We start from the raw sequence: 56,541 nt of genomic DNA, 5'->3' as shown, positions 1-56,541 counted from the left end.
TGCCCGCACCGCCGACCACCGCCACCGCCACCGGTCGGGCATCCCCCTCGACCGCCCGTTCGGCCACGTACCGGGACACCACCCGCGACGTCAACGCCGGCGCACCACACACGTCCAACACCGCCAGGGACAGCTGCGGATCCAGATCCTTCGGCAGCACCGCCGCGACCGACCGGGCGAACAGAATCGCCCACCCCGCACACGGCACCTGCTCACTCCGGCCGTCCCAACCGGCCAATCCGTCGGTCACCACCAGCGGAGTCAAGGTCAACGAGACCAGCGTGGCCACCCGCTCACCCGCCTTGAGCCCCAACGGCGAACGTCGACCCGCCTCCTCGACCGTGCCGATCAGCATCCCGCCCGACCCCGTCACCGGGTTCTGCATCTTGCCCCGGGACGCGATGATGTCGAGCACCTCGGCCCGGATGGCCTCGCCGTCCCCGCCGTGCTTGACGGACAACTGCCGGAAACTCGCCGCGTCCAGGTTCAGCCGCTCCACCCGGATCCGCACCTCGTTCGGCGCGATCTCCGGACGCGTGTCGAGCCGCCAGGCCGCCTGTGGCAACACGCCCCCGGGCTCCAGAACCCGATGCAGACCCACCGGTGACGTCACACCAACCTCCCCTGTCCGACCGCCCGAAACTTCGCCTTGGACTCGCTTAGCGGGAAAACTTACGGCAGACTAATTTCTCTACCGAAATTTTTCCAGTAGCCTTCGGTTCGCCGATCACTCAGGCAGAGCAGAGGAGGGGCCGTGACCCAGACCCGACCGCCGGTGCAGACCATCCCGGCAACCCCGCCGGCCCCCACCACCCGCACCGGCCAGCCCTACGAATACCGCCGCAGCCCACTCGTCGAACCCGACTGGACCCGCTTCCCCGGCTGGCGCGACGTCACCCGCGACCAGTGGCAGAGCGCCCAGTGGCAACGCGTCAACTGCGTCAAGAACCTCAAGCAACTGCGCACCGTGCTCGGCGACACCGTCGACGACACCTTCTACGCCGACCTCGAAGCCGACCAACGCGCCCTGGCCACCATGTCCATGCTGGTGACCCCACAAATGATCAACACCATGGCACCGTACGGCCCGCCCACCACCGACGCGCTGCTCGCCGACCCGATCCGGCGCTACATGATCCCCGTCGCCTCCGACCGGCGCACCGACTGGCCGTCACACCCCTACGCCACCCGCGACTCCCTCCATGAACACGACATGTGGGTCGCCGAGGGACTCACCCACCGCTACCCCACCAAGGTGCTCGCCGAACTGCTCTCCACCTGCCCGCAGTACTGTGGGCACTGCACCCGCATGGACCTGGTCGGCAACTCCACCCCCACGGTGGACAAGCTCAAGCTCAGCCTCAAGCCCGTCGACCGCTACGACGCCCACATCGACTACCTCAAGGCCCACCCCGGCGTACGCGACGTCGTGGTCTCCGGCGGCGACGTGGCCAACGTGCCCTGGCGCAACCTTGAGTCGTACCTGATGCGCCTACTGGAGATCGAAACCATCCGCGACATCCGGCTCGCCACCAAGGCCCTCATGGGCCTGCCCCAGCACTGGCTGCAACCCGACGTCGTGGAGGGCCTGGAACGGGTCGCCCGCACCGCCGCCCGCCGGGGCGTCAACCTCGCCATCCACACCCACGTCAACCACGCCCAGTCACTCACCCCACTGGTCGCCCGGGCCGCCCAGACCGCCCTCGACATCGGCGTTCGCGACGTACGCAACCAGGGCGTCCTGATGCGCGGGGTCAACGCGACAAGCACCGACCTGCTCGACCTCTGCTTCGCACTACAGGGTGAGGCCGGCATCCTCCCCTACTACTTCTACATGTGCGACATGATCCCCAACGCGGAGCACTGGCGCGTCCCGGTCTGGCACGCCCAGCAGCTCCAGCACGACATCATGGGCTATCTGCCCGGGTACGCCACCCCACGGATCGTCTGCGACGTGCCCTTCGTCGGCAAGCGCTGGGTGCACATGGTCACCGAGTATGACCGGGAACGCGGCATCTCCTACTGGACGAAGAACTACCGCACCTCCATCGAATCCGCCGACCTGGAGGCACTGAGCAAGCGCTACGCCTACTACGACCCGATCGACACCCTCCCGGACGCCGGTCAGCAATGGTGGCGCGTCCACCGCGACGACTGAACCAGACCAGCTCCCGGCCGGGCGGCACCTCCTCCACCGACCCGCGCCACACGGTGAAGCGGGCCGCCGGATCATTCCGGCGGCCCGCTTCCGTGCCGTGCGATCACTTTCGGAAGGCGTCCTTCGCGTTGCGCCCGGCCTCCTTGACGTTCTCGCCGACCTGACGGGCGCGGGCGTCGCTCTGCTGGCTGGCGCCCTCGGCCCGCATGCGCTCGTTGTCGGTCATGTCGCCCATCCGCTCCCGGGCGGCACCGCTCAGTTCCTCGACCTTGTTCTTCGCCTTGTCGGTGAAGCTCATGTCGTCTCCCCTGCCTGTTCTCGCCGGTAGAGCGGAGCGGATCGCTCCGCTCTCTGTGGTGTCCCCCGGTGTTGTGGCCTGAAACGGCTTCGTTCCGGTGGTGGGGGGCCGCACACCCGCTACGGCATCCTAGGAAGCTAGGTGTGATCGGATCCGCGGCGCGGCCGGTCAGAGACGATCCTGTCGCCGCCCGGCATCGGACCGGGTGTCCTGGTTGACTGGGGGCATGGGCCAACCAATCCACCCGGTCGACGCGGTACGCACCGTCCGGACCGGTCAACCGGGCGGTGCGACGGCATGAACGAGATCCTGCTCGTGCGGCACGGCGAGACCACCTGGAGCGCAAGCCGCCGCCACACCTCGTACACCGATCTCAATCTCACGCCCGACGGTGAGCGGCAGGCCCGCGCGCTCGGACCGGTCCTCGCCGGACGGCGGTTCGTCGCCGTACTGACCAGCCCACGGATCCGGGCGCTGCGCACCGCGCAGCTGGCCGGCCTCGCCGTCACCGACTCCGACGCCGACCTCGCCGAATGGCACTACGGCGAGTACGAGGGCCGCACCACCGCGGAGATCCAGGACGAACGGCCCGGGTGGAGCGTCTGGACCGACGGATGCCCCGGCGGTGAGTCGCCCAGCGAGGTCGGCGAACGCCTGGACCGGCTGCTCGCCCGGCTGCACCCCCTACTCGACCGAGGTCCCGTCGCGCTGGTCGGCCACGCCCACGCGCTGCGCGTGCTGGGCGCCCGGTGGGTCGGCCTGCCACCGTCGGCGGGCGGGCTGCTCCGCCTGGACACCGCCACCCTCAGCCTGCTCGGCCACGAACACGGCCGGCGGGTGATCCTGCGCTGGAACCAACCCGTCGCCCAGCCCGCCGAGCCGGCGAACGGGTCGACCGGTCGGCACTGACCGTCGCAGAGCCGCTCCGGCAAGCACGCCACCTCGGCGCCGGAACAGCACGGCTCCGGCCGGCGCGAGGCCGGGCCGGAGCCGGTACGACAACCGCAGTCGAACTCAGAGGTAGCGCGACGCCTCGTCCAGGAAATGCTGGGCGTAGCGCTCCGGCGGGATGTCGCCAAGGTAGTACTTCTTGATGTCCTGCCGGGTGGAGGCCAGCGGGTCAGCACCGAGGAAGTCGTCGAGGATCGCGTCGAGCCCCGTCACCCGGCCGCTGTGGGCGTCGATGACGTAACTGGCCCGCCCCAGCGGGAACTCGTCGGTGAACGTGTCCGCCGGCGTCGAGACAGCCACCATCGCGAAGGGCTTCTCCGAGTACAGGTAGTCGGCAACCACACTCGACACGTCCGACACCATCGCGTCCGACGCGTTGAAGCAGTCCATCACCGACATCTTCACCTCGGCCTGCTTGCCGAACACGTGCGGCCGCCCGTTGGCCTTGCGGTCCTCGTCCAGCAGCGCCCTGATCCGATCACACTCACGGCCCAGCGCCGGATTCCGGTTACTGTACGGGTGCGGCCGGAAGACGATGCTGCAACCGCGCTCGACCAGCGCCTTGATGATGTCGTAGCCGACATGCAGTGACGAGTAGTTGGAGTCGGCGTAGAAACCCGCCCACGTCGGCGCGTAGAGCACCCGGGGGTTGGCGATCGAGGCGATCGGCTTGGCCGCCACCGCCACGTTCTCCACCTGGGGGCGCCCGACGACGCTGAACATCTCGATCGGCATCTTCACGCCGTTGGCCGCGAAGCGGTCGATCGCGGCCTGGCCGGCGACGAAGTTCTTGTCGTACATCCGGAAGACCGGGTTGTGACTCGGCACCTTGTCGCTGTCGCCGTGGTTGAGCTGGATGTGCGTCAGGCTCGTGTACCGCAGGAGGTGGTTGTTCTTCGTCGCGGTGTTCACGTAGAAGGCGGCCCGCATGGACGGGGTGACCACCGAGTCCATGTCCTCCAGGGCGGTGCGCAGCACCACCGGGGCCTTGGTCAGCGCCGCCACCTCGTTGAAGTTGGCCTCACCGCGCACCAGCACGAAGAACTTCCGACCGAGACGCTCCAGGTAGGGCAGCCACATCGCGATCTGGTACGCGGTGCCGGCAGGCGCGGTCCAGTGCACCACGAACGCCGGTTCGTAGGCGGTCAGCGCCTTGAAGAGGTTCTGCTCGCTGGTCCGCCGCGCCCGAACCCGGCCCAGCCCCTGCCACAGCGTGAACAACGACAGGCCGAGCGCGGCCGCCGACGCCGCCGCGGCGACCACCCCGAGGCCGCCGACGAAGGCGCAGACGAGCGCCACCAGCACCGCGGCGCCGTTGACCAGGACCGCGCGGCTCGTGTTCGGGCGCCGGTAGGGCCGCGCGCCGATCCCCGGCAGATTGGCCGTCACCGGATAAGCGGCACGGGAGATGAACCCCAACGGCGTCTCGCTGAGCACCGCCAAGCCGGCCAGAGCCACGCCGACGGCGAGCGCGAGATCCACGCCGCCGTGCACGGTGCCGAGCAGGTACGCGGTGGCCAGCAGCAGCACGCGCGGCACGGCGGCCTTCGCGGTGGACACCGCTCCCCCGCGCAACGCATCACGCCACGTCCAGGCCAGCAACCCGGCTGCCAGCAGGGCCGGCGGCAACGCCCAGAGCCGGGACCCGCCCACCGCCGCCAGCAGCAGCGCGGCGAGCGCCGAAACGTCGATCAACGAGGAGGTGATGCGCCCCCCCGTCTTCGACGCCACCCATGCCCCCAGTCGGGACGTGTTCGGATCCGCAGTCGTCACCGTCGGCCCCCCGTGGACAACGGGTTGATCCGCAGCACCCGCCCCATCCGGCCCCGCCAGCTCGCCAGGGACTCCTGCTGCACCTTGAGTTCCTTCTCCAACTCGGTTACCCGCTCCTCAAGCGTCCTCTGTCCGCGCGGTTCGCGGAACGGTGGTTCGAAATCGTAGGCGCGGCGCTCCAGATCTCCCTCGTGTCCCTGCCGCAGCCAGCGCAACCGGGACATCACCTGGCGCCGCCCGACCACGTCCGAGGCCATCAGCGTGTGCACCGGGCCGGGGAACGGGGCGGCGGCGAGCGCCTCGTCGTAGGCCGGGTTCGCCTTGCCTGGCTGGAACACATGCTCGAGGTCGTTGTGCTCGAGGAAGCGCACATAGGTCTCGAAGGTCTCGGCCTGACGCGGACCGAAGGCGTCGAAATCCGCTTCCTCGTAGAGCCGCTGCGCGTCGACATCCGGCGGCAGCTCCGAGTAGAGGCGGTACGGAATGCCGTGGTACTCGGAAAGTTCGACGGTGCGGGAGTCGTGCGCCAGCACCACCGACGGCGTGCCCGCCAGCACGCCCGCGACGTTGCCGTGAATCCGCGTGCCGAAGGCGAAGTGCTGCTGGGCCATGAAATCGACCCAGGTCGAGGCATCGACGAAGAACCGCATCCGGTCGTTCTCGTACAGCGGATGGTCGGTGTGGATGGGCATCCGCTTGTTGGGGACCTTCGCCGGGTTCTCGCCCCACAGCATGAGCGCCAGCCGGTGATGCTGCTGCGGCACGATGACGCTGTTGGGGTACCGGTCGGTGTTCGCCTCGACCAGCCGGTCGACGCCCTTGACCTTGGGCGTGTACGAGATGGCGATCGGGCTGTCGTAGGCCAGCCGGTCCACCTTGCGCACCAACGGTCCCAGCGGCCCGTTGCCGAACATCGACGGGCAGCCGATCACCCGCACGTGCTCGTCGCCGAAGCCGAGATACTTCAGCATGCGTGCCGTGTACTCACCGCGCACGCCGATGGAGGCCGACCGGTCGAGCACGGCCCGGGTGAACCGCGTGACGATCTTCTTGTAGTTGTCGGGAAGCGAGTCGAACTCGGTGCCGTACGGCAGCTGCGCGCCGATGCCGACCACGGTGACCGGGATCTTCAACCGCTCGATGACCTTGGCGAGACGCTCCAGGTGCGGCAGGAAGGTGTCCCGGTACGAGTTCGCCATCGGCAGGACGAACCGGTCGAACTCCTCGTTGGTCCGGTTGATGTAGGTGCCCAGGTGCACCGGACGCTCGTGCACATACGAGTTGGCGACCACGTCGGCGCCGGGCACGCTCAGGACCCGGAACACCGCGCTGTAAAACAGCATGTTCCCAGAGTTTGACCCGAAGACACCCAACCGAGAGGTGGACAGGCTTTGCTCATGGGACAGCACCGTCAACGGGCTCTTGCCAGCGCGGATGAGAATGCGTGTCATGAGCGGACTCCGGCCGCCGGCTGGCTGGAACGCGATCGCATCGATCGGTACATCTCATCCTCCCCTTCGAGACACGCGAGGCGACCCGGACATCGGGCGGCACGAACCGTCCCGGCGTCCCGGTCATGATCCGGGTCTCACCTTCCGCCGAATCAGGGATGGATCCTAGCCCCGTCTCCTGGGCCGCAGCGGCACCGGGTGTTCCGGGGTCAGTCCGCCTGTGCGCCCGCTGCGGCGGGCGGTACGCCCCGGGTGCGCTGTTGCGCCGCCGGGTCGAGGGTGACCTTGGGCGCCCGGTGCTCGTACGGGGTGGACAACACCACTGTCGTCCGGGTGGTGACGTTGGCCGCCGTCCTGATCTCCTGGAGCACCCGCTCCAGGTCGACCGGACCGGCCACCCGGACCAGCAGCAGGTAGAAGTCCTCCCCCGCCACCGAGTAGCACGAGTCGATCTCCGGCAGGTGCGCCAGCCGTTCCGGCGCGTCGTCCGGCTGGGACGGGTCGAACGGCCGGATCGCCACGAACGCCGTCAGGGGCAGGTCCAGCGCCTCGAAGGAGACCCGGGCGGCGTAGCCCTTGATCACCCCACGCTGCTCCAGCCGACGCACCCGCTGATGCACCGCCGAGACCGACAGGCCGACCTTCTCTGCCAGGTCCGTGTACGACAGTCGGCCGTCCGCGGTCAGCGCCACCACGATGGCGCGGTCGATCTCCTCCACGGCGTGCAACCTACCGGGTACGACAGGCCGACGCGACTGACAAACCCGCCCGCCGTCGCGTTCGGTTAACCCTTCGCCAGCGCCCTGGAGATCACCAACCGCTGGATCTGGTTGGTCCCCTCCACGATCTGCAGCACCTTCGCCTCCCGCAGGTACCGCTCGGCCGGATGGTCGGCGACGTAACCCGCGCCGCCGAGCACCTGCACCGCGTCGGTGGTCACCCGCATCGCCACGTCCGTGGCGAACAGTTTCGCCTTGGCCGCCTCGATGGAGTACGGCCGCCCGGCGTCGCGTAGCCGGGCCGCGGCCAGGGTCAACGCCCGCGCGGCGGAGATCTGGGTGGCGAGGTCGGCCAGGGTGAACCCGAGCCCCTGGAAGTCGATGATCGAGCGGCCGAACTGCTCGCGTTGCCGGGCGTAGTCAACCGCGTAGTCCAGCGCCGACTGGGCCAGCCCGACCGCGCAGGCCGCGATGCCCAGCCGACCGGAGTCCAGGGCCGACATGGCGATGCTGAAACCGGCCCCGTCGCCGCCGATCAGCCGGTCGGCCGGCACCCGGGCCTCGTCGAAGACGAGCTGCGCCACCGGGGAGGAGCGCAGCCCCATGGTGCGCTCGGCGGCCTGTGGGTGAATGCCCGGCGTGGCCCGGTCGGCGAGCAGGCAGGAGATGCCCTTCGGGCCGGGGCCGCCGGTACGGCAGAAGATGTTGTAGAAGTCGGCCACCTGCGCGTGGGTGATCCACGCCTTGGTGCCGGTGACGACGTAGCCGTCCCCGTCGCGCACCGCCCGGGTGGTCAGCGCCGCGGCGTCCGAGCCGCCCTGCGGCTCCGACAGGCAGTACGCCCCGAGCAACTCGCCGCCGATCATGTCGGGCAGCAGCTTGCGCTGCTCCTCGCTGCCGAACCCGGCGACCGGGTAGCAGGAAAGGGTGTGCACGCTTACCGCCTCGGCGACGGCCAGCCAGCGGCCGGCCAGGATCTCCAGCACCTGAAGGTAGACCTCGTACGGCTGGGCGGCGCCGCCGTACTCCTCCGGGTACGGCAGGCCGAGCAGACCCGCCCGGCCCAGCGTACGCAGCACCTCCCGGGGGAACTCGGCCCGCTGCTCGTACTCGACGACCTTCGGCGCGAGTTCTCGATCGGCCAGCTCGGTGGTCAACTCCAGCAGGTCGCGGGCCTCGTCGGTGGGCAGGATCCGGTCGACAGTCATAGCGCGATGAGCTCCGTGGGGGTGGTGTTGAGCCGTCGTACGCCGTCCGTCGTGCAGACGACGATGTCCTCGATCCGGGCGCCGTGCCGCCCGGCCAGGTAGATGCCCGGCTCGACGGAGAAGGCCATCCCCGCCGCCAGCGGACGCTCGTTGCCGGCCACCACGTACGGCTCCTCGTGGCCGTCCAGCCCGATGCCGTGGCCGGTGCGGTGCAGGAAGGCCTCGCCGTAGCCGGCCGCCGTGATGGGATCGCGGGCGGCGGCGTCGACCGCGGCGGCGCTCACCCCGGGGCGGACCGCCGCGACGGCGGCGAGCTGCGCCTCGTGCAGCACCGCGTAGTGGTCGACGAACTCGGCCGGTGGCGGCCCACCCGGGCAGTAGGTGCGGGTGCAGTCGGAACGGTAGCCCGAGGGCATGGTGCCGCCGATGTCCACCACGACCGGCTCACCCGTGCCGATCGGCCGGTCGGAGGTGCCGTGGTGCGGGCTGGCGCTGTTCGGACCGGCGGCCACGATGACGAAGTCGACAGTGACGTGGCCGGTCGCCCTGATCGCGGCGGCGATGTCGGTGGCCACCTCCACCTCGGTCCGCCCCGGTCGCAGCCACTCCGCCATCCGGGCGTGCACCGCGTCGATCGCCGCGCCGGCCTCGGCGAGCGCCGCCACCTCCGCAGCCGACTTGTGGATGCGCAGCTCCCGCAGGACCGCCGAGGCGAGCCGCTGCCGGGCGTCGGGGAGCGCCGCCCGCAGCGCCAGCACCTGCTCGGCCCACATCCGGTCGGCCAGCCCGACCGTGCCGACCGGCCCGCCGAGGGCGGCGGTCACCAGTGGGTACGGGTCGGTGCCGTCGGGGTGGTCGACGATGCGTACCCCGGTGGCCGGCGCCGGGGACGCCTCGGCCGCCGGTCGTTCCAGGGTCGGCACGATCAGCGTCGGCTCGCCCTCGGCGGGCAGCACCAGCAGGGTCAGCCGCTCACCGGCGTGCGCGTCGTAGCCGGTCAGGTAGCGCAGGTCGGAGCCAGGGCTGAGCAGCAGGGCGTCCAGCCCGGCGGCGGCGACGGCGCGCTGCGCCGTGGTCAACCGCTGCGGCGGATACAGCTCCTCGAACCCCACACCGCTAGCTTAACGGTCGTTTGGGTCGGCTGGCGCAGACGGTGCCCGGCTGACGCGCCGGAACGGTCAGGAATCGAGAAGCACCGGCCGGCCGGACGTCACTAGCTTGACCGGGGTAGATCCCGGCCGGGCAGCCGCCCGGGCCGGTGCGGTGACTCGCCCGGGAGGTTCTCGATGACGTGGAACAACTGGATCCGGCAGATCCATCGGTGGCTGGCGATCGCCTTCACGGTGACCGTCATCGTCACCTTCGTCGCGCTCGCGCAGGAGGATCCGGTCGTCTGGATCTCCTACGTGCCGTTGCTGCCGCTCGCACTGCTGCTGATCACCGGCCTGTACCTGTTCGTGCTGCCGTACGTCCTCAGGCGGCGCGGCGGGCGAGGCACGGCTGGTGCGGGCTGACGCAACGGACGGGGTCAGTCCGTCAGCCAGAGACAGAACGGGTGGCCGTCCGGGTCCAGGCAGACCCGGACGTCCTCCTGCGGCTGGTGGTCGGCCAGCGTCGCGCCGCAGGCCAACGCGTGTTCCAGCGCGGCCGGCAGGTCCTGCACCCCGATCTCCAGATGCATCATCATCTGCTGCCGGCCGGCCTGCGCCGGCCAACTCGGGCGCACGTACGCGCGTTCCCGCTGAAAGGACAGCCCGACCCCACCGTCGGCGGCACGCAGGATCACGTCGTCGGCCTCCTCGACGGCGATGTACCAGCCGAGCAGGCGCGCGTAGAAGCGGGCCAGGGCCGCCGGATCGGGCGTGTCCAGATTGACAGTGGTCAGCGTCAGCCGGGTCGGTACGGTCATCGACTCCTCCTTCGTCGCGTCCTCGGTCCGCACCGCCGACCTGCCGTGCGCCGGGAAAGTCGGTACGGTGTGCCAGGCTGTCGGACGTGACAGCGCAGACCCCGATCATGCTCATCGACGCGCCCAGTCTCTACTTCCGGGCGTACTTCGGCATTCCCGAGTCCGCCGCGAGGACGGCCGACGGCCAGCCCGTCAATGCGGTGCGCGGGTTCCTCGACATGCTCGCCCAGCTGGTGCGCACCCGACGGCCGGGGCGGATGGTGTGCGCGATGGACCACGACTGGCGGCCCGACTGGCGGGTCGCGCTGCTGCCGTCGTACAAGGCGCACCGGGTGGCGCCCGAGGGTGGCGAGGTGGTACCGGACACCCTGTCCCCGCAGGTGCCGATGATCCTGGAGGTGCTCGACGCGTTGGGGGTGACCGTCGTCGGCGCGACCGGTTACGAGGCCGACGACGTGCTGGGTACTCTCTCGGTCACCCAGCCCGGGCCGGTGGAGGTGGTCTCCGGTGACCGCGACCTGTTCCAGCTGATCGACGACACCCGGGGCGTGCGGCTGCTCTACGTCGGGCGGGGCGTGGCCAAGCTGGAGGACTGCGACGACGCCGCCGTGCGGGCCCGCTACGGCGTGCCGGCCGACCGGTACGCCGAGTTCGCCGCGCTGCGCGGCGACCCGTCCGACGGCCTGCCCGGGGTGGCCGGCGTCGGCGAGAAGACCGCCGCCCGGCTGGTCGACCGGTACGGCGACATCGCGGGCATCCTCGCCGCGCTGGACGATCCGGCCGCCGGCTTCGCACCCGGGCTGCGCACCAAGCTCGACGCGGCCCGGGACTACCTGGCCGTGGCGCCGAAGGTCGTCAAGGTCGCCCTGGACGTGCCACTGCCACCGCTGGCCACCGAGCTGCCGGTGTCGCCGGCCGACCCGGAACGGCTGCTCGACCTGGCCGAGCGGTGGAACCTGGCCGGCTCCACCCGACGCCTGGTCGACGCGCTCGCCACTCGCTAGATCCGGGTGAACCGGGCCGCTCGTCAGCCGGCTGGGTCCCGCTCGGGCACCGAGTCCTCCGCCACGTCGCCGTCTTTGATCACATCGGAGTGTGGGAGGTGGCCTGGCACCATCAGGCAGAAGCGCTGACGTGATCGAGGCGATCCGGGCCGTCAGACCACCTCGCGCAGGTAGCCGTCGATCGAGGCGGCCAGGACGTCCGCGCCGGGACGCGCCCACACCTCCGCGTTGAAGACCTCCACCTCGATCGGGCCGGTGTAGCCTGCCTCGTCCACCGCCTCGCGCATCCGGCGCAGCTCGATGCAGCCGTCGCCGGGCAGTGCCCGCCCCAGCAGCACGCCCTCCGGCAGCGGGGTGATCCAGTCGCAGACCTGGAACGAGGCGATCCACTCCCCCGCGCGGGCGATCTGGTCGTAGACGGTGTCGTCCCACCACACGTGGTAAGCGTCGACCACCACGCCGACCACGCCCGGGTCGAACCGTTCGGCGATGTCGAGGCCCTGGCCGAGGGTGGCGATGACGCAGCGGTCGGCGCTGAACATCGGGTGCAGCGGCTCGATGGCGAGCGTCACCCCGGCGGAGTCGGCGTACGGGGCCAGCTCGGCGATGGCGTCGGCCACTCGGGCCCGCGCCCCGTCGATATCCTTGCTGCCCGAGGGCAGGCCGCCGGAGACCAGCACCACCACCGGCGCACCGAGGGTGGCGGCCTCGTCGACGGCGCGCCGGTTCTCGTCCCACCAGTCATCGGCGGTGAAGAACCCGCCCCGACACAGCGTGGTGACCGCCAACCCGGCGTCGCGGACCAGCTTGGCGGCGCGGTCCAGGCCGTACTCGGCGACCGGCTCCCGCCACAGGCCGATGCCGGGCACCTCGGCGTCGACGCACCCGGCCACCACGTCGGGCAGCGCCCAGTGCTTGGCGGTGGCCTGGTTGAACGAGAAACGGGCCAGCTCCGGGCGACCAGCGGTCACTGGGTCACCCCGGCCACAGTGAAGAAGGCCCGGGCGCGGGCGGCAGCCAGCTCGGCGTCGGGCAGCAGGCCGGCGGCGTCGGCGAGGGTGAGCAGGATGCCCAGGTGCTCGGGTGAACGGCCGGACTGCAACCCGCCGACCATGGTGAAGTGCTCCTGATGCCCGGCCAGCCACGCGAGGAAGACGATGCCGGTCTTGTAGTACCAGGTGGGTGCGGCGAACAGGTGCCGGGCCAGCGGCACGGTGGGAGCGAAGATCTCGTCGTACCGGGACAGGTCACCGCGGTCGAGGGCGGCCAACGCGGCCGACGCGGCCGGCGCGATGGCGGCGAAGACGCCCAACAGCGCGTCGGAGTGGCCGGCGTCGTCGCCCCGGATCAGTTCCGGGTAGTGGAAGTCGTCGCCGGTGTAGAGGCGTACGCCGGCCGGCAGTCGGCGGCGCAACGCCACCTCACGCTCGGCGTCGAGCAGCGACACCTTGATGCCGTCCACCCGGGACGCGTGGGCCTTGAGCAGCTCGATGACGGTGTCGGCGGCCAGGTCCAGGTCGGCCGTGCCCCAGTAACCGGACAGCGCCGGGTCGAACATCGAACCGAGCCAGTGCAGCACCACCGGCCCGTCGGCGGAGTGCAGCAGTTCGTCGTACACCCGCAGGTAGTCCTCGGGGCCGCGGGCGGCGGCGGCCAGGTGCCGGCTGCACATCAGCACCGGCACCGCCCCGGCGGCCCGCACGTCGTCGAGCTGCGCCCGGTAGGCGGCGGTGACCTCGGTGAGCGTCGCCGGGCCGGGCGGCAGTTGGTCGGTGGTGGCTCCGGCGACGATCCGCCCACCGACGGACCGGGCCTCCGCCGCGCTGCGGCGGATCAACTCCCGGGTGGCCGGGTAGTCCAGGCCCATGCCGCGCTGGGCGGTGTCCATCGCCTCGGCCACCCCCAGGCCGTGGGACCACAGGTGCCGGCGGAAGGCGAGGGTGCGCTCCCAGTCCAGGACCGCCGGGGTGCCGGGGGTGTTGTCGGCGGCCGGGTCGGCCACCACGTGCGCGGCGGCGTACGCGACGCGGGCGCGCGGCGGGCCGTCGGGGCGGGGATGCCCGCTGCCCCCGGACAGCCGGATCCGCCGGCCGCCGGGCAGGGTGACCTCGGCGCCGCTCACAGGGCCAGCTCCGGCACCTCGACACGGCGGCCCTCACGGGCCGACAGCAGGCCCAGCTCGGCCAGCTGCACGCCACGCGCGCCGGCCAGGAAGTCCCACGGGAACGGCTCGCCGGTGGCGACGTGCCGCAGGAACGCCTCCCACTGCACCTTGAATCCGTTGTCGAAGTCCTCGTTGTCCGGCACTTCCGTCCACTGTGAACGGAAATCCTCGGTGGCGGGCAGGTCAGGGTTCCAGACCGGCTTGGGGGTGACCGCCCGGTGCTGCACCCGGCAGCGCCGCAGCCCGGCCACCGCGCTGCCCTCGGTGCCGTCAACCTGGAACTCGACAAGTTCGTCACGGTGCACCCGGACGCACCAGGACGAGTTGAGCTGCGCGATGACGCCGCCCGCCAGCTCGAAGGTGCCGTAGGCGGCGTCGTCGGCGGTGGCCTCGTAGGGCCGTCCGGCCTCGTCGACCCGACGGGGAATGTGGGTGGCGATGGTGGCGGAGACGCTGCGCACCTCGCCGAACAGCTCCGCGAGCACGTAGTGCCAGTGCGGGAACATGTCCACCACGATGCCGCCACCGTCGGCGGCCCGGTAGTTCCACGACGGGCGCTGTGCGGGCTGCCAGTCGCCCTCGAACACCCAGTAGCCGAACTCGCCACGTACCGACAGCACCTGGCCGAAGAAGCCGCCGTCCAGCAGTCGCTTCAGCTTGCGCAGCCCAGGCAGGAAGAGCTTGTCCTGCACCACGCCGGTGCGTACGCCGGCCGCCCGGGCCGCGCGCGCCAGGTCCAGGGCGGCGGCGGTGTCCTCGGCGAGGGGTTTCTCGGTGTAGACGTGCTTGCCGGCCTCGATGGCCTGCCGGATGGCCTTCTCCCGCTGCTGGGTCACCTGCGCGTCGAAGTAGATCTGGACGTCGTCGCGGGCCAGGGCGGCGTCCAGATCGGTGGTCCAGTCGTCCAGTCCGTGTCGTTCGGCGATCTCGCGCAGCTTGGCCTCGCTGCGGCCGACAAGGACGAGATGCGGCCAGACGGTGGTGCCGTCGGCCAGCGGAACGCCACCGGCGGAACGGATGGCCAGCAGGGAGCGCACCAGATGCTGCCGGTATCCCATCCGGCCGGTGACGCCGTTCACGATGATGCCGATCGACCTGCGGGTCATGGGGGTCCTTCCGTCGGACGCGCTCGCATAGGTCAGGTAAGCGCTTTCCTCCACAGGTTAGGCCGTGCCTCCACGGCCAGGCAAGGGCTTGCCCGGCGGCTCGCCCGCGTCTTCCGGGGGGAGCCGGCCCTGGTCGCGGCAAGCGCCCACCTCCTCGCCCGGTGCGCCGTCCCCGACCGCGCGACGGGACACCGGACGGTACAGCCCGGACCTGCGGCATTGACCTGCGCTAACCACGCCACGGAAAAGGCTCCGCGCTGCGGTACGGTGTCGCTGGTCGCCGCGTCAGCGGCCGGCGCGACGCGTGAGGGGGGGCGGGTGTGGCGACGCTGTCCGATGTGGCCCGACAGGCCGGTGTCTCACCCGCCACCGCCTCCCGAGTGATCAACGGCAGCAGCAAACCGGTCACCGAGGAACTGCGCGAGCGGGTGCTGCGGGCCGTCGCCGAGTTGCAGTACGTACCCAACGCGCACGCCCAACTACTGGCCCGTTCGCACCGTGGCGCCGTCGGGGTGATCGTGCACGACGTCTCCGACCCGTACTTCTCGGAGATCACCCGGGGCCTGCAACGGGTCGCCACCGACCAGGGCCGGCTGTTGATAATCTGCAACAGCTACCGCGACCCGGAGCGGGAATTGGAGTACGTCGAGCTGCTGCGGGGCCAGCAGGTCGCCGCAATCGTCCTGGCCGGCTCCGGATACCATCACGCCGACTTCACCCGGCTGCTCAACGGCAAGCTCGCCGCGTACGAGGCCACCGGTGGCCGGGTCACCGTGATCGGCCGCCACGAGCACTCCGGCGACGCGGTGATGCCGGACAACCGGGGCGGTGGCGAACTCCTCGGTCAGGAGCTGTGCCGCCTCGGCCACGAACACATCGGTGTGGTGGCCGGGCCCCGGATGCTGACCACCATCACCGACCGGCTCACCGGGTTGCGCGCGGCACTCGCCGAACACGGTCGGGAACTGCCGGAACACCGCATCCGGTACGCCGATTTCGACCGCGACGGCGGCGCCGAGGCCACCGCCGCGCTGCTCGACGCGGAGCCCGGCCTGACCGCCATCGCGGCGCTCAACGACTCGATGGCCATCGGGGCGCTGGCGCTGCTGCGCGCCCGCGCGGTGCCGGTGCCGCAGCAGGTCAGCGTCTTCGGCTTCGACGACATGCCGATGGCCCGCGACGTCACCCCGGCGCTGACCACGGTCCGGCTGCCACTGGTGGAGATGGGCGCCCGGGCGATGGCCCTGGCACTCGACCCGGGCGCCGCCGGCCCTCGGGTCGAGTCGCTGGCCGCCGAGCTGATCCGTCGGGACAGCACCGGGCCTGCCCCGAGGTAGAGCGGGCTCTCGATCTCCGGGCCCACGGCACCACCACTCGTCTACCGCCGTCGAAAACGTTATCTTGGGTGATCATCGTTAGGAGCCCCATGCCTCGCGCGCACCTCACCATCAATCCGGCCTTCACCATCGGCCCGGTCCGTCGCCGGCTCTTCGGCGGTTTCGTCGAGCACCTCGGTCGCCACATCTACGACGGGATCCACGAACCCGGGCATCCGAGCGCCGGACCGGACGGATTCCGGCGCGACGTGATCGATCTGGTCAAGGAGCTCGGGGTCAGCACGGTCCGGTACCCGGGCGGCAACTTCGTCTCCGGCTACAACTGGGAGGACGGTGTCGGGCCGGCGGCCGAGCGGCCGAGCCGGCTCGATCTCGCCTGGCACTCCACCGAGACCAACCAGGTCGGCCTGCACGAGTTCCAGCACTGGCTCGACCTGGTGGGCAGCGAGCTGATGCTGGCCGTGAACCTCGGCACCCGAGGCCCGAAGGAGGCCGTCGAGCTGCTGGAGTACACCAACCTGCCGGCCGGCACCACCCGCGCCGGGCAACGGGCCGCCAACGGCCGTAAGGAGCCGTTCGGGATCGCCATGTGGTGCCTCGGCAACGAGATGGACGGCCCCTGGCAGCTCGGCCACCGCGACGCCACCGAGTACGGCAAGCTCGCGGCGATGACCGCCAAGGCGATGCGCCAGGTCGACCGGGACCTGGAGCTGGTCGCCTGCGGATCGTCAGGCCGTGGCATGCCCACCTTCGGTGAGTGGGAACGCGTCGTGCTGACCCACGCCTACGACGACGTCGACTACATCTCCTGCCACGCGTACTACCAGGAGCACGACGGTGACCTGGCGAGCTTCCTCGCCTCCGGGGTCGACATGGACACCTACATCGAGTCGGTGGTCGCCACCGTCGACCACGTACGCACGGTCAAGCGGTCGTCCAAGCGGGTGGATCTCGCCTTCGACGAGTGGAACATCTGGTACATGAGCCGGTGGCAGGAGCAGGCCCGCACGTTCACCATCGACGAGTGGCCGGTCGCCCCACGCCTGCTGGAGGACCGCTACACCGTCGCGGACGCCGTGGTCCTCGGCGGTCTGCTCATCTCGCTGCTCAACCATGCCGACCGGGTCACCTCGGCGAACCTCGCGCAGCTGGTAAACGTGATCGCGCCGATCATGACCGAGCCGGGCGGACCGGCCTGGCGGCAGTCGACGTTCTTCCCGTTCTCGGTCACCTCGCACGCCGCCCGGGGCGACGCGCTGCGGGTGCTCGCCGACGCCGACGAGACGACCACCGCCACCTTCGGCTCGGTGCCGGTGGTGGCCGCCGCCGCGACCAGCGACGGCAGCTCGCTGTCGGTGTTCCTGCAGAATCGGCACCTCACCGAGGCCACCACCGTGACGATCGACCTCGGCGCGTTCCAGCCCACCGGTGCCGTCTCGGCTCGGGGAGTCTGGGACACCGACGTGCGCGCCGCCAACGACCTGCGCGACCCGTACCGTGTGGGCTTGCGGACCAACGACACCGCACGGCTCACCGACGGTCTGCTCACCGTCGAACTGCCCCCGGTGTCGTGGACCGCGCTCACAGTCGAGCGCGCCGAGCCCGGCACAGCCTGACGGCACCGGCGGTCGCCCCGTATCGTCTCCGCCGTGACACCGGCACTCGGAAACCTCACCCGCCAGCAGCGCACGCTGCTGGCGCGGTGGCTTCCTGGGGCGACCGTCGTGGCGGACCACAGCTGGGGTCTGGTCGCCACCACGGTGCTGGAGGTGACCTGCGCAGGTGCGCGGTTCATCGTCAAGGCAAGCGCCGGGGACGACCACGGCATCCGGCGCGAACTGGACGCCCATGCCAACTGGTTGCGGCCCTGGACCGACCGGAATCGCGCGCCGACCCTCGTACACGGCGACGTCGACGCGAAGCTGCTCGTCACCCGCTACCGGTGACTGGCAGCCCCGCAACTGGCTGGTCCACGACGGCGTCGTGGGCGTCATCGACTTCGGCCGCGCCGCGATGCGCCCCGCGTTCACCGACTTCGGTCGGCTGGCCGCCCAGGACTTCCGTCGCGGCCCGCAGCTGGAGGCGGCATTTCTCGACGGGTACGGGCCCGATCCCCGCGAGCCGGACGCCTGGCACCGCACCCGGGTCCGCGAGGCGATCGGCACCGCGGCGTGGGCGTACCGGGTGGGTGACGAGGCGTTCGAGGCCCAGGGCCATCGCATGATCACCGAGGCGCTCGCCAGCATCCGGCGCTGACCGGACGAACAGGTCTTCGTCGGCCGGAGGTGGTGCTGACCGACGGCTGTCCCCTACCGCCCGCCGGTCGCACACCGGATGCGGCCGGCGGGCACGGGACGGACAGCCCGCGGAGTGCGGCCTACGCTGTCCGGGTGGCGCCGGTCAGTCCAACGCAGCGGGTCCTCTCCCCCGACGACGTGGTCGACTTCGTCCGGTCCTCGTTCGGGCCGGACCGGCGGGTGGCCGACTGCGGGCCGCTGTCCGGTGGCGGCTTCGCCGCGGTGTGGTGGGTTCGCCTCGACGGCGACCGGCCGGGAGCGGGCCGCACGTCACCAGGTCACCGGGACGTGGTGCTCAAGGTCGCCCCGCCGCCCACCGCCCGGCTGCTGCGCTACGAGACCGACCTGCTCGCCGCCGAGGCCCGCTACTTCCGGCTGGTCGCCGAGCGGGCACCGCGGGTGCCGGTGCCACCCGTGCTGCATCACGGCCGGGACCGGCGGCTCGGTGAGTGGCTGGTCACCGGCCGGCTGCCCGGTCGGGCGCTGCCCGACCTCGACGGTGACGACGGGCCGGTGCGCGCCGATCTGGGCGGGGCGACGGCCGCCCTGCACCGGATCACCGGCGACAGGTTCGGCTACGACGCCGGGCGCACCGGCGGCCCCACCTGGTCGGCCGCGTTCACGGCGATGATCGACGACCTGCTCGCCGACGCGGCCGACTGGCAGGTGGCGTTGCCGGTGCCGCCGCAGCGGCTGCGCGCCCTGGTGGCCCGGCACGGCGAGTTGCTCGACACGGTACGCCGGCCGGCGCTGCTGCACTTCGACTGCTGGGACGGCAACGTGCTCGCCGACCGGGACGGCCACGGCGCGTACCGGATGTGTGGCCTGGTCGACGGCGAACGCTTCCTCTACGGCGATCCGCTGCTCGATCTGGTTTCCCCGCTGCTGTTCCGCCGCGCCGAGGATGAACCGACGCACCCGTTCCTGCGTGGGTACGCCGAGGCCACCGGCGTGCCGCTGGGCTTCGACGAGGGGGTCCGCCGCCGGCTCGCGCTGTACCGGATGCACCTGCACCTGTTGATGACCGTGGAGATGCCGAGCCGGGGCATCACCCCTGACAACGACCCCGGCCGGCACGCCCTGCTGGCCGAGCTGCTCGACCGCGACCTGACCGAGCTGGCCGCGGCCTGACCAGCCTGCCGACCGCCGCACGGCCGGACCAGCCGGCGCAGGCCAGACGGCGCGACCGACTTTCGACCACCACACCGGAGGAGCCGCCGTTGCGAGACCGTTACGCCAACCTGGCGCGGATCCGTTCGCTCGACCCAGAGCGTGACCATCTGGCGATCTACCAGACGATGCTGCGTCGCGAGTTCTGCTGGGACCTGAGGCTCGGTCTCAACCTGGCCTTCAACCGTTCCTTCTCGATCCCGGAGATCGCCGCCGTGCACACCGCCACCGGCGAGCTGACCCGACGGACCCGCAAGCGCATCGACGACACCGGCCTGCTGATGTACGAGATGGTGCTCAACGGATTCGACCATCCGCGCGGGCGCTCCGCGTTGCGTCGGGTCAACCAGATCCACCGCCCGTACGGCATCGGCAACGACCACTACCGGTACGTGCTCGGCTGCCTGGTGGTGATCCCGACCCGGTGGATCGACAGGTACGGCTGGCGTCGCACCTGCTGTCACGAGCAGCGCGCCACCCACACCTTCTACCGGAAACTGGGCCGCCGGATGGGCATCACCGACATCCCGGAGACCTATCAGGAGTTCGCCGCCTGGTTCGACGCGTACGACGCGGCGCAGCTGCGGCCCAACGACGACGCGGCGGCGATCGAGCGGGCCACCCGGGGGCTGCTGCTCGGCCGGCTGCCCCGACCGCTGGCTCCGATCGGCGACGCCCTGGTCGCCGCGCTGTACGACGACCGGCTGCGCGCGGCCACCCGGGTCGCCACCCCGGCCTGGCCGGTGCGGGCCGGGCTGCACGCCGGGCTGCGCATCCGGGCGTGGCTGCTGCGCCGCGTCGGCCGGCCCCGCACCGAGCCGCTGTTCGCAAACGGGGTGATCAGCACGAGGACGTACCCCGACGGCTACACCATCGACCAACTCGGCCCGGCTGACACGCCCACCCGGCAGCGGCCCGTCGACGACGCCGCCACCCCAGGCGGCCCCGATCCCGACTGAACCGGTCGGGATCGGGGTACGCCGTGGGTCAGGAGGGTGCGAAGCGGGCGATCGGGTTGGTCAGAGCACCGACCAGTTGCAGGGCGGCGGACGGGTCGGCCAGGTCGACCATCTGCTGGTTGTCGCGCAGTTGCAGCCGGTTGAGGCAGGACAGCGCGAACTCCGGGGCGAACAGGTCGTAGCGGGCCAGCTGGTCGGCCAGGTGGGGCACCCGGCCGGCGTACTCGGTGGCGCAGTCGGCCACGGCACGCCAGAACTCCTCCTCGCCGATGACCCCCTGATCGGCCAGGGTCGCGCCGAGGAAGCGAAAGAAACAGTCGAAGACGTCGGTGAAGATCGACAGCAGCTTCATGTCCTCCGGAATGTCGGCGCGAACCCGCTCGACAGCGGGCGGCAGCTGCGCCGCGGCGCTCATCACCACGATCTCCTCGGCGATGTCCTTGAAGATCACCCGCTCGACGATCCCGTCGCGCAGCACCAGGATGACATTCTCACCGTGCGGCATGAACGCCAGTTCGTAGGCGTAGAACGCGTGCAGCAGCGGGGTCAGGTAGGCGTTCAGGTAGCGGCGCAGCCACACCGCCGGTGCCAGCCCGGAGGCGGCGATCAGCTCGGCGGCGAACGATCGCCCGTCGGCGTCGATGTGCAGCAGCGACGCCATGGTGGCCAGTCGCTGGCCGGGAGCCAGGTCAGGGACCGGGCTCTCCCGCCAGAGCGCGGCCAGCATCTTCCGGTACGGCGAGTAGCGGTCGGTGGCGGCCTCGTACTGGCGGTGCCGGTAGCCGACGGCGGCCCGCTCCCGGATGATGGTCAGCCCGGTGCCCCGGAACACCTCGTCGCCGTCGATCAGGTCGGCCAACCAGTCGTTGATGGCCGGGGTGGCCTCCATGTACGCGGCCGACAGCCCCCGCATGAAGCCCATGTTCAGCACGGACAACGCGGTCTTGACGTAGTGCCGCTCCGGGTGGCTGACGTTGAAGAAGGTGCGGATGGACTGCTGGGCGAGGTAGTCGTCGGGGCCTGCACCGAGGCAGACCAGTCGGCGACGCGCCACCTCGCCGGCGAAGGTCACCGACAGCTTGTTCCACCACTGCCAGGGATGCACCGGGATGAGGTGGTAGTCGGCGAGGTCCAGGCCCAGCTCGGACATGGTCGCGGCGAACCGGGCGAGCGTCGCCTCGCCCAGTTCGGTGCGCAGCAGCGTCTCCTGGTCCAGGTCGGCGGCGCTGGTGAAGGTGGCGTGGTCGCGGTGGGCGGCGAGCCAGATCAGCCGCACCGGGTGGGCTGCCTCGGGGGCGTACCTGTGGTACTCGTCGACACCGAAGCCGAGCCGCCCGTTGTTGGCCACGAAGCAGGGGTGGCCCTCGGTCATCGACGTCTCGATGGTCTGGAAGTCTGCCTCCACCAGCTTCGCCGCGCTGGGCAGCGCCCGGTCCAGCTTGTACGCCAGGCCGGCGAGGGTGGAGGTGATCTCCTCAAGGTAGACCGGCAGGATCCGGTCGGTGAGGCCGAGCGCGTCGCGCAGGTCGAGGCAGAGGTCGACCGCGTCCAGCGGCAGCGGCTCGCCGTCCCGGTGCCGGGTGATGCTCTCCGGGTCGATGTCCCAGTGCTCCAGGGTCAGCACCCGGGCCGCGAACCGGTACCGGACCGCGCCGGAGGCGGCGGCGACGGCGTACCAGCGGCGGCCGGTGCCGTCGACGGCCGCCGGGTCGTCCGGTTCGGGAGTGAGCAGGCGCTCGTGCGTGAATTCGGCGAGCGCCTTGCGCACCAGCAGGCGGTTTGCCCGCTCCCAGGTCTGTGGGCGTAGGTGGGCCACCGGGTCACGGGTGGTCATGCCGGTACTCCTTCGTCTCGGGTGGCGGCCAGGAACCGCTGCCGGGTGCAGATGCTCAGCAGGGCCGTCTTCTCCGGCTTGGTGACCGGTCCGACCACCTCGAAGCCGACCGCCGCGTTGAGCGCGTGCACGGCGGTGTTGCGTACGTCCGGCTCCACCACGACCCGGTGCGTGGCGGAGTCGGCGAAGAGCCAGGCCATCACCGTGGTGATGACCGCGCGGGTGAAGCCGGAGACGGGGGTGTCGGTGGGTGCGCAGAGAAAGTGCATGCCGACGTCGCCGGGCCGGGCGTCGTGCAGGCCGACCAGCTCGACGCGCGCCGGATCGTAGCGTTCGGCGAGGAACGCCGGCTCGCCCCGCCACAGACCGAGGTACGCCTCGTGGTGCGGATGATCGGCGATGCGCTGGTACTCGGCGGCCACGGCGTCGGCGTCGGCGTCCTGCATCAGCCAGAACGCCGCCTTGGGGTGGGTCACCCACCGGTGCAGCGTCGGCGCGTCGGCGGCCACGTCGAGCGTACGCAGGGCGAACTCGCCGAGTCGCCGATCCTGGCGGAGGTAGACGAGCCCGGTCACCCGGTCACCCCGAAGTCCTGGAAGGCGATCGACTTCTCGATGGGGTACACCTCGCGACCGAGCAGTTCCCGGATGATCCAGCTGTTGCGGTACGGGCCCATGCCGAGATCGGGCGAGGTGATGCTGTGCGTGTGGGTGCTCCCGTTCTGCAGGAACACGCGGCGTCCGGTGGTGTCCACGCTGTAGTTGCGGGCGACATCGAGCCGACCGTGGTCGTCGAAGCGCAGCCGGTCCCGGATCGGCTCCAGGAACGCCGGCACCTCGTACCGGTAGCCCGTGGCCAGCACCAGCCCTTCGGTGTCCAGGGTGAAGTCGCGTTCCTGCTCGACGTGGCGCAGCCGCAGGGTGTGCACGCCGCTGCTCTCGTCGTGGGTGACCTCGGTCAGCTCGGTGTTGGTCAGCAGCCGGGTGTTCACCGGGCCGTCGATGCTGGCGGCGTAGAGCAGGTCGTAGATGTCGTTGACCAGGTCGACGGAGATGCCCTTGAACAACCCCTTCTGCTCGGCCTCCAGCCGGTACCGGGTGGGCTCGGGCAACGCGTGGAAGTAGTCCACATAGTCCGGCGAGGTCATCTCCAGCGTGAGCTTGGTGTACTCCAGCGGGAAGAAGCGGGGCGAGCGGGTCACCCAGTTCAGCTGGTAACCGTGGCTGTGGATGTCGCCGAGCAGGTCGTGGTAGATCTCGGCGGCGCTCTGCCCGCTGCCGACGATGGTGATGCTCCGCTTGGCCCGCAACGCGTCCCGGTGCTCCAGGTACCGGGAGTTGTGCACCGCGTCCGAGGTCAGCTCGGCGCAGGCGACCGGCAGGTGCGGTGGGGTGCCGGTGCCGAGCACCAGGTGCCGGGCCCGGTGGGCGACGGTGGCGCCGTCGACCGTGGCGGTCACCACGTACCGGTCGTCGGTGGGGTCGTACTCGACGGCGGTGACCCGGTGGCCGAACCGCAGGTTGGACAGCCTCGCGGCGGCCCAGCGGCAGTACGCGTCGTACTCCACCCGCAGCGGGAAGAAGTTCTCCCGGATGTAGAAGGGATAGAGCCGGCCGATCTCCTTGAGGTAGCTGAGGAAGGAGAAGTGCGAGGTTGGGTCGGCGAGGGTGACCAGATCGGCCAGGAACGGCGTCTGTAACCGGGACGACTCCAGCAGCATGCCGGGATGCCAGGAGACGTCGTCGCGGGTCTCCAGGAACAGCCCGTCGAGGTCGGCGATGGGCGCGGTCAGGCAGGCCAGGCCGAGGTTGTACGGCCCGAGGCCGATCCCGATGAAGTCGTAGCTTTCCATCCGGCCCTCCAGGCTCGGGTTGGTGGGTGCCATGTTCAGCCGACCGGGCAGGTCAGGTCGGCGGTGGGCGCACCGGCGTGTTCGTGCACGTGACGGCCGGCGTGCTCGGCGATCAGGTCCAGCACGTAGGCGACGTCCTCGGTGGTGGTGGCCGGGTTCAGGACGGTGAACTTGAGGTACTGACGACCGTCGACCCTGGTGCCGGCGACCACGGCGAGACCGGAGGCGGCCAACGCCTCGCGGGCCCGCAGGTTGGCCGCGTCGGCCAGGTCCCGGCCGGGGCCGGTGGGTCGCCAGCGGAACACCACGGTGCTCAGCTGCGAACGGGTCAGCACCTCGAAGCGCGGGTCCGCGGCGACCAGCTCCCACGCCTGCGCGGCCCGGTCGCAGACCTCGTCGAACAGTTCACCGACGGCGTCGGGCCCCATCACCCGCAGGGTCAGCCAGAGTTTGAGCGCGTCGAACCGGCGGGTGGTCTGCAGGCTCTTGTCGACCTGGTTGGGGATACGCTGGGCGACCATCCGGGCCGGGTTGAGGTAGTCGGCGTGCCAGGTGGCGTGCCGCAGGGTCCGCCGGTCGCGGACCACCAGCGCGCTGGAGCTGACCGGTTGGAAGAAGGACTTGTGGTAGTCGACCGTCACCGAGTCCGCGCGTTCGATGCCGTCGAGCAGGTGCCGGCGGGTGGGCGAGACCAGCAACCCGCAGCCGTACGCGGCGTCGACGTGCAGCCAGACCCCGGACGTCGCGCACACCTCGGCGATGTCGTCGAGCGGGTCGATGGTGCCGAAGTCGGTGGTGCCGGCGGTGGCCACCACCGCCATGACGGTCAGTCCGGCGCGCCGGCAGCGGGCGATCTCGTGCCGGACCGCGCCGGGGCGCATCCGCCGGTCGGGGCCGGTTTCCACCACCACTACCGCGTCCGGTGCCAGGCCGAGCAGCTTTGCCGCCTTCTGCACGCTGAAATGACCGGCCGCCGAGGCGATGATCCGCAGCTGGGGCAGCAGGATCCGCCGGTCGGCGGGGGTCGCCGCGGCCAGCGCCTCCTCCCGGGCCAGCAGCAGGGCGTGCAGGTTGGACTGGGTGCCACCGCTGGTGAACACCCCGTCGGCGGTCGGGCCGAGACCGATCCGGTCGGCGGTCCACTCGATGAGCCGCCGTTCGATGAGGGTGCCGCCGGCGCTCTGGTCCCAGGTGTCCATCGAGGAGTTGACCGCGCTGAGGATCGCCTCGCCGACCAGCGCCGGGATCACCACCGGGCAGTTGAGGTGGGCCAGGTAACGCGGGTGGTGGAACCAGACCGCGTCGCGCAGGTAGACCTCCTCCAGCTCGTCGAGCGCGGCGGTCGTGTCGCCCAGCGGCCGGTCCAGGTCGATCGCCTCAACCTGGGGGGCGAGTTCGTCCGGACGTACGCCGGTGAAGGGTCCGTTCGCCTCGGCCACCCGGCGGGCGACCCGGTCGGTGCCGGCGGCTACCGCCCGGCGGTACTGCTCGACCGTGTCGTCGTTGAGCAGGTGTGCCCGGGCGGGTGTGGTCTCGCGCGTCGGGTGGGTCGGCGTTGCCTCGGCGGGGTGCACCGGCAGGGTCATGGACGTGTCCTCCACGCTCGGCGGTTCGGTTTTCGGGCAGCCGGAACCCGCCGCACGACAGGTGGGCGGCGGGCAGTTCGGTTCTGGGAGGGGTTGCGGGGCGGCCGGTGCGGTGGTCGACCGTGGCCGGCCGCCCGGCGGCGTCAGGTGAGCTTCTTCGCCCCCTGGATCGCCTTGGCGAGGTTCTCCAGCAGCGGAGCCGCGCCCGCGTACGAGAATCGGGGCACCGCGTCCCACGGCGTGACCTGCCCGGCCTGCACGGCGGGCAGTTGCTTCCAGGTGGGCTTGGCGGCCAGGTCGGTGGGTTGCAGGGCGGTGCCGCGGTTGTCGAGCAGGATCAGGTCGGCGGGGAACTTGCCGGCGTTCTCCCAACTGAGCGCCTCGAAGTAGTCGCCGGCCTCAAGCTTGGTCGGCACCACGATGTCGACGCCGAGTTCGGCGAAGTACATCAGGTCGGTGCTGACCTTGGGGTTGGAGACGTAGAACAGGTCGGGGCTGCCCGAGGCGGCCATCACCTTGATGCCCGGGTTGGCCGCGACGGCCTGACGGACCGCCTCCGCGGCGGCCTCGAACCGCGCCTTGGCGTCGGTCACCTTGGGTGCCGACAGGTCGGCGCCGAGGGACTCGGCGAGCTGGGCGTACCGTTCGATCGGCTTGGTCATCGGCACCCGGGCGGTGGTGATGGTCACCACCGGCGCCAGCGGCAGGATCTTGTCCTTGCTCTCGTCCGGCACGTACCAGTAGGCGCCCGGGTCGTACATGTGGGTGACCAGCAGCTCCGGGCGGAGGGCGGCGTACTTCTCGACGCTGAACTCGCCCCAGACGTTGCCGAGGATCTCCACGCTCTCCACGTCCAGGTCGCCGGCCTGCGGCTCGACGCTGCCGTCGGCCTTCTTCGTCTCGCCGAAGACGCCCACGATCTCGCGGCCGAGTCCGAAGTCGACAAGCGCCGCGGCGGAGCCGGTGAAGGCGACCACCCGTTCCGGTCGGGCGTCGGCGGTGACCTTTTCGGGGCGGTCGTCGGTGAACGACCAGGGGCCGGAGGTGTTGTCGCCGTTGGCTTCGGAGGCATCGTCGCGGCCGCAGCCGACGAGTGCGGCGGCCACGGCGCCTCCGCCGACGGCGAGCAGCCCCCGGCGGGAGAGGCGACGGGCGGAGAGGTGCTCAGACATTCGTGTCGTCTTTCGATCAGGGTCTCGGACCATGGACAGCCGGGGGTTAGGCTAACCTAACCTAACTTCGTGCCTAGACTCGGCTCCTGTCAAGTCCCGACGGCGTTTCGCACCACACTGGAGTTCACACTGTCCGTCATCGAGTCGCCACCCTATGAGACGCCGACCCGGTCGACCACACCGCCCCGGCACCGCCGCACCGCCCTGCGCGCCAGCGGTCTCCTCATGGCCGCGCTGACCCTGCTCACGGTCGCGGTGCTCAGCATGGCCGTCGGCGCCAAGCCGATCCCCCCGTCCGAGGTCTGGCACGCCCTGACCGACCGCGACGCCGCCGAGTACGCGGTCGTACGGGAGCTGCGGCTGCCCCGGACGCTGCTCGGACTGTTGGCCGGCGCCGCGCTCGGGGTGGCCGGCGCGGCCATGCAGGCGCTCACCCGCAACCCGCTGGCCGACCCCGGCCTGCTCGGCATCAACGCCGGAGCCGCCGCCGCCATCGCGACCGCCACCGCCCTGTTCGGCCTCGGCGGCGGCACCGGGCAGGTGTGGTTCGCGCTGCTCGGCGCCGCCGTCGTCACCGTCGGGGTGTACGCGGTCGGTGGCGGTCGCGCGGCCACCCCGGCCCGCCTGGCGTTGGCCGGCGCGGCCCTCAACGCGGCCCTGTACTCGTACGTCAGCGCGGTGATGCTGCTCAACGCGGCCGGCCTGGAACGGCTGCGCTTCTGGACCGTCGGGTCGCTGGCCAGCGCCGACGACGGCACCGTGCTGCGGGTGCTGCCGTTCATCGCCGTCGGGTTGCTGGTCGCGCTGGCCGCTGCCCGACCGCTCAACGCGCTCGCCCTCGGCGACGACGCCGCACAGGCCCTGGGCGCCCGCCCGGCCGTGGCCCGGGCCGGTGTGATCCTCGCCATCACCCTGCTCTGCGGGGCCGCCACCGCCGCCTGCGGGCCGATCGTCTTCGTCGGGCTGCTCGTGCCGCACCTGGTCCGGGCCCTCACCGGCCCCGACCTGCGCTGGCTGCTGCCCTACTGCGCGCTGCTCGCCCCGGTGCTGCTGCTCGGCTCCGACGTGCTCGGCCGGGTCGTCGGCCGTCCCGGCGAACTCCAGGTCGGCCTCATCACCGCCGTGGTCGGCGGCCCGCTGTTCCTGACGCTGGTGCTCAGGACGAGGACGACCCGCTCATGATCGTGATCCGTACACCCGGCCGGCTCTCCGTCCGGTTGCATCCCCGCGTCCTCGCCGTCGGCGCGCTCTGCCTGCTACTGACCGTCGGCGTCGGCGTGCTGGCCGTCGGGCACGGCGAGTACCCGATGTCACCGGCCGACGTGCTGCGCACGCTGACCGGTGGCGGCACCGCCGCCGAGGAGTTCATCGTCACCCAGCTGCGGTTGCCCAGACTGGTCACCGGCCTGGCCGTGGGTACCGCGCTCGGTCTGGCCGGAGCGGTCTTCCAGTCGCTGGTCCGCAATCCGCTGGGCAGCCCGGACGTGCTCGGTTTCACCCAGGGCGCCGCAACCGGCGCGCTCGTCGTGGTCGCCGTCGGCGGCAGCAGCGCCACGCTCGCCGGTTCCGCGGCCCTCGGCGGTGTGGTCACCGGCCTGCTCATCTACCTGATCGCCTGGCGGCGTGGCGTGCACGGCTACCGGCTGGTCCTGGTCGGCATCGGCATGTCGGCCATCCTCACCGGCGTCAACGGCTACCTGATGACCCGGATACCGCTGATGAGCGCCTCCCGGGCGATGCTCTGGCTCACCGGCAGCCTCGACGGTCGCGGCTGGTCCGACGCCGTGCCGCTGCTGGTCGCCCTCGCGGTGCTGGTGCCGGCGCTGCTGGCCTGCGCTCCGGCGCTGCGGATGACCGAGCTGGGCGACGACGCCGCCAGCGGGCTGGGGGTGAGTGTGCACCGGATGCGGATGCTGCTGCTCGCCGGGGCCGTGCTGCTGGTGGCGCTGTCCGCGGCCGCCGCCGGGCCGGTGCCGTTCGTCGCGCTCACCGCCCCCCACCTCGCCCGCCGGCTCACCCGGGCACCCGGGGTCACCCTGCTGCCGGCGGCGTTCATCGGCGCGCTGATCACCGTCGTCGCCGATCAGGTCGCCCTGCGCGCCCTCCCCGGTCAGCTGCCGGTCGGCGTGGTGACCGGCGTGATCGGTGGCGGCTACCTGGTGTGGCTGCTGGCCACCGAGCGCCGGGCGGGTCGACTGTGATGACCGGCCACTCTGGCGGACCGCACCCGACAACCAGGTCGACCCCGACCACCGTGCCGATCGCGACCACCGTGCCGACCCCGGCCGAGACATCCGAGAACGGAGCAACCAGCATGTCGACCTCCCGGCTCGGTGGCAACGGGCTGCGGCTCGCCTACGACCGACGTGTCGTCGCCGAGAACCTCACCGTTGCCGTGCCCGACCACTCCTTCACGGTCATCATCGGCCCGAACGCGTGTGGCAAGTCCACCCTGCTGCGGGCGCTGTCGCGACTGCTGAAGCCGGCCGCCGGGGCCGTGCTGCTCGACGGTGCGGACATCCACCGACTTCCCGCCCGCGCCGTGGCCCGTACGCTCGGGCTGCTGCCCCAGTCGCCGATCGCCCCCGACGGCATCGGGGTGGCCGAGCTGGTGGCCCGGGGTCGCTACCCGCACCAGGGGCTGCTGCGGCAGTGGTCCCCCGACGACGAGCGGATCGTCGCCGAGTCGATGGCCGCCACCGGCGTCGACGACCTCGGCGACCGGCTGGTCGACGAACTCTCCGGCGGTCAGCGGCAGCGCGTCTGGCTGGCCATGGCGCTGGCCCAGCAGACGCCCCTGCTGCTGCTGGACGAACCGACCACCTACCTCGACATCGCCCACCAGATCGAGGTCCTCGACCTGTGTGCCCGGCTGCACGAGGAGCAGGGCCGCACGCTTGTCGCGGTGCTGCACGACCTCAACCACGCCGCCCGCTACGCCACCCACCTGATCGCGATGCGCGGTGGCCGGGTGGTGGCCGCCGGTGAACCCCGCCGGATCGTCACCGCCGACCTGGTCGAGGAGGTCTTCGGCCTGCCCTGCCGAGTCATCGACGATCCGGAGACCGGGACGCCGCTGGTGGTTCCGGCGGCCCGCGCCCGAGTCGGTACGGTGGCGCGTTGAGCGCCCGCCGCTACCGCGACGGCTACGGCGTCCCGCACCTGCGCGCCGACGACCACCTGTCGCTGGCCTACGCCCAGGGTCGGGTCACCGCCCTGGACCGGGCCTGGCAGATCGAGGTGGAACGGCACCGGTCCCAGGGCACCTCCGCCTCGTTCCTCGGCGCCGACGCGGTGGCCTGGGACAGCTTCGCCCGCCGGGCGAGGCTCGACGACACCGCGCGGCGCTGTCACGCCGCCCTCGACCCGGCCACCGCCGAATGGGTGGGTCGCTACGTGGACGGGGTCAACGCCGCGCTGGCCGCCGGCGCGGCGCAGGCTGCCGAATTCGCCGCCACCGGGCTGCGACCGGGCCGCTGGCAGCCGTGGACGCCGCTGGCGATCTGGCTCGGTCACCACGTGCTCTTCGCGGGCTTCGGCACCAAACTCTGGCGCGACCACGTAGCCCGCCGACTCGGCCCGCAGGCCACCGGGCTGTTCGCCGTCGACAACCAGGTCACCTCGGGCAGCAACGGCTGGCTGCTCGCCGCCGACCGCACCGCCACCGGGGCCGCGCTGATCGCCGGTGATCCGCACCGGTTCATCGAGGCGCCCGGCATCTATCAGCAGATCCGTCTCGCCTGCCCGGAGTACGACGTGCTCGGGTTCGCCGTGCCCGGCGTTCCGGGCATCCCCCACTTCGGTCATGCCGGCCAGGTCGCCTGGGCGATCACCAACGCGATGGCCGACTACCAGGACGGGTACGCCGAACGGCTGCGCCGCCGGGGCGACCGCGTCGAGGCGTACGGGCCGCACGGGTGGCGGACCGCGCACCGGCACCTCGAGACGATCGAGGTGGCCGGGGCCGAACCGGTCGAGGTCGAGGTGATCGAGACCGACCGGGGGCCGCTGGTCTCCGGCGGTCCGGACGACGACCCGGCCGTCACGGTCAGCCTGCGCTACCCGCCCCGTGTCCTCGGTGAGCTGGGCTTCGGCGTCCTGCCGGCGCTGCTGCGGGCACGCACCGTCGACGACGTCGACGCGGCGTTGGACGGCTGGGTCGAGCCGGTGAACGTGGTCCTCGCGGCCGACACGGCCGGTGGGCTGCTGCATCGGGTGGCCGGCCGGGTGCCCCGACGCCACCGGGACAACGGTCTGCGGGTGGTCCCCGGCTGGGAGCCGAGCCACGCCTGGCAGGGCTGGCACGACATGCCGAAGGCACCGGTCGACCGGGTGGCGGTGATGGCCAACGACCGTGGCCTCGCCGCCGGGCTCGGCGTGGAGTTCGCGCCGCCGTACCGGGCCGACCGGATCCGCCAACTGCTGAACGCCACCGACCACTGGCGGGCCGAGCAGTTGGCGACCGTGCACACCGACACCTACCTGGCCGCCGCCGCGCCGCTGCTGGACCTGCTCGCCACGCTGGACGGACTCGGTCCGGCCACCGCCGGACTGCGGGAACGTCTGCTCGCCTGGGACCGCCGGATGGCCGCCGACAGCGTCGACGCCGCCGCCTTCGCCGACCTGCGGGCCGCCGTGGCCCGCCGGCTGGCCGGCCACCCCGCGCTGGCGGCGCTGGCCGAACCACCCGCCTATCCCGAGGTGTTCCGGCCGTGGCTGGCCCTGCTGCCCCGGGTCGGGTACGCGGTGAATCCGCTGCTGCACGCCGGCCTGCCCGGCCTGGATCGGGCCGACCTGCTGGGCGAGGCCCTGGCGGAGGTCGCCGCCGCCGGAGACCCCCCGGGCTGGGGCGAACGGCACCGGCTCCTGCCGTGGCAGGCGCTGCCCGAACCGGCCGCGCCGCCGGGTCCGCAGCTCTCCGGCGACCACGACTGTGTGCTGGCCACCTCCAGCGTTCCCGGAGTCACCGACCTGTGTCTGCGCGGACCGGCGGCCCGCTATGTGTGGGACCTCGCCCGGCGGGACAACAGCCGCTGGGTGGTGCCGCTCGGCGCAACCGGAAGCGGACCGCACCGCGACGACCAACTGCCGCTGTGGGTGAGCGGCGACCTGATCCAGACCGTCTGTGACTGGGACCGGCTGACCGAGGAGCACGATGACTGACCGTCACCACTACGAACGACACGTGCCCCGATTCGGTGTGGTCACCTTCCGGCCGGTCGAGCCCGACGCCGACGCCGACGTGATCCACTCGTGGGTCTGCCAGGAGCGGGCCCGGTTCTGGGGGATGCGCGACGCCGACCGGGAACAGGTCGCCGAGATCTACCGGTACGTGGACTCGCTGGCCACGCACCACGCGTACCTCACCCTGCGCGACGGGCATCCGGTGGCGCTGTTCCAGACCTACGAACCGGAGCACGACCCGGTTGGCGAGTGCTACCCGGTACGCCCCGGTGACCACGGTGGACACCTGCTGATCGGCACCCCGGTACGGCCCGAACCGGGCTTCACCGGCACGCTGCTGGGCGAGTTCGTCGCCTTCGTCTTCACCGACCGCAGCCGGCTACGTCTGGTGATGGAGCCGGACGCCCGCAACGACAAGGCGATCGCCCGGCTGCGGCGGGCCGGTTTCGTCGACGGCCCGCTGATCGACCTGCCGGACAAGCGCGCCCGGCTGATGTTCCTCGACCGTCAGTCGGCCTGCGTCGGCTCGCAGCGTTCGGACAGGGCGTAGCGGGTGAGCACCACGTCACCGATCTGACGCGCCTCCACCACCTGCGCCCGCCGCCCCGGGTGCCACGGGAAGCTGCCCTCGCCGACGAACCGCGGCGCCCGCCGGTCACCCACGAAGAACGGGGCCACCACCAGGTGCAGCTCGTCGGCGAGCCCCGCCGCGAGGAACTGGCCGTGCACGCCCGCGCCGCCCTCCACCAGCAGCCGGCCGATGCCCCGCTCGGCGAGGTCGGTCAGCATCCGCACCAGGTCGACCGGGTCACCGGCGTCGACCACGGTGGCCACCGCACCCAGCCGGTGCCGGGTCTTCTCGACCGCGCCGCTGGCGCTGTAGACGATCCGCTCGGTGTCGCCGACGGTGAACAGCCGGGACTGGGGGTCCAGGTCGCCACAACCGGTCACGGTCACCCGGGTGGGCGACGCCGGCAGGCCACGGGCGACGCGCGCGGCCCGGCGCCGTTCGCAGCGCACCAGCAGCCGAGGATCGTCACGGCGGACGGTGCCGGCGCCGACCAGGATCGCGTCGCAGCCGGCGCGGACCTCGTCCACCCGGTCGAGATCCGCGTCGTTGGACAGCAGCAGCCGCTCCTCGGTGGCGTCGTCGATGTAGCCGTCGATCGAGGTGGCGCAGCTGAGCAGCACGTAGGGCCGGGCCACCCCGGGCGGGCCGGTCACCGGACGAAGGGAAGGTCGGCGGTGCGGGCCGCGCGGCTGGCCTTCGCCGCGAGGTAGTCGGCGTTGGCCGGGGACAGGAACACGCCGGTGGGCACCTGTTCGGTCACGGTGATCCCGAGCCGACCCAACTGCTCGGTCTTCTCCGGGTTGTTGCTCAGCACCGCGATCGGTCCGACGCTGAGCGCGGCGAGCATCTGCGCCGCCACGGTGTAGTCGCGTTCGTCCTCGGCGTGACCGAGCGCGACGTTGGCCTCGAAGGTGTCCAGCCCGGCGTCCTGCAACGCGTACGCGTCGAGCTTGGCGTACAGCCCGATGCCCCGGCCCTCCTGGCGCAGGTAGAGCAGGTAGCCGCCGGCCTCGGCGATGCGCTGCACCGCCTCGCGCAACTGAGGCCCGCAGTCGCAGCGCTGGCTGCCGAACACGTCGCCGGTGAGACATTCGCTGTGCGGGCGGACCAGTGGCACGTTGCCGCCGCGTTCGGCCGCGGCGGTGTCGCCGAGGGCGAAGGCGAGGTGCTCCCGGCCGTCGACCAGCCCGTCGAAGGTGAACAGCCGGGCCGTGGTGGTGTAACCGTCGGGAAACCGCAGCGGCACGGTGACCTGCGTCCGGATGGTGGCGACAGGCAGTGATTCGGACATGGGTCTCCTCGTCAGACGGTGGCGGGTACACGGACGCGTCGGGCCAGCAGCACGGCGGCTCCGGGCAGGCTCGCGACGAGCACCAGGGCGCCGTACACCGTCGCGGTGGCCACCCCCTCGGCGGCGGTCAGGCCGGCGGCGGCGAACGCCCACGCGGCCACCCCCTCGCGGGGGCCGAACCCGGCGACGTTGGCCGGCACCCCCATCGCGAGCAGGGCCAGCAGGGTCAGCGGCAGCAGCAGGGTCAGCGGGGCGGTGGAACCCGCCGTGCGTGCCGCCACCAGGAAGGTGGCGAGGTGCCCGGCGACGGCCAGCGCCGAGGCGAACAGCACCCCGGCCCAGGTTCGCCGGCCGAGCAGCCCGCGTCGGACGTCCGATACGGCGGTACCTAACGCGCGCGCCCACCGGGAGGCACCGGACTGCGGCAGCAGCCGGGCGGCCAGCACCACGGCGACCAGCACCGCCACCGCCACGGCGGTCGCCACCGGCAGGAATGGGCGCACCGGCGACGGGAAGGCGAACAGCAGCACCACGGCCACCGCGACCAGCACGAGCTGCCCGGCCATCCGTTCCCACACCACCGCCCGGATCCCGCGTCCGACGTCGCCCACGTCGCGGCCGTGCCGCACCGCGCGGTGCACGTCACCGAGAATCCCGCCGGGCAGCGTCGCGTTAAGGAAGATCGCCCGGTAGCAGTGGGCGACCGCCTCCCGCAGTGGCAGCCGTACCCCGAGCCCGCCCGCGACGAGACTCCACCGCCAGGCGGCGCAGACGGTGGTGAGGACGCCGATGGCGAGCGCGGCGGCCAGGGCCGGCGCGTCGATCAGCCGCAGTCCGGCCAGGAACGGACCGGTGCCGAACCAGCAGAGCAGCCCGACGAGGACGGCCAGTCCCAACACCAGTCGGGCCCAGCCCCAGATCGACCGGCCCACCGGGGTCGCCGTGGGTGCGGCGCCGCCAGCTTCATCCCCCACTCGTGCCTCCCCGGCATGACGATCTTCCCTGACTGTACGCACGTAGCTGGTCGGCTGCCGGTTCAACGGGGCAGCGCCAGCAGGTCGACGTGACCGACCAGTACCCCGAGCCGACCGGTTTCAGCCTCCGCCAGCCGACGGCGTGCGTACCCGCCGGTGCGGGCGGTCAGCTCGGGACGTTCCTCCCGAGCCGCGTCGAGCCATCCGGTGAACCACTCCGCCGCCAGGGCGGCCCGCTCCGGACCGAGCAGCCAGGGGCTGGGGCGTAGTGCCACGTCCACTCCGTGCCGGGCGAAGGCGGCGGCGCAGGCGTCGACCGCGTCCGGGCCAAGCAGCCGCCGACCGTCGACGGTACGCCGCTGGTGTGCGTTGAAGGCGGCGGTCACCTCGTCGTCCAGCGGATCGGCCGGGGTCAACCGCGCCGTGCCGGTCACGGAGATCAGGAACAGCGCCGGGCAACGCGCCCCGGCGCAGGCGGCGACCAGGCGGTCGAGTTCCTCGGCGGTCAGCATGTCGAGCAGGGCCGAGGCGGTGACCAGAGCCGCGTCGGCCAGCTCGGCGGCGGTCAGCCGGGTCAGGTCGCCCTGACGCGTCTCGACGGTCACCGGTGCGCCGTCGGCGGCGGCGGCCGGCATGCCGGCGCGGGCCCGGGCCAGCAGGTCGGAATCCTGGTCGTACAGGATCCAGTGTTGTGCGCCCGGCAGCAGCGGGGCCAGCCAGCGGCCCAGCGAGCCGGTCCCGGCACCGAGATCATGCACCACCAGGGGGCGGTGGCCCGGCAACGCCGCCCGCAGCGTGTCGACCAGTTCGCTGGACCGGGCCGCCACGTCGGCGGGTTCCCGCAGCGCGAGCCACCGTGCGAAATCCGGCGGGAGATCGATGCTCATGCCGACGCCTCCTTCAGGGCCGTGGTGATCTGGGCGACCGTGCTGCTCCAGTCGGCGAGGGTGTCCCGTCGCTGGACGGCGGCGTGCCGCAGGTGCTCGCGCAGGGCCGCGTCGTCGAGCCAGCGACGTAACGCCGCGGCGAGGGCGGCCGGGTCGTCGGGCGGCACCAGCAGACCCGGCCGGTCGCCCGCCGCCGTTCGCCCGAGGGCGTCGGGCAGCCCACCGACGGCGGTGGCGAGCACGGGTACGCCGCGGGCCAGCGCCTCGGTGACCACCATCCCGTACGTCTCACCGCGCGACGGGTGCACCAGCAGGTCGGTGGCGGCGTACGCGGCGGCCAGCCGGTCGCCGGCCAACGGCCCGGTCAGCCGGATCCGGTCGGCGAGCCGCGCGGCGGTGATCCGCGCACGTAGCCCGTCGACGAACTCCGGCTCCCGATGCAGCGGGCCGACGCAGGTCAGCGTCCAGTGCCGGTCGGCCACCATGGTCAGGGCCTCGACCAGCACGTCGTGGCCCTTGTGTCGGGCGACCGCCGCGACGCAGAGCAGGGCCGAACCGGTCGCCGAGCCGGGCACCGGCGACGCCGGGTCCACCCCGGGCGGTGCCACGTGCACCCGTTCGACGGGCAGCGGGTACCGCCGCAGCAGGGCGTCGCGGGTCCAGGCGCTGGTGGCCACCACGGCGGTGACCGTGGCCAACGCCCGGGCCTCGGTCTCGTCGTCCCGGGGCAGGTGCACCAACGCGACCAGGCGCAACCGCCCGCAGTGGGCGGCCAGGACGTCCGGCACCACCGAGCCGACCAGTCCGTCGACCAGCACCAGCGCCCCGTCTGGCGTGCCGGCCAGCACCTGCGCCAACGCAGCCTGCGCCGCCGGGGACGATCGCGGCCAGTCACCGGCCACGGCGTGCTCGCGGACCGACCAGCCGGCTGCGGTGAGCCCGGCGCAGATCCGCCGGTCATAGCCGTTGCCGCCGCTGGGTGACGCCGGGTCGTCGATGTCGCCCGGCAGGATCACGTGCAGGGTCGGCACGTCAGGCGGCGCCCTCACCGACGGCGGTCGGGCCGGGCAGCGCCCGCTCGTAGCTGGCCCACGCCACGTGCGACTCGTGCAAGGTCACCGTGATCCCGGTCAGGCCCCGGGCACCGCCGCCGAGTTGACCGGCGGCCACCCGCTCGGCGAGCCGGTCGGCGATGGTGCGGGCCAGCACCTCGGTGGTGGTGTTCTGCCCGGCGAACGCGGGCTCGTCGTCGAGGTTGCGGTAGTTCAGCTCGCCGAGCACCGCCTTGAGCTGGTCGGTGGCCAGGCCGATGTCGACCACGATGCCGTCGTCGTCGAGGTCCGGTCGGCGGAAGGTGGCGTCGACCACGAACGTCGCGCCGTGCAGCCGTTGGGCGGGGCCGAAGACCTCGCCACGGAAGCTGTGGGCGATCATGATGTGGTCACGGACGGTCACGCTGAACACGGTTCACTCCCCGTCGTAGGTGATGAGATGGCACAGCGCGGGCAGGTCGCCCGCGCTGAGTCGGGCGAGCACGTCGGGCAGTTCCGCGAACGGCGACCGGCCGGTGATCAGCACGTCGAACGCCGGGTCGCCGAGCAGGTCCAGGGCGAGTGCCATCCGGTCGGCGTAGCTGCGACTGCCGCGTCGCGCCGGCGCCACCATGCCGACCTGGCTGCTGCGGATGTTCAGTCGTCCGGAGTGGAACGCGCCGCCGAGGGACAGCTGCACCGGCCGGTCGCCGTACCAGCTCAGTTCGAGCAGGGTGCCTTCCGGCGCGAGCAGGTCCAGGCCACGTTGCAGGCCGGCGGAGCTGGCGCTGGCGTGCACCACCAGGTCACGGCCGCCGCTGGCGGTTTCGGGGGCGGCGAAGTCGACGCCCAACGCGGCGGCCACCTCGGCGCGGGACGGATCGGTGTCGACAAGTTCCACCCGTACGCCGGGGAAGCGGGCCAGCAGGGCGGTCACGGCACAGCCGACCATGCCACCCCCGACGACGGTGACCCGGTCGCCGACCAGGGGCGGCGCGTCCCACAGCGCGTTGACGGCGGTCTCCACCGTGCCGGCCAGCACCGCGCGGGCCGCCGGGACCCCCGCCGGCACGACGGTCACCGCCGCCGCCGGCACCACGTACGCGCTCTGGTGCGGGTGCAGGCAGAACACCGTACGCCCGAGCAGGTGCGCGGGGCCCTGCTCGACCTCGCCGACGCTGAGGTAGCCGTACTTGACCGGGGCCGGGAAATCGCCATCCTGAAACGGGGCGCGCATCGCGGCGTACTGGCTGGCAGGCACGCCCCCGGTGAAGACCAGGGTCTCGGTGCCCCGGCTGACTCCGGAGTACCGGCTGCGCACGAGGACCTCGTCGGCGTCGGGTTCCGGCAACGTCACCGGACGGATCTCACCCACGCCGGGAGCCCGGAGCCAGAAGGCGAGGGCGGTACGCGTCACCGGAATTTTCTCCTTACCTGCGTCCAGACCGAACCGATCCGTCGTATTTCCCGTAGTTCCCTGGCAGGGGTCGTCGATCATAAACACGGAGGCACGGTGTCCACAGTTCGAACCGGTCCGCAAATCGGGCTGATCGTCCAGATCGTGCTGCTGGCAGCGCTCGCCGCGACGGTCGGTCTCGGTGTCGCGGGCTGGCTGGCGGGTCTGGCGTACGGGGCGGTGACCTGCCTGGCACTCGTGCGCGGGTTGCGTCACGCGGGCTCCACCCGGCTGGGACCGGCCGACTGGGTGACGATGGGTCGCGGACTGCTCGTCGGGGCGGTGACCGCGCTGATCGCCGACTCGCTGACCGGCGATCGCCCCGCGCCGGTGGCGCTGCTGGTGGCGATGACGGCGGTGGCCCTTGCCCTCGACGCGGTCGACGGCAAGGTGGCCCGCCGCACCGGGACGACAAGCGCCCTCGGCGCCCGGTTCGACATGGAGGTCGACTCGTTCCTGGTGCTGATGCTGAGCCTTCACGTCGCCCCGTCGATCGGCGCCTGGGTGCTCGCCATCGGCCTGATGCGGTACGTCTTCCTGGTCGCCGGCTGGCTGCTGCCCTGGATGAACGCGCAGCTGCCGCACCGGTACTGGCGTAAGGTGGTCGCCGCGGTCCAGGGGATCATGCTCGCGGTCGCCGCCGCCCAGGTGCTGCCCGGGATGCTGACCACTGTCGTGCTGGTGGCCGCGCTGGGCCTGCTGCTCGAATCGTTCGGGCGGGACGTCAGCTGGTTGTGGCGGCACCGACCGGTCCGGACCGTGCCGGCCCTGGTGGTGCCGACGGTGCCGACCATGCCGACCGTGCCGATCGGCGTACGCCGGGCCGACCGGGTCGACGAGCGCGACCTGTCCACCGCCCCCGTCCTGTCGCTGCGCTGACCCGGGAGACCCAGTTGTCGATCTCCGACCCTGCGTCCACGCCGCGCCATGACGAGAACATGAACACCGCCACCGACCGACGCGGCGCCGGCGCGGCAGCCCGCCCCAAGGCCGCCGACGCGCGCGACGCCGAGGCTACCGATGCGCGCGACTCCGGGGTGGATGACGCCACGTCCCGGCCAGCGCCGGTCAACCTGCGGCGACGAATCGCCGCGCGGGTGGCCACGGCGCTCGCCGCGCTGCTGGTACTGGTCGCGTTCACCCTGCCCAACCGGCCGTGGCAGCTGGAACCCGGCGCGTTCCTGCGGATCCCGCTGGAGGCGCTGCTGCTGGCCGCGCTGCTGCTCGCGCTGCCCGGTCGACCCCGCCGGACAGTGGCTGCGCTAGCCGGTGGACTGCTCGGGCTCGTCGCCGTGGTGAAGGTCGGTGACCTGGGCTTCTACTCCTCCCTGGGGCGCCCGTTCGACCTGGTGCTGGACTGGTCGCTGTTGGATGAGGCGTTCACCTTCGTGGCCGAGTCGATCGGCCGGCCGGGCGCGATCGCCATCGCGCTCGGCATCGGGCTGCTGCTGCTGGCCGTGCCGCTGCTGACCGCCCTGTCCGCGGTACGGCTGTCCGGGTTGCTGACCCGGCACCGGACCGGCAGCACCCGGGCGGTTGCCACGCTGGTGGTGGTCTGGGCGGTGCTGGCCGCCTTCGGGGCACGGATCGTGCCCGCCATGCCGATGGCCGACACCAACGCCTCAATCCTGGTTCAGGAACATGCCGCCGAGGTCCGGGACCGGCTGTACGACCGCCAGGCGTTCGCCAACGAGGTCGGGGTGGACCCGTTCCGGGACGTACCCGCCGACCAGCTGCTCACCGGTCTACGCGGCAAGAACGTGCTGATCGCCTTCGTGGAGAGCTACGGCCGCGACGCGGTCACCGACGCCGAGTTCGCGTCCATCCCCCGGATGCTCGACGAGAGCGCCGACCGGCTCGCCACGGCCGGGTTCGCCACCCGCAGCGGCTTCCTCACCTCGCCGACCATCGGCGGGGCGAGCTGGTTGGCGCACGCCACCCTGCTGTCCGGCCTGTGGGTCGACAACAACCAGCGTTATCGGAACCTGCTCGCCACCGACCGGTTCACCCTCGGCGACGCGTTCCGGCGCGCCTCCTGGCGTACGGTCGGGGTGATGCCGGCGGTCAACCAGGCCTGGCCGGAGGGTGCCTTCTACGGCTACGAGCAGTTCTACAGCGGCCCCGACCTGGGCTACCAGGGTCCCAAGTTCGCTTTCGCCCCGATGCCCGACCAGTTCGCCATCCATCAGTTCCATAAACGGGAGCTGGCCGGGCAGCAGGACCGTCCGGTCATGGCGGAGCTGGCCCTGGTCTCCAGTCACTCCCCCTGGACGAAGGTGCCGTCGCTTGTCGACTGGGACACCATCGACGACGGTGAGGTGTTCCGGCGGGGCATCATCGGTACGCCGACCGCGCAGGCCCGCACCGGTTACCGGCACTCGGTCAGCTACACGCTGCGTACCCTCATCTCCTATGTGGAGAGGTACGGCGACGACGACACGGTGCTGGTCTTCGTCGGTGACCACCAGCCCGCGCCAGTCGTCACCGGCGAGAACCCGAGCCACGACGTGCCGATCCACATCGTGACCAAGGACCCGGCAGTGTTCGAGCGGATCAACGACTGGGGCTGGCAGGACGGCCTGACCCCGGACGCGAACGCCCCGGTCTGGCCGATGCACGAGTTCCGCGACCGCTTCCTCACCGCCTTCGCCCCCACCCCCGCCCGCCCCCAAGCCCACCCCCGCTGACCCACCCACCCCCACCCCCGCACACCCACGTTGATCATGAGGTTAGCGGCCGTTTCGGAGATCAACATCGCCGCTAACCTCATGATCAACGGGGCAGAACGGGGGGGTGGGACAGGTGGGGTGGGGTTTAGTGGGGTTTTTGGGCTACTAGGACGTCGCGGACTATGGCCTGGTCGACGCGGTGGGTCAGGGCGCGCCAGGGGCCGGTGTCGAGGACGGTGAGGCCGACTGCGGTCAGGCGTTCGGCGGCGGCGTCGCGGCGGGCCACGTTGGTGTTCCACGAGATGCCCAACGCGCCGCCGGGGCGCAGCACCCGCGCCCACCCGGGCGCGGCGGCGGTGAGCAGGTCGAGCGGGTCGCGGGCCAGCCCGCTCTCAGCGGTACGGCTGCCGTGCTGCACTCCGTACGGCGCGTCGGCCACCACCACGTCGACCGACTCCGGGCGGAAGAACTCACCGACCCGGGTGGTGTCGGCGTTGACCACGTCCACCGCCTGCACGTCGCCGGCCCGGTGGGCCTCCTTCGATGCGGCCAGTTCCACCCGTAGCCGCCGACCGACCACCTTGCGCTCCCGGCGGATCGGCCCGGACTCCAGCACCCGGTGCTTGATCCGCTTGCGCTTGAGCCAGGTGCTCAGAAACGTCTGGTACGCCTCGAAGTCCTTGCTGTCCCGGTCGAGACCGGCGGCGTCGAAGCCGTACATCATCGCCTGGTTGAGGGTGGTGCCCCGGCCACACAGCGGGTCGAGCACCCGGAACCGCCGGGTCAGCAACTCGCCGGCCCCGTCCGAGGCGAGCAACGTGACGTTGAGCAGCAGCTTGGTGAACTGCTCGTTGGTCTTGCCCGGATACTTCTGGATGGTGAGCAGGTCGTCGTCGAAGCGGTCCAGCCGGGTCACCGGCACGGGCCGCAGCAGGTCGCCGACGAACTCGAAGATCGCGTAGGCGCTGGAAAGATTGCCCAGCAACGCGGCGTCCCGCTCGCTGAGGCCACCGGCGACCTCGAACGTGACGTAGCGCGCCCCGCCGATGGTCGCGGTCGCCACATCACCGATGCGCCCACCGAGCACCGCATCGCCGAAGATCTCCAGCTCCGCCCGCGTCAACTCCACAGCCGCCCCCGAGTACACCCGGTTACTCGACGGCAGACTGAGCACCCCAAACCTCGCCACGACCGCCCACTATCCCACCCCACCCCGCGCTCCCCCGCACAACCCTCGCCGATCATGCAGGTGTGGCACCCTGAACATCCCGTTTCGGGGGAGTTCGTGGGGCACCACAACTGCATGATCGGCGGAAACTGTCAGGCGGGGAGGCCGCCTACCTGGGAGTTGATCCAGGAGCGGATCGAGGGGAGGTCACCGTAGATGGAGGGGGCGGTGGCGCAGGTGGAGCTGTTGTTGCCCGCTCGGCTGGTCGCGCCGATCACGTTCCACACGCCGTTGATCCGGCGCACCTGCGGGCCGCCGGAGTCGCCGTAGCAGGCGCCGGCGTTGCCGTTGGTGTTGTTCGTGCAGATCTCGTACGGGCCGTTGATGCCGCTGCACCGGCTGTCGGCCACGATCGAGGTGTCCAGCTCGTGCGCCACGGTGGGAGCGGAGCCGCAGCCACGGGGTGCGCAGGTCTGGCCCCAGCCGATGATCCGGGTGGCCGTGCCGACGGCGCCGGAGGTGGTCGGGATGGGCGCGGGCGCATAGCTGACCGAGCTGGCCAGTTGGAACAGCTTGACGTCGATGTTCGGGTGGTTGACCGCTCGGCTGACCCCGACGACAGTGCCGCCGCTGGTGCGGTTGATGCTGCCCACCCGCACCGACGACGGGGTCGGGCAGTGCTTGGCGGTGACCATCCAGTTGGCCTTGATCAGGGTGCCGGTGCAGCCGGAGGTGTAGACCAGCCACGGGTAGTTTTCCGTGGCCGGGCGGCCGTTGACGACGAGGATCCCGACGCCGGTGTCCTCGGTCCAGGTGTAGCTGCCGGCGGCGGTCGACGCGCTCCTGCTGCCGGCGAAGAGCTGGTTGACCCGGCTCGCCTCGGCGGCGCTGGGGTAGGCGTTGGTGCAGGAGACCGGCGCGCTGCTGCCGGACATGAGATCGGAGCAGAGGCCGGTGCGCCGGTCGGGCAGGCCGAGGATGTGACCGAACTCGTGGGTGGCGATCCTGGTGCGGTGGTAGCCCTGGTTGACCGCCTGCCAGCCCATCCAGATGCGCCCGGAGCCGAGCCCGGTGACCTGCGCCCGGGGCCAGCCGCTGTCGACGTAGATGGTGACGCTGGCGGGCGTGCCGGGCACCAGCCGCACGTTGCTGACCCGGCTGTTCCAGATCTGCGCGGCCTGGTCGAAGTTGGTCCGGAACTCACCGGCCCGGCTGGCGTCGTAGTAGACGGTCCGGGCCGCCGAGGCACCGGCGGCGGTGACCACCTGAAGCCCCGTCGCCGCCAGCACCGCCGCCAGCGCGGCGGTGGCCGCGCGCAGCAGTTGTCGTCGGATCATCACGCACTCCCTGCGGACTGAGCGGCGCGCCGAAACGCCGCAATCGATGTGCGTGAATGTTAATGGCCATCCCTCGATGGTTGTCATCGCGAAAGCGTCATACCGCCCGCCGCTGTTACCCGCGCGTTACGGAACGGCGAAACTGCCGTGGCGTAGCGGCGCGACGGTGGGGCTTCACCAGGTCAGGCCCGCACGTCCCCGGGACCCGGCGGGCCGGAAGGGAGCAGACAATGAGGATCAGAAGGACCGTCACCACGGTGCTCGTGGCCCTCGCCGCGCTTGTCGCCGCGACCGCCGCGCCCACCACCGCCACGCAGGCGGCAACCGGCTCGCCGTACTGCGGGATCACCTGGGGCAGCGCCGACAAGACCGCCGGGGCGCTCAGCTCCGCACCACTGATCGAGGTACGGACCGGTCGGCACGACTGCCACGACCGGGTGGTGTTCGAGTTCGACGGCCCGGTCACCGGCTACAGCGTCGGCTACGGCGAGACGTACACCGAGGGCGAAGGGTTGGCGCTGTCGCCGTACACGGCCGGTGACGCGCTGCTGCGGGTGTCGCTGCGTGCCCCCGCGTACGACGACGAGCATCTCGCGACCGTGCCGTACCGGACCGGCGAGCACGTGGCCAACGTGCTGCGCTACCAGACCCTGCGCGACGTGGTCTTCGGCGGCAGTTTCGAGGGCTACAGCACCTTCGCCGTCGGTGTCCGCGCCCGGCTGCCGTTCCGGGTGTTCGTGCTGGCCGGCCCCGGCGACCACAGCCGGATCGTGCTCGACGTGGCGCACCAGTGGCAGGAGTGACCGACCGCTGCGGTAGGGGTCCGGCACCGGCCGGACCCCTACCCCCGCCCGTCACGCCGAGCGACGTACCGACCGCCCGGGACTACCCTGGCTGCATCATGGACGGCCGCGTGCTGGTGGTCGAGGACGACGCCTCCATCCGGGAGGTCACCGCCCTCGGGCTGCGCCGCGCCGGGTTCCGGGTGGACACCGCCGCCGACGGCCGGCAGGCCCTGACCGCCTGGCGGGCCGGGACCGTCGACGTGATCGTGCTGGACATCATGCTGCCCGGCCTCGACGGCCTCCAGGTGTGTCGGGAGATCCGGCGCAGCAGTACGGTGCCGATCCTCATGCTGACCGCCCGCACCGACACCATCGACGTGGTGGTCGGCCTCGAATGCGGCGCCGACGACTACCTGCGCAAGCCCTTCGACCTGCCCGAACTGGTGGCCCGGGTCCGTTCGGTGCTACGCCGCGCCGTGGTGCCACCCGAAGCCGGCCCGCTGCGGGTCGGCGACCTGGAGATCGACCCGGGCGCGTTCGTGGCTCGCCGGGACGGTCAGGAACTGCCGCTGACCACTACCGAGTTCCGGCTGCTGCTGGAGCTGGCCCGCCGACCCGGGCAGGTGTTCACCCGCGAGCTGCTGCTGGACCGCGTCTGGAACCACAGCTACCTCGGCGACAGTCGGCTGGTCGACGTGGCGGTGCAGCGGCTGCGCGCCAAGGTCGAGGCGGACCCGGGAAACCCTCGGCTGATCCGCACGGTACGCGGCGCCGGGTACAAGCTCGTCGCCGGTTGAGCGGACCACGACGATGACAGGGACACGGGTGCCGGCGGCCACAGGGGGCGGGAAACCCGCGCCACCGGCGACGCCGGGCCCACCGACCGTCCGTCCCGGCCGGCTACGCCGCCGGCTGACCATCGCGTTCGTGCTGGTCGCCGGGATCTCCGCCGGGGTGCTCGCCGGTGGGTCGTACCTGCTGCTGCGGCAGGCCCGCTACGACGCGTCGCTGCACGCCGCTGCGGCCGACGCCCGCTACCGGCTGGTGCTGGCCGGGCAGTTCCTGCCGTTGACCGAGCAGCGCCGTGGCGAACTGCTGACCAGCTTCGAGGGCAGCGACCGACACGTGGTGCTGATCGCCGGGGAAACCTGGCCGTCAGACCCGGCGTACGCGCCGCCGCTGACCGAGCGGCTGCGCGCCACCGTGGCCGCCGGGCAGCTCGGCTACCAGCGCGGTCCCGGTCCGACGCGGCTGCTCGTGGTGGGCGGCCGGATTCCCGGCTCGACCGCCGAGCTGTACGTCGTCACCGACGAGGACGACCTCGCCGCCGGGCTGGAGCAGCTCCGCAACGCGCTCGCCGCCGGCTGGGTGCTGGTGGTGCTGCTCGCCGCCGCGGTCGGACACAGCCTCGCCCGGCGCACCCTGGAGCCGGTGGGGCGGGCCAGCCGGGCCGCCCGGGACATCACCGAGGGCCTGCTCGCCACCCGGCTGCCGGTGGCCGGTCGGGACGAGTTCAGCGGGTGGGCGGCGTCGTTCAACGAGATGGCCGAGGCGTTGGAGGCGAAGATCAACGCCCTGCACCACGCGCAGGAACGGGAGCGGCGGTTCACCGCCGATGTGGCGCACGAGCTGCGTACCCCGGTGACCGCACTGGTGGGCGCGGCCTCGCTGCTGCACGATCACCTCGACCAGTTGCCCACCGATGCCCGGCGCGCCGGTGAGCTGCTGGTAAGCGACGTGGTCCGGCTGCGCCGCCTGGTGGAGGATCTGATGGAGATCTCCCGGCTGGACGCCGGGCGGGAGGCGGTGCAGGTGACCGACGTGGACGTGCCGGGCCTGGTGCGCCGGATCGTGGCCGCTCGCGGTTGGCCGGACCGGGTCACTGTCGACGGCGACCCGCTGCGCCTTCGCACCGACCCGCGCCGGCTGGAGCGGGTGCTGGGCAACCTGGTCGCCAACGCGGTGCAGCACGGCGGCGGTGAGGTCCGGGTGCGGACAGCGCGAACCGGCGACCGGGTGCACATCGACGTCGACGACCGGGGGCCAGGCATCCCGGCCGAACACCTGCCCCGCCTGTTCGACCGGTTCCACAAGGTCGACCCGGCGCGCTCCGGCGGCGGTAGCGGGCTCGGTCTGGCCATCGCGCTGGAGAACGCCCGGCTGCTCGGCGGCCGGTTGACCGTGCACAGCACCCCCGGCGTCGGCACCCGGTTCCGCCTCGACCTGCCCGACGTCGCGCCCGAGGGCGTCCCGTCGGCGCATACCGCAGCGGAGAGCACGGGGTCGACGCGGATGCCCGGCGCGCCCGGCGCCGAGCTGGCCGGTGACACCGGATGAGCCGGTGCCGACTCGCGACGCTGATCGCCCTGGTGCTGCTGGTCGCCGGGTGCTCGCCGTCGCGGTCGGGCTCGCTCGGGCCGGCGCCGACGGCCGCCGCGCCGACCGTGCCCGCTCCCACCAGAATCGGCCCCCCGGCCACCGTCGCGCCGCCGCCCACGGACACCCCCGCGCCGACCACGCCGGGCACCGGCACCACCGGCGTCACCCGGCTGGGGACCCTCACCCTTGAGCTGTGGTACGTCCGGGACGGGCGACTCGTCCCGACCCGACGCACCCGACCCGCCACGGTGGCCACGTCCCGGCTGGCCCTGGCCGAGCTGGCGGCCGGGCCGACCCGGCGCGAGGCCGACGCCGGCCTGGTCACCCTGCTGCCCGACGGCGCCGAGGTGAGCCGGATCGCCGACGGTGTCGCCAGCGTCCGGCTGCCCGCGGTGACCGACCCGGTCACCGCCCGGCTACGTGAGGCGCAGGTGGTCTACACCCTCACCCAGTTCCCCACCGTGCGACAGGTCGACTTCGGCACCGCCGCGCCGACCGGCCGCACCGACCACGCCGACCTGCTGCCACCGATCGTGGTCACCGGCCCGCTCATCGGCGACCGGGTGACCAGCCCGGTCACCGTCACCGGCAGCGCCGACGTGTTCGAGGCCACCGTGAGCGTCCGGGTGCTCGACGCCGCCGGCCGTCAACTCGCCACCACGTTCACCACCGCCACCTGCGGCACGGGCTGCCGGGGCGCCTATCGGGTCGCGGTGAGATACCGGCTGCCGGCCGAGCAGACCGGCACCATCGAGGTGTACGAGGTGTCGGCGGCTGACGGTTCCCACACGAAGGTGGTCGGGGTGCCGGTGACCCTGGCCGCCTCCCGGTAGGCCGTCTCGCACGAGGCTCGCCTGCGGTACGACGCGCGCCTGGTGCGGTGCCGTTTCCACCGGCGAGCAGGTCACGGTGCGGCGAGGCTGACCGGCAGCTCGAACCGGGTCAGGTGGTCCGCGCCGACGAACGAGGTGATCCCGGCGATCCGCTCGCCGCGCAACGTCAGCACGGTGACCGACCAGCCGTGATGGTCGCCGGCCGGCTCTGCGCCCAGGTAGAACGCCACCGCCGGCTGGCCGTTCGCGCAGGTGACCAGGTGCCGCCAGCTGGGGCAGTCGCCGAGCGGCACCTTCGCGGCGAAGTCGGTGACGGCGTCGATTCCCGCGTACCACTCCGCAAGCGGCGGCATCGACCAGGTGACGTCCTCGGTCAGCAACGCGACCAGGGCGTCCACGTCTCGACGTTCGAACGCCGCCGCGAACGCGGTGACAACCTGCCGCAGCCGCGCGTCACCGAGATCGCGCAGCGTCTGCTGCTGCGACAGGGCCGGCACCCGCTCGGCCACGATCCTGCGGGCTCGCGCCAGCGCCGAGTTCACCGACGTGGGCGAGGTGGCCATCATCGCGGCGATCTCGGCGACGGAGTAGCCGAGGACGTCGAAGAGCAGCAGGGCGGCCCGTTGGTTGCCGGGCAGGTGTTGCAGGGCCGCCACGAAGGCGAGTTCGACCGCTTCCCGCTGCTCGTAGCGGGCGTGCGGACCGAGCGGTCCCGGGGCGATCCCGGTGTCCGGGTACGGGCCCAGCCAGGCCACCTCGGTCCGGGCGGCACCGTCAAGCACCGCCTGGTCGCGGGACGGCCCGAGATCGACGGGTAGGGCACGCCGCCCGCGGCTCTCGACGGCGTCCAGGCAGGTACGGGTGGCGATGGTGTAGAGCCAGGAACGCAGGGATCCGCGACCCGTGTAGCGGCCGACTCCCCGCCACGCCCGCAGCAGGGCCTCCTGAAGGGCGTCGTCGGCGTCGTGCGCGGAGCCGAGCATCCGGTAGCAGTGCCCGTGCAACTCCCGGCGCAGCGGCGCGACCAGCCGGCCGAACGCAGCGTCGTCCCCGGCACGCGCCCGGACGAGGTCCGGCTCCTCGGACTCGGGTGAGATCCCGGCGACCAGCTCGGAAGAAAGGTCGGTCACGAGCGACGATTCTGCCCGACGCCGGGAGTCTTCTCTCTCGACAGGGCACGACCGCCCCGTTCGCAGCGCCCGACCGCACGCGCTGCGGCGGCGGCCACCACAGGAGGTCCACTCATGATCGAGCACCCGGCGAGACACGACCGCACCGCCATATGGTCGCTGGTCCACGCGGAACGGGCGGCGCTCGCCGACGATCTCGCCGGCCTGACCGACGACCAATGGACCACGCCGTCGCTCTGCACCGGTCTGACGGTTCGTCAGGTCCTCGCCCACCTCACCGCGGCGGCGAGCCTCACCCCCACGCGCTGGATGCTGGGCGTGATCCGGTGCCGGTGGGACTTCGACCGACAGGTGCTCATGCGACTCAACGAGCAACTGGGCGAGACCGCCCACGACACCCTCGACCGGTTCCGCCGGGTCGTCGCCAGCACCACCAAGCCGCCCCTGCCGGTGCTGGCGATGCTCGGTGAGCAGGTCGTGCACGGCGAGGACATCCGTCGCCCGCTGGGGCTGGACCACGCGTACCCGATCGCGACCGTCACCCGGGTCGCCGCGTACTTCGCCGGCTCCGACCTCACCGTGCCGGCCAGGAGCAGGATCGGTGGGTTGCGCCTGGCGGCGACCGACGGGCCCTTCGCCACCGGCTCCGGGCCGCTGGTGTCCGGTGCCACGCTCGCGCTGACGATGGCGATGACCGGGCGTCGGGCCTACTGCGCCGAGCTGACCGGCGACGGGGTGCCGACCCTGCTCGACCGCTGCGCGACGCCGTAGTTCAGTGGCTCGGTGACGCCGGCGCGACCGGTCACACCGACCGTTCATGAGGCGGCCTCGCGTTCGGCGTTGACCGGCCTCCCGTCGGCGTGAGATATAGATGCTCACGCATCGGCACCCGAAAGGCGCTCCGGCCCAGGAAGGCGACGAATGGATCCCGTGGCATCGCCGTCATCTCTCCCACCAACGCTCCGCACCGGTCAGCCGCCGAGTGCCGATCGGCGCTGGCCGGCCCGGCTCGTCGCCGGGCTGGCCGCGCTCGGCATCCTGGTCCCGGCGGCGCCGGCACACGCGAACTCACTGCCAAACCTGCCGCACAACGCCGGTGGCTACGAGTCGTCGTTCTCGCCGGCCTACGACTACGACACCGACGGCTGCTATGCCGTGTCGGCGATCAGCCCGGACGGCACGATCAACGGCGGGCTGAAGACCACCGGGGCGATCAACGGCAGCTGCCGGGACCGCTCCGATCTGGACATGTCGCAGACGTACGCCCGCGCCAAGTGCAACAACGGCTGGTGCGCGATCGTCTACGCCAGCTACTTCGAGAAGGACCAGGCCGTGCACGGCAGCGGCCTCGGTGGCCATCGGCACGACTGGGAGCACGTCATCTCCTGGGTCGACCAGGCAGCCGACCGGGTCGAGTACGTGAGCACCACCCAACACAGCAGCCGGCGCACCTACCCGCGCTCGCAGGTGCGGTTCGACGGCACCCATCCGAAGGTCGTCTACCACAAGGACGGCGCGTCGACGCATTTCTTTCGGCTCGCCAACAACAACGACGAGCCGCCGGAGAACCACTACCACGTCTGGCACTACCCACCGGTGGTCGACTGGAACGGCTGGCCCAGCACCGAACTGCGCAGCCGGCTGATGGACGCCAACTTCGGCGCCGCCACCATCAAGATCAAGGATGGCTCGTTCGAGTACCTGCTCGACGCCGCGAAGCCAGCCGGGATCCCCTTCGACCCGTACGGCTGACCGGCCGCGCGTCGGGGTCGATCACGCGGTCACCGGTTCTGGCGTTCGATGCCGCGACGAACGAGGCCACGGATGCCGGGCGGACGTCGTCACCGGGCCGAGTCAGGGCGGCGCCGAGCCGGTCGGCACCGGCGAGCGCCAGGGCCGCGCCGTGCCCGGCGAAGAGGCTGACGCACCAGGCCCCGTCACCGGGGAGCGCCGGCCGGCCGGCGCTCCACTGCGGCAGGTCCACCTGGCTGACCCGGTCGAAGTCCGGCGCCACGCTGAAGGAGCCCTCATGAGCGTACGTCCGGATGTTGTCGTCCTCGGCGCGGGAGTCGCCGGTCTCAGCACCGGCATCCGGCTGGCCGAGGCCGGTGCGCGGGTCCTCATCCGCACCGCGGAGCCGCCCACGCGGACCACGTCGGCATTGGCCGGCGCGCTGACCGGCCCGAACCTCTCGCCGCCGGACGACCCACAACGCGAATGGACCGACGCGACCCTGCGGGTGCTGCACAGCGAGGCCATGCCGGGTGTAACCCTGCGCGAGGGCACCCTCGCCGCCCGCGCCGCGGGAGCCACGCCGCCCTTCGCGGAGCACACACCAGGCTTCCGGCCGCTCGGCGACGACGAGCGCCCCGCGGGGTTCGGGATCCGGGGCACAAGTCCAACGGGATCAATCTAACGGCATTTGAATAGCGGTAGCAGGCTGACGCCGTTCCACGTACTTCGAATTGTCGCGACGGCGACAAATACCGAGAAGAGGCCGGGATGGGCAGGCAACGCGGGTTGCCCAGTCACGCCCGTCATCATCGAAGCGCTTGCCGGGATCGGGCCCGCCGGGCCGGGCCACGACAACGACAATCAATCGACGTCTTTGAATCATGATGTATCGACGGACGTCTGTCTGTTTTTCGACATCGGCAGGCCAACGGTGTTAAACCTGGTCCAGGATGTCCCCATGACCAGCCGTAGAGAGCCGAAACTCGATATCGGTCGGGGTAATTTCCGGTATCTCACACGGCCCGAGAAGAGGGGTGTTCGATGAGAGCAGGAACAATCGGTGGTCGACGCCTGAGGTATCCCATGCTGGCCCTGGCCCTGGCCCTCCCGCTGCTGACCGTCGGCCAGCCGGCGCAGGCGGCTCCGCACGCCGACGGTGACAGCATCCGCCAGGTGGGCACGGCCGTCAGCGCGGAGGCGTGGGCGGCCGGCAGGCAGCGGTACGGCGCGCAGGTGACTGCCGACGCGGCGATCGAGGCGTACTGGACGCCCGAGCGGATGCGCAATGCCAGGCCCGTCGAGGAGTCTCCCTCGTACAAGGCCGCGGCACGGCGTTTCACCCAGAGTGGCGGAACCTCCTCTGCCACGCCGACCAACCGGTCCAGGCCGGTGGATGTGCCTCCGGTGGCGGGCCTGATGGGCACCCCGGGCATGTCCACGCAGGCCATCAACCCGAACCTCGGCTCCAACCACCCGACCGCCCGGTCCAACGGCAAAGTCTTCTTCAACATGGACGGCGGATCGTGGGTCTGCTCCGGCGCGGTCATCAACTCGGTCGGCTTCAACACCGTGTGGACGGCTGGCCACTGCATCCACGGCGGCCCCGGCAGCAGTCTCGCCACCAACTGGTCGTTCGTCCCGGCGTACGACGATGACCTGACCGACCCTCGGCCACACGGCACCTGGACGGCCCGCGAGCTGTGGACCTGGAGCAGTTGGATCGACAACTCCAACTGGGAGGCCGACATGGCCGTGGCCATCATGAACACCCGCAACGGTGTCCACATCGTGAACCAGTTCGGGGGCCACGGCTTCCGTACGCACCAGGGCTTCACGGTCGGCATCAACAACTTCGGCTACCCGAGCGGCGCGCCGTTCGACGGCGGCAACCTGTTGAGGTGCAGCGGCAACTCGACCCAGTCCGGGGCGCGGATTCGCATCAACTGCGACCTGACCGCAGGAGCCAGCGGCGGCCCGTGGTTGATCAGCTGGGATGGGAACTGGGGCTACCTGAACGGAGTCAACAGCACGCTCAACTCGTACACGGCGCCGACCTTGTGGTGGTCACCCTATTTCGACGACACCGCGTCGGAGTTGTACAACTTCACCGCCCCTCGCTGACCGATGTCCGGTGCCAGATATCTCGTCCCGGTAGTGCGCCCTTGACCTCAGCGGGCCTTCTCCAATGGCGAATGATCGTGCGACTGGTCGCCATTGGAAAAGGCCCGCGGCGTGTCGGACGAGCTACTCCTGCGGAAGACCGCACCGTCAAAGCCATCGAGGTGCCGCGCATCCCTGGCGCCCACTAGGGCGACGTCGACCGGACGTCGGGCGTCGCGGCCAGCAGCGTTTGTCGCCGAAACGCCGCACCAGCGGTCCCACGGCCTGAGCCTGGTAGACCGCGTCGGCGAGTGCGGAGGTGGCCAGCACGACGCCGATCTGGGCGGTGCCGAAGCCAGCCGCAAGGTCAACGGGATGCTCGGGTCACCGGGACGCGACTAACGTGACGCTGGCCCGCGGAGATCACCACGGCGGACAACGGGTGCGGTCGGTGCCCGCCCCCCGACGGGCACCGACCGCACCTCAGCCCTTCACACAGACCACCTGCTTGAGGTGGGCGACCACCTCGACCAGGTCATCCTGCTGCGCCATCACCGCGTTGATGTCCTTGTACGAGCCGGGGATCTCGTCGACCACCCCGGCGTCCTTGCGGCACTCCACACCCGACGTCTGCGCCGCCAGGTCAGCGGTGCTGTACGTCCGCTTCGCCTGGGCCCGGGACATCCGCCGGCCCGCGCCGTGCGAGGCCGAGCGGTAACTCCAGTCGTTGCCGGAGCCCCGGACGATGTACGAGCCGGTGCCCATCGAGCCGGGAATGATGCCCAGGTCACCGAGGCCGGCCCGGATGGCACCCTTGCGCGTCACCAACACGTCCACCCCCTCGTAGGTCTCTTCCGCCACGTAGTTGTGGTGACAGCTGATCGGCTCGTCGTAGCTGACCTGCGGAAACCGGTCCCGCATCAGGTTCATCAGGACGGCGAGCATGACGGCGCGGTTGCGCCGCGCGTACTCCTGCGCCCACCACAGGTCCCGGCGGTAGGCGTCCATCTCCGGCGTGCCGGCGAGGAACACCGCCAGGTCCCGGTCAGGCAGGTCGGCGTTGTGCGGCAGCCGGCGGGCCACCGCGATGTGCCGCTCGGCCAGTTCCTTGCCGATGTTGCGGGATCCGGAGTGCAGCATCAGCCAGACCCGGCCGGCGTCGGCGCCACCCTGCTCCAGGCAGACCTCGATGAAGTGGTTGCCACCACCGAGGGTGCCCAGCTGCCGCCGGGCCCGCGTCTCCAGCTGCGCCACCCGCCGGTCCAGATCGACGAAGCGCCGCCAGAAGTCGTCCCAGCCCCGCTGTTCCAGCCCTCGCACCCGGCGCGGGTCGACCGGCTCGTCGCGCTGGGCGAAGCCGACCGGGATGGCGTCCTCGACGGCCCGGCGCAGCCCGGCGAGGTCGTCGGGCAGGTCGGCGGCGGTCAGCGAGGTACGCACCGCCGACATGCCGCAGCCGATGTCGACCCCGACGGCCGCCGGTGACACCGCCTGCCGCATCGCGATGACCGAGCCGACCGTGGCGCCCTTGCCGAAGTGCACGTCGGGCATGACCGCGACGCCCTGCACCCACGGCAGCGCGCCGATGTTGCGCAGCTGCTTCGCGGCCTGCGGCTCGATGGCGTACGGGTCCGTCCAGACCCGCACCGGCGCCCGCGTTCCCGCGAGCAGGCTGAAGCCCATGGTGATGTTCTCCTGGTTTCTGCGGCGAAGCCCGCCGATCATGCACCTGTGGTCGATGGAATGCAGCATTTGCCCACATTTGGAGAGACCACAACTGCATGATCCACGGCCGCGCGGGGGCGGGATCGTGGGCGAGTCCGTGCCGGTCAGGGTCTGCCCTGCGGCGGCGTGTTGAGCGCCGGGACTACCTGCTGGTCGTTGGGAGGGCGGGTCTGCCGGCAAGCGCGACGGCGGGACACCACAAGTGACGACCGACCTGGCTGCGGTTCAGTTCTCGCACGGCATACTCCTTCCGGCTCCCGTCGTGATCGACCTGATGCCGGAAAGGCTAGGCATGAGCCGCCCTGCCCGCAATGGATATTGGTCCGAGGGAAGCCGCCGGACATTGGCCCCGCGCGGGCAGCCGCCAGGCCCCGGCCGGCGCAGTCACGGACGTGCGCGACCGCCGGCCGCCGATGGCCTGGTCAGGGCCGGTGTCGTGTGCTCCCGCTCGTCGGCGGTACGGTCCAGATGGGCGGCGAGTTCGTCGGCGACCAGCAGGTCGGTGCGGATGTCCTCGTGCGGGTACGCGACCCGACCGACCATGTGTGCCGCGACCGGGGCCGTGGCGAGGGAGAAGGCGCCGACCAGCACCAGCGTGGTGATGTCCACCCCGGTACGCAGTCGCAACGCGCACCCGACCAGCACCAGCAACAGTCCGAGCACCTGCGGTTTGGCCGCCGCGTGCATCCGGGTGAGCAGGTCGGGGAAGCGCACCAGGGCCACCCCGGCGGCCAGGCTGAGCAGCGCCCCGGCGATCAGACAGATCGAGGCGGCGACGTCGAACACCACGTCCATGCTCATGTCCGGCTCCGGTCCGACGGGGTGGACGTGGAGCTGTCGTCGCGTCGGGCGGCGAATCGGGCGACGCTTACCGAGCCGACGAAGCCGAGCACGGCGAGGACGACAAGCACGGGCAGCGCGGTGGCGTCCCGGCTGTAGGCGGCCTCCGTGGCGATCGCCGCGACGATGATGGCCAGCAGCACATCGGTGGCCACGGCCCGGTCGAGGATCGACGGCCCACGGATGACCCTGGTGAGGGTGAGCCCGCCGGCCACGGCGAGCAGCACGGTGACGGTGACGGCGACCGCGGTCATGCGGGTACTCCTTCCCGGTCAGCCGGTCTCTCCCGGATGCGGCGCACCTCGTCGGGTGAGCCGATGGCCTCGACGATGCGGGCCTCGAGCCCGAACACGCCTCGGCGGAAACGTTCGACCTCGTCCCGGCTGGTCACACCCAGCACGTGGATGTAGAGCGTGCCGGTCCGCCGGTCGGCCTCCAGGATCAGGCTGCCCGGGAGCAGCGACAACGCCTCCGCGGTGAGCGTGAGGTTGAGGTCGGTGTTGATCCGCAGCCGCGCCGCGATGATCGCGCTCTGCGGGGTGTGGCCGACCCGGATGGCCAACCAGGCGACCTGCGCCGAGGCGACCACGAGGTCACGCAGGAAATGCAGCCAGAAGCGAAGCATCGGCAGCGGGTGGATGCGGCCGGCGAAGGTCACCGGCGGCAGCGGGAAGACCGCCAGCAGCACGGCTGCGACCACCAGGCCACCGATGATGTTGGCCCACGACAGCGTGCCCCAGAGCAGCACCCAGACGGCGACCAGCGCGGTCACCGCCATGACCTGGTTGCGCCGCCGGGCCGTGCGGCTCAGCGCGGGGCGCAGCGGCTCGCTCGGCTCCGCCGGGGTCAACGGGTCGGAACTCACGGCGCACCTCCCGGGAAGACGGCATCGACGTAGGGGGTCCGGCGCAGCAGGTCGTCGGCGGCGTCGGTGCTGAGGTCGAACAACGGGCCGGCGACCACGGTCAACGCGAGGCCGAGCACGACCAGCGCGAGCGTCGGCGCGATCATCAGCTTGGGCAGCACAGCGCCTGACTGCCCGCCGCCCCGGTCCGGCTCCACCGCGCCCTCGGTACGGGCCGCCTGCTCGGCGTCGTCGGCCGCCGGCATGTCCGCGTGTGGCGTCCGCCAGAAGGCCAGATTCCACACCCGGGCGATGGCGTAGAGGGTGAGCAGGCTGGTGATCAGTCCGCCGGCCACCAGGACCCAGGCCAGCACACCGCCGTCGTCGACGCCTGCCTGGATCAGGCCGAGCTTGCCGAGGAACCCGGAGAACGGCGGGATGCCGGCGAGGTTCAGCGCGGGCACGAAGAACAGCACGGCGAGCAGCGGCGACAGCCGGGCCAGACCGCCGAGCCGGTCCAGGGCGGTGCTGCCGCCCCGGCGTTCGACCAGGCCGGCGGCGAGGAAGAGGGTGGTCTGGATGGTGATGTGGTGCACCACGTAGAAGATCGCCGCGGACAGTCCGAGCGACGAGGTGAGGCCCACCCCGAAGAGCA

55 protein-coding genes and 1 pseudogene (2 of these 56 running past the window's edge) are annotated in these 56,541 nt (G+C 71.7%); 25 read left to right on the top strand and 31 right to left on the bottom strand.

What is annotated here, in order from left to right; all coding sequences use genetic code 11:
* On the bottom strand, positions 1–601 hold the 5' portion of the coding sequence (locus tag O7601_RS21205; protein WP_281566996.1) for a zinc-binding alcohol dehydrogenase. Its footprint begins 449 nt before the window's first position; 601 of the gene's 1,050 nt are visible here — the first part of the coding sequence; its start codon is at positions 599–601; its stop codon lies off the left edge, out of view.
* Positions 602–754: 153 nt separating this feature from the next.
* On the opposite strand from O7601_RS21205, the gene O7601_RS21200 reads away from it, so the two are divergent.
* On the top strand, positions 755–2,158 hold the full coding sequence (locus O7601_RS21200; protein ID WP_281562838.1) for a lysine 2,3-aminomutase: 1,404 nt from the start codon (positions 755–757) through the stop codon (positions 2,156–2,158).
* A gap of 103 nt (positions 2,159–2,261) precedes the next feature.
* On the opposite strand, the gene O7601_RS21195 is transcribed toward O7601_RS21200, so the two are convergent.
* Positions 2,262–2,456: a CsbD family protein gene (locus tag O7601_RS21195; protein ID WP_281562837.1), complete on the bottom strand. Its 195-nt coding sequence runs from the start codon at positions 2,454–2,456 to the stop codon at positions 2,262–2,264.
* A gap of 297 nt (positions 2,457–2,753) precedes the next feature.
* Here O7601_RS21195 and O7601_RS21190 point away from each other — a divergent pair, with 297 nt between their 5' ends.
* The gene (locus tag O7601_RS21190) at positions 2,754–3,365 is read left to right on the top strand and encodes a histidine phosphatase family protein (protein WP_281562836.1); all 612 of its coding nucleotides are present in this window, start codon (positions 2,754–2,756) and stop codon (positions 3,363–3,365) included.
* A 105-nt stretch (positions 3,366–3,470) separates the two neighbouring features.
* On the opposite strand, the gene O7601_RS21185 is transcribed toward O7601_RS21190, so the two are convergent.
* The 5 genes from O7601_RS21185 to O7601_RS21165 all read right to left on the bottom strand — a co-directional run bounded on the left by O7601_RS21185 (position 3,471) and on the right by O7601_RS21165 (position 9,670).
* Complete coding sequence (locus O7601_RS21185; RefSeq protein ID WP_281562835.1) at positions 3,471–5,138, bottom strand: CDP-glycerol glycerophosphotransferase family protein; 1,668 nt, start codon at positions 5,136–5,138, stop codon at positions 3,471–3,473.
* Positions 5,139–5,176: 38 nt separating this feature from the next.
* Positions 5,177–6,523 carry a polysaccharide pyruvyl transferase family protein gene (locus O7601_RS21180; RefSeq protein ID WP_281562834.1) on the bottom strand — a complete coding sequence of 449 codons (1,347 nt, stop codon included), beginning with the start codon at positions 6,521–6,523 and terminating at the stop codon, positions 5,177–5,179.
* A gap of 317 nt (positions 6,524–6,840) precedes the next feature.
* On the bottom strand, positions 6,841–7,350 hold the full coding sequence (locus O7601_RS21175) for an Lrp/AsnC family transcriptional regulator (protein ID WP_281562833.1): 510 nt from the start codon (positions 7,348–7,350) through the stop codon (positions 6,841–6,843).
* A 65-nt stretch (positions 7,351–7,415) separates the two neighbouring features.
* Positions 7,416–8,558 carry an acyl-CoA dehydrogenase family protein gene (locus O7601_RS21170; protein ID WP_281562832.1) on the bottom strand — a complete coding sequence of 381 codons (1,143 nt, stop codon included), beginning with the start codon at positions 8,556–8,558 and terminating at the stop codon, positions 7,416–7,418.
* Positions 8,555–9,670 (bottom strand): Xaa-Pro peptidase family protein, encoded by a 1,116-nt coding sequence (locus O7601_RS21165; RefSeq protein ID WP_281562831.1) that lies wholly within the window; start codon positions 9,668–9,670, stop codon positions 8,555–8,557. Before O7601_RS21165 ends, O7601_RS21170 begins: the two co-directional genes overlap by 4 nt.
* A gap of 174 nt (positions 9,671–9,844) precedes the next feature.
* On the opposite strand from O7601_RS21165, the gene O7601_RS21160 reads away from it, so the two are divergent.
* Complete coding sequence (locus O7601_RS21160) at positions 9,845–10,072, top strand: hypothetical protein (protein WP_281562830.1); 228 nt, start codon at positions 9,845–9,847, stop codon at positions 10,070–10,072.
* 14 nt (positions 10,073–10,086) lie between these two features.
* Here O7601_RS21160 and O7601_RS21155 read toward each other — a convergent pair whose 3' ends face one another.
* The gene (locus O7601_RS21155; RefSeq protein WP_281562829.1) at positions 10,087–10,467 is read right to left on the bottom strand and encodes a VOC family protein; all 381 of its coding nucleotides are present in this window, start codon (positions 10,465–10,467) and stop codon (positions 10,087–10,089) included.
* A 107-nt stretch (positions 10,468–10,574) separates the two neighbouring features.
* Between O7601_RS21155 and O7601_RS21150 the strand changes: the two genes are divergently transcribed.
* Positions 10,575–11,471 carry a 5'-3' exonuclease gene (locus tag O7601_RS21150; RefSeq protein WP_281566995.1) on the top strand — a complete coding sequence of 299 codons (897 nt, stop codon included), beginning with the start codon at positions 10,575–10,577 and terminating at the stop codon, positions 11,469–11,471.
* Positions 11,472–11,623: 152 nt separating this feature from the next.
* Here O7601_RS21150 and O7601_RS21145 read toward each other — a convergent pair whose 3' ends face one another.
* The 3 genes from O7601_RS21145 to O7601_RS21135 are packed head-to-tail and all read right to left on the bottom strand — an operon-like array spanning position 11,624 to position 14,741.
* Complete coding sequence (locus O7601_RS21145) at positions 11,624–12,442, bottom strand: sugar phosphate isomerase/epimerase family protein (RefSeq protein WP_281562828.1); 819 nt, start codon at positions 12,440–12,442, stop codon at positions 11,624–11,626.
* On the bottom strand, positions 12,439–13,593 hold the full coding sequence (locus tag O7601_RS21140; RefSeq protein ID WP_281562827.1) for a dihydrodipicolinate synthase family protein: 1,155 nt from the start codon (positions 13,591–13,593) through the stop codon (positions 12,439–12,441). Before O7601_RS21140 ends, O7601_RS21145 begins: the two co-directional genes overlap by 4 nt.
* Complete coding sequence (locus O7601_RS21135; protein ID WP_281562826.1) at positions 13,590–14,741, bottom strand: Gfo/Idh/MocA family oxidoreductase; 1,152 nt, start codon at positions 14,739–14,741, stop codon at positions 13,590–13,592. Before O7601_RS21135 ends, O7601_RS21140 begins: the two co-directional genes overlap by 4 nt.
* A 320-nt stretch (positions 14,742–15,061) precedes the next feature.
* On the opposite strand from O7601_RS21135, the gene O7601_RS21130 reads away from it, so the two are divergent.
* The 6 genes from O7601_RS21130 to O7601_RS21105 all read left to right on the top strand — a co-directional run bounded on the left by O7601_RS21130 (position 15,062) and on the right by O7601_RS21105 (position 20,504).
* Positions 15,062–16,078: a LacI family DNA-binding transcriptional regulator gene (locus O7601_RS21130; protein ID WP_281562825.1), complete on the top strand. Its 1,017-nt coding sequence runs from the start codon at positions 15,062–15,064 to the stop codon at positions 16,076–16,078.
* 89 nt (positions 16,079–16,167) lie between these two features.
* Complete coding sequence (locus O7601_RS21125) at positions 16,168–17,694, top strand: alpha-N-arabinofuranosidase (protein WP_281562824.1); 1,527 nt, start codon at positions 16,168–16,170, stop codon at positions 17,692–17,694.
* A gap of 33 nt (positions 17,695–17,727) precedes the next feature.
* A complete protein-coding gene (locus tag O7601_RS21120; protein ID WP_281562823.1) occupies positions 17,728–18,024 on the top strand; it encodes a hypothetical protein in 297 nt (98 codons plus the stop codon).
* A 37-nt stretch (positions 18,025–18,061) separates the two neighbouring features.
* The gene (locus O7601_RS21115) at positions 18,062–18,334 is read left to right on the top strand and encodes a phosphotransferase (RefSeq protein ID WP_281562822.1); all 273 of its coding nucleotides are present in this window, start codon (positions 18,062–18,064) and stop codon (positions 18,332–18,334) included.
* A gap of 134 nt (positions 18,335–18,468) precedes the next feature.
* Positions 18,469–19,506 carry an aminoglycoside phosphotransferase family protein gene (locus O7601_RS21110; RefSeq protein ID WP_281562821.1) on the top strand — a complete coding sequence of 346 codons (1,038 nt, stop codon included), beginning with the start codon at positions 18,469–18,471 and terminating at the stop codon, positions 19,504–19,506.
* 89 nt (positions 19,507–19,595) lie between these two features.
* Positions 19,596–20,504 (top strand): oxygenase MpaB family protein, encoded by a 909-nt coding sequence (locus O7601_RS21105; RefSeq protein ID WP_281562820.1) that lies wholly within the window; start codon positions 19,596–19,598, stop codon positions 20,502–20,504.
* A 28-nt stretch (positions 20,505–20,532) separates the two neighbouring features.
* Here O7601_RS21105 and O7601_RS21100 read toward each other — a convergent pair whose 3' ends face one another.
* The 5 genes from O7601_RS21100 to O7601_RS21080 all read right to left on the bottom strand — a co-directional run bounded on the left by O7601_RS21100 (position 20,533) and on the right by O7601_RS21080 (position 26,948).
* Positions 20,533–22,338: an IucA/IucC family siderophore biosynthesis protein gene (locus O7601_RS21100; protein ID WP_281562819.1), complete on the bottom strand. Its 1,806-nt coding sequence runs from the start codon at positions 22,336–22,338 to the stop codon at positions 20,533–20,535.
* Positions 22,335–22,913 carry a GNAT family N-acetyltransferase gene (locus tag O7601_RS21095; RefSeq protein WP_281562818.1) on the bottom strand — a complete coding sequence of 193 codons (579 nt, stop codon included), beginning with the start codon at positions 22,911–22,913 and terminating at the stop codon, positions 22,335–22,337. Before O7601_RS21095 ends, O7601_RS21100 begins: the two co-directional genes overlap by 4 nt.
* Complete coding sequence (locus tag O7601_RS21090) at positions 22,910–24,190, bottom strand: SidA/IucD/PvdA family monooxygenase (RefSeq protein ID WP_281566994.1); 1,281 nt, start codon at positions 24,188–24,190, stop codon at positions 22,910–22,912. Before O7601_RS21090 ends, O7601_RS21095 begins: the two co-directional genes overlap by 4 nt.
* A gap of 35 nt (positions 24,191–24,225) precedes the next feature.
* On the bottom strand, positions 24,226–25,776 hold the full coding sequence (locus tag O7601_RS21085; RefSeq protein WP_281562817.1) for an aspartate aminotransferase family protein: 1,551 nt from the start codon (positions 25,774–25,776) through the stop codon (positions 24,226–24,228).
* 143 nt (positions 25,777–25,919) lie between these two features.
* Positions 25,920–26,948 carry an ABC transporter substrate-binding protein gene (locus O7601_RS21080; RefSeq protein WP_281562816.1) on the bottom strand — a complete coding sequence of 343 codons (1,029 nt, stop codon included), beginning with the start codon at positions 26,946–26,948 and terminating at the stop codon, positions 25,920–25,922.
* A 225-nt stretch (positions 26,949–27,173) separates the two neighbouring features.
* On the opposite strand from O7601_RS21080, the gene O7601_RS21075 reads away from it, so the two are divergent.
* The 5 genes from O7601_RS21075 (at position 27,174) to O7601_RS21055 (ending at position 32,682) form a co-directional block, all read left to right on the top strand.
* Positions 27,174–28,130 carry an iron chelate uptake ABC transporter family permease subunit gene (locus O7601_RS21075; protein WP_281566993.1) on the top strand — a complete coding sequence of 319 codons (957 nt, stop codon included), beginning with the start codon at positions 27,174–27,176 and terminating at the stop codon, positions 28,128–28,130.
* Positions 28,127–29,149 carry an iron chelate uptake ABC transporter family permease subunit gene (locus O7601_RS21070; RefSeq protein ID WP_281562815.1) on the top strand — a complete coding sequence of 341 codons (1,023 nt, stop codon included), beginning with the start codon at positions 28,127–28,129 and terminating at the stop codon, positions 29,147–29,149. Before O7601_RS21075 ends, O7601_RS21070 begins: the two co-directional genes overlap by 4 nt.
* A 113-nt stretch (positions 29,150–29,262) precedes the next feature.
* Positions 29,263–30,072, top strand: a complete 810-nt coding sequence (locus O7601_RS21065) for an ABC transporter ATP-binding protein (protein WP_281562814.1) — start codon at positions 29,263–29,265, stop codon at positions 30,070–30,072.
* Positions 30,069–32,111: a penicillin acylase family protein gene (locus O7601_RS21060; RefSeq protein ID WP_281562813.1), complete on the top strand. Its 2,043-nt coding sequence runs from the start codon at positions 30,069–30,071 to the stop codon at positions 32,109–32,111. Before O7601_RS21065 ends, O7601_RS21060 begins: the two co-directional genes overlap by 4 nt.
* Positions 32,104–32,682: a GNAT family N-acetyltransferase gene (locus O7601_RS21055; RefSeq protein WP_281562812.1), complete on the top strand. Its 579-nt coding sequence runs from the start codon at positions 32,104–32,106 to the stop codon at positions 32,680–32,682. The genes O7601_RS21060 and O7601_RS21055 overlap by 8 nt, the downstream gene beginning before the upstream one ends.
* On the opposite strand, the gene O7601_RS21050 is transcribed toward O7601_RS21055, so the two are convergent.
* The 7 genes from O7601_RS21050 to O7601_RS21020 all read right to left on the bottom strand — a co-directional run bounded on the left by O7601_RS21050 (position 32,640) and on the right by O7601_RS21020 (position 38,303).
* Positions 32,640–33,356, bottom strand: coding sequence for a dihydrofolate reductase family protein (locus O7601_RS21050; RefSeq protein WP_281562811.1), 717 nt, complete (start codon positions 33,354–33,356; stop codon positions 32,640–32,642). The genes O7601_RS21055 and O7601_RS21050 overlap by 43 nt on opposite strands.
* Entirely contained in the window at positions 33,353–33,994 is a 642-nt protein-coding gene (gene ribA / locus O7601_RS21045; RefSeq protein ID WP_281562810.1) for a GTP cyclohydrolase II, read from the bottom strand. Before ribA ends, O7601_RS21050 begins: the two co-directional genes overlap by 4 nt.
* Before the next feature lie 11 nt (positions 33,995–34,005).
* A complete protein-coding gene (locus tag O7601_RS21040; protein WP_281562809.1) occupies positions 34,006–34,968 on the bottom strand; it encodes a lysylphosphatidylglycerol synthase domain-containing protein in 963 nt (320 codons plus the stop codon).
* A 62-nt stretch (positions 34,969–35,030) separates the two neighbouring features.
* Complete coding sequence (locus O7601_RS21035; protein ID WP_281562808.1) at positions 35,031–35,855, bottom strand: class I SAM-dependent methyltransferase; 825 nt, start codon at positions 35,853–35,855, stop codon at positions 35,031–35,033.
* Entirely contained in the window at positions 35,852–36,886 is a 1,035-nt protein-coding gene (locus O7601_RS21030) for a glycosyltransferase family 4 protein (protein WP_281562807.1), read from the bottom strand. The genes O7601_RS21035 and O7601_RS21030 overlap by 4 nt, the downstream gene beginning before the upstream one ends.
* A gap of 1 nt (position 36,887) precedes the next feature.
* Positions 36,888–37,319, bottom strand: a complete 432-nt coding sequence (locus tag O7601_RS21025; protein ID WP_281562806.1) for a 6-carboxytetrahydropterin synthase — start codon at positions 37,317–37,319, stop codon at positions 36,888–36,890.
* A gap of 3 nt (positions 37,320–37,322) precedes the next feature.
* Entirely contained in the window at positions 37,323–38,303 is a 981-nt protein-coding gene (locus O7601_RS21020; protein ID WP_281562805.1) for a zinc-binding alcohol dehydrogenase, read from the bottom strand.
* A 96-nt stretch (positions 38,304–38,399) separates the two neighbouring features.
* Here O7601_RS21020 and O7601_RS21015 point away from each other — a divergent pair.
* Both O7601_RS21015 and O7601_RS21010 read left to right on the top strand, forming a co-directional pair.
* A pseudogene (locus O7601_RS21015) lies at positions 38,400–39,089 on the top strand (CDP-alcohol phosphatidyltransferase family protein); the annotation flags it as partial.
* 191 nt (positions 39,090–39,280) lie between these two features.
* The gene (locus O7601_RS21010; RefSeq protein ID WP_281562803.1) at positions 39,281–41,029 is read left to right on the top strand and encodes a sulfatase-like hydrolase/transferase; all 1,749 of its coding nucleotides are present in this window, start codon (positions 39,281–39,283) and stop codon (positions 41,027–41,029) included.
* A 127-nt stretch (positions 41,030–41,156) separates the two neighbouring features.
* On the opposite strand, the gene O7601_RS21005 is transcribed toward O7601_RS21010, so the two are convergent.
* Together O7601_RS21005 and O7601_RS21000 are read right to left on the bottom strand one after the other, a co-directional pair.
* Entirely contained in the window at positions 41,157–42,200 is a 1,044-nt protein-coding gene (locus O7601_RS21005) for an SAM-dependent methyltransferase (RefSeq protein WP_281562802.1), read from the bottom strand.
* A gap of 131 nt (positions 42,201–42,331) precedes the next feature.
* Positions 42,332–43,516, bottom strand: coding sequence for a snapalysin family zinc-dependent metalloprotease (locus O7601_RS21000; protein WP_281562801.1), 1,185 nt, complete (start codon positions 43,514–43,516; stop codon positions 42,332–42,334).
* Positions 43,517–43,746: 230 nt separating this feature from the next.
* On the opposite strand from O7601_RS21000, the gene O7601_RS20995 reads away from it, so the two are divergent.
* From O7601_RS20995 to O7601_RS20980, 4 genes are all read left to right on the top strand, one after another.
* On the top strand, positions 43,747–44,319 hold the full coding sequence (locus tag O7601_RS20995; protein ID WP_281562800.1) for a hypothetical protein: 573 nt from the start codon (positions 43,747–43,749) through the stop codon (positions 44,317–44,319).
* A gap of 98 nt (positions 44,320–44,417) precedes the next feature.
* Positions 44,418–45,098 (top strand): response regulator transcription factor, encoded by a 681-nt coding sequence (locus tag O7601_RS20990; protein ID WP_281562799.1) that lies wholly within the window; start codon positions 44,418–44,420, stop codon positions 45,096–45,098.
* A gap of 13 nt (positions 45,099–45,111) precedes the next feature.
* Positions 45,112–46,638 (top strand): HAMP domain-containing sensor histidine kinase, encoded by a 1,527-nt coding sequence (locus tag O7601_RS20985; RefSeq protein ID WP_281562798.1) that lies wholly within the window; start codon positions 45,112–45,114, stop codon positions 46,636–46,638.
* Positions 46,635–47,513 carry a Gmad2 immunoglobulin-like domain-containing protein gene (locus tag O7601_RS20980; protein ID WP_281562797.1) on the top strand — a complete coding sequence of 293 codons (879 nt, stop codon included), beginning with the start codon at positions 46,635–46,637 and terminating at the stop codon, positions 47,511–47,513. Before O7601_RS20985 ends, O7601_RS20980 begins: the two co-directional genes overlap by 4 nt.
* 71 nt (positions 47,514–47,584) lie before the next feature.
* Here the strand turns inward: O7601_RS20980 and O7601_RS20975 are convergent, their stop codons facing one another.
* Positions 47,585–48,643, bottom strand: a complete 1,059-nt coding sequence (locus O7601_RS20975; RefSeq protein ID WP_281562796.1) for a sigma-70 family RNA polymerase sigma factor — start codon at positions 48,641–48,643, stop codon at positions 47,585–47,587.
* 114 nt (positions 48,644–48,757) lie between these two features.
* Between O7601_RS20975 and O7601_RS20970 the strand changes: the two genes are divergently transcribed.
* The 4 genes from O7601_RS20970 to O7601_RS20955 all read left to right on the top strand — a co-directional run bounded on the left by O7601_RS20970 (position 48,758) and on the right by O7601_RS20955 (position 52,498).
* The gene (locus tag O7601_RS20970; protein WP_281562795.1) at positions 48,758–49,414 is read left to right on the top strand and encodes a maleylpyruvate isomerase family mycothiol-dependent enzyme; all 657 of its coding nucleotides are present in this window, start codon (positions 48,758–48,760) and stop codon (positions 49,412–49,414) included.
* A gap of 150 nt (positions 49,415–49,564) precedes the next feature.
* A complete protein-coding gene (locus O7601_RS20965) occupies positions 49,565–50,395 on the top strand; it encodes an NPP1 family protein (protein ID WP_281562794.1) in 831 nt (276 codons plus the stop codon).
* A 277-nt stretch (positions 50,396–50,672) separates the two neighbouring features.
* The gene (locus O7601_RS20960; protein ID WP_281562793.1) at positions 50,673–51,059 is read left to right on the top strand and encodes an FAD-dependent oxidoreductase; all 387 of its coding nucleotides are present in this window, start codon (positions 50,673–50,675) and stop codon (positions 51,057–51,059) included.
* Positions 51,060–51,418: 359 nt separating this feature from the next.
* On the top strand, positions 51,419–52,498 hold the full coding sequence (locus O7601_RS20955) for a hypothetical protein (RefSeq protein WP_281562792.1): 1,080 nt from the start codon (positions 51,419–51,421) through the stop codon (positions 52,496–52,498).
* Positions 52,499–52,960: 462 nt separating this feature from the next.
* Here the strand turns inward: O7601_RS20955 and O7601_RS20950 are convergent, their stop codons facing one another.
* The 5 genes from O7601_RS20950 to O7601_RS20930 form a co-directional block, all read right to left on the bottom strand.
* Complete coding sequence (locus tag O7601_RS20950; RefSeq protein WP_281566992.1) at positions 52,961–54,160, bottom strand: RtcB family protein; 1,200 nt, start codon at positions 54,158–54,160, stop codon at positions 52,961–52,963.
* A gap of 426 nt (positions 54,161–54,586) precedes the next feature.
* Positions 54,587–55,003 carry a monovalent cation/H(+) antiporter subunit G gene (mnhG, locus tag O7601_RS20945; RefSeq protein WP_281562791.1) on the bottom strand — a complete coding sequence of 139 codons (417 nt, stop codon included), beginning with the start codon at positions 55,001–55,003 and terminating at the stop codon, positions 54,587–54,589.
* The gene (locus O7601_RS20940; protein WP_281562790.1) at positions 55,000–55,296 is read right to left on the bottom strand and encodes a monovalent cation/H+ antiporter complex subunit F; all 297 of its coding nucleotides are present in this window, start codon (positions 55,294–55,296) and stop codon (positions 55,000–55,002) included. The genes mnhG and O7601_RS20940 overlap by 4 nt, the downstream gene beginning before the upstream one ends.
* Positions 55,293–55,907: a Na+/H+ antiporter subunit E gene (locus O7601_RS20935; protein WP_281562789.1), complete on the bottom strand. Its 615-nt coding sequence runs from the start codon at positions 55,905–55,907 to the stop codon at positions 55,293–55,295. The genes O7601_RS20940 and O7601_RS20935 overlap by 4 nt, the downstream gene beginning before the upstream one ends.
* Positions 55,904–56,541: the 3' end of a Na+/H+ antiporter subunit D gene (locus O7601_RS20930; protein WP_281562788.1), read on the bottom strand. It continues 934 nt past the right edge of the window; 638 of the gene's 1,572 nt are visible here — the last part of the coding sequence; its start codon lies beyond the right edge, outside the window — the gene reads right to left on this strand; the stop codon is at positions 55,904–55,906. The genes O7601_RS20935 and O7601_RS20930 overlap by 4 nt, the downstream gene beginning before the upstream one ends.

The sequence above is a fragment of the Verrucosispora sp. WMMD573 genome, from assembly GCF_027497175.1.
GTDB lineage: Bacteria > Actinomycetota > Actinomycetes > Mycobacteriales > Micromonosporaceae > Micromonospora.
This window is presented reverse-complemented; position numbering and strand designations above follow the sequence as displayed.

Coding starts and splice junctions, on each gene's coding strand:
- O7601_RS21195 (WP_281562837.1), bottom strand. CDS start 2,456: ATGAGCTTCACCGACAAGGCGAAGAACAAGGTCGAGGAACTGAGCGGT.
- O7601_RS21190 (WP_281562836.1), top strand. CDS start 2,754: ATGAACGAGATCCTGCTCGTGCGGCACGGCGAGACCACCTGGAGCGCA.
- O7601_RS21180 (WP_281562834.1), bottom strand. CDS start 6,523: ATGCTGTTTTACAGCGCGGTGTTCCGGGTCCTGAGCGTGCCCGGCGCC.
- O7601_RS21170 (WP_281562832.1), bottom strand. CDS start 8,558: ATGACTGTCGACCGGATCCTGCCCACCGACGAGGCCCGCGACCTGCTG.
- O7601_RS21160 (WP_281562830.1), top strand. CDS start 9,845: ATGACGTGGAACAACTGGATCCGGCAGATCCATCGGTGGCTGGCGATC.
- O7601_RS21155 (WP_281562829.1), bottom strand. CDS start 10,467: ATGACCGTACCGACCCGGCTGACGCTGACCACTGTCAATCTGGACACG.
- O7601_RS21150 (WP_281566995.1), top strand. CDS start 10,575: ATGCTCATCGACGCGCCCAGTCTCTACTTCCGGGCGTACTTCGGCATT.
- O7601_RS21135 (WP_281562826.1), bottom strand. CDS start 14,741: ATGACCCGCAGGTCGATCGGCATCATCGTGAACGGCGTCACCGGCCGG.
- O7601_RS21125 (WP_281562824.1), top strand. CDS start 16,168: ATGCCTCGCGCGCACCTCACCATCAATCCGGCCTTCACCATCGGCCCG.
- O7601_RS21100 (WP_281562819.1), bottom strand. CDS start 22,338: ATGACCACCCGTGACCCGGTGGCCCACCTACGCCCACAGACCTGGGAG.
- O7601_RS21090 (WP_281566994.1), bottom strand. CDS start 24,190: ATGGAAAGCTACGACTTCATCGGGATCGGCCTCGGGCCGTACAACCTC.
- O7601_RS21085 (WP_281562817.1), bottom strand. CDS start 25,776: ATGACCCTGCCGGTGCACCCCGCCGAGGCAACGCCGACCCACCCGACG.
- O7601_RS21080 (WP_281562816.1), bottom strand. CDS start 26,948: ATGTCTGAGCACCTCTCCGCCCGTCGCCTCTCCCGCCGGGGGCTGCTC.
- O7601_RS21075 (WP_281566993.1), top strand. CDS start 27,174: ATGGCCGCGCTGACCCTGCTCACGGTCGCGGTGCTCAGCATGGCCGTC.
- O7601_RS21070 (WP_281562815.1), top strand. CDS start 28,127: ATGATCGTGATCCGTACACCCGGCCGGCTCTCCGTCCGGTTGCATCCC.
- O7601_RS21065 (WP_281562814.1), top strand. CDS start 29,263: ATGTCGACCTCCCGGCTCGGTGGCAACGGGCTGCGGCTCGCCTACGAC.
- O7601_RS21055 (WP_281562812.1), top strand. CDS start 32,104: ATGACTGACCGTCACCACTACGAACGACACGTGCCCCGATTCGGTGTG.
- ribA (WP_281562810.1), bottom strand. CDS start 33,994: ATGTCCGAATCACTGCCTGTCGCCACCATCCGGACGCAGGTCACCGTG.
- O7601_RS21035 (WP_281562808.1), bottom strand. CDS start 35,855: ATGAGCATCGATCTCCCGCCGGATTTCGCACGGTGGCTCGCGCTGCGG.
- O7601_RS21010 (WP_281562803.1), top strand. CDS start 39,281: ATGAACACCGCCACCGACCGACGCGGCGCCGGCGCGGCAGCCCGCCCC.
- O7601_RS21000 (WP_281562801.1), bottom strand. CDS start 43,516: ATGATCCGACGACAACTGCTGCGCGCGGCCACCGCCGCGCTGGCGGCG.
- O7601_RS20995 (WP_281562800.1), top strand. CDS start 43,747: ATGAGGATCAGAAGGACCGTCACCACGGTGCTCGTGGCCCTCGCCGCG.
- O7601_RS20990 (WP_281562799.1), top strand. CDS start 44,418: ATGGACGGCCGCGTGCTGGTGGTCGAGGACGACGCCTCCATCCGGGAG.
- O7601_RS20985 (WP_281562798.1), top strand. CDS start 45,112: ATGACAGGGACACGGGTGCCGGCGGCCACAGGGGGCGGGAAACCCGCG.
- O7601_RS20980 (WP_281562797.1), top strand. CDS start 46,635: ATGAGCCGGTGCCGACTCGCGACGCTGATCGCCCTGGTGCTGCTGGTC.
- O7601_RS20970 (WP_281562795.1), top strand. CDS start 48,758: ATGATCGAGCACCCGGCGAGACACGACCGCACCGCCATATGGTCGCTG.
- O7601_RS20965 (WP_281562794.1), top strand. CDS start 49,565: ATGGATCCCGTGGCATCGCCGTCATCTCTCCCACCAACGCTCCGCACC.
- O7601_RS20960 (WP_281562793.1), top strand. CDS start 50,673: ATGAGCGTACGTCCGGATGTTGTCGTCCTCGGCGCGGGAGTCGCCGGT.
- O7601_RS20955 (WP_281562792.1), top strand. CDS start 51,419: ATGAGAGCAGGAACAATCGGTGGTCGACGCCTGAGGTATCCCATGCTG.
- O7601_RS20950 (WP_281566992.1), bottom strand. CDS start 54,160: ATGGGCTTCAGCCTGCTCGCGGGAACGCGGGCGCCGGTGCGGGTCTGG.
- mnhG (WP_281562791.1), bottom strand. CDS start 55,003: ATGAGCATGGACGTGGTGTTCGACGTCGCCGCCTCGATCTGTCTGATC.
- O7601_RS20940 (WP_281562790.1), bottom strand. CDS start 55,296: ATGACCGCGGTCGCCGTCACCGTCACCGTGCTGCTCGCCGTGGCCGGC.